This window comes from Photorhabdus temperata, from assembly GCF_025384845.1.
Classification (GTDB): Bacteria; Pseudomonadota; Gammaproteobacteria; order Enterobacterales; family Enterobacteriaceae; genus Photorhabdus; species Photorhabdus temperata.
Genome location: NZ_JAJAFX010000009.1, coordinates 57,672 through 115,342, shown reverse-complemented (window position 1 = coordinate 115,342; position 57,671 = coordinate 57,672). Strand labels below are relative to the sequence as shown.

The 57,671-nt window shown below is 43.6% G+C and carries 52 protein-coding genes and 2 pseudogenes (1 of these 54 only partly in view); 29 read left to right on the top strand and 25 right to left on the bottom strand.

Annotated elements, in window-relative coordinates:
* The first annotated feature begins 368 nt into the window (after positions 1-368).
* Positions 369-1,586: a D-alanyl-D-alanine-carboxypeptidase/endopeptidase AmpH gene (gene ampH / locus LGZ99_RS05500; RefSeq protein ID WP_262978912.1), complete on the top strand. Its 1,218-nt coding sequence runs from the start codon at positions 369-371 to the stop codon at positions 1,584-1,586.
* A gap of 110 nt (positions 1,587-1,696) precedes the next feature.
* Here ampH and lptG read toward each other — a convergent pair whose 3' ends face one another.
* Both lptG and lptF read right to left on the bottom strand, forming a co-directional pair.
* Entirely contained in the window at positions 1,697-2,773 is a 1,077-nt protein-coding gene (gene lptG / locus LGZ99_RS05495) for an LPS export ABC transporter permease LptG (RefSeq protein ID WP_036841329.1), read from the bottom strand.
* Positions 2,773-3,873: an LPS export ABC transporter permease LptF gene (gene lptF, locus LGZ99_RS05490; protein WP_036841327.1), complete on the bottom strand. Its 1,101-nt coding sequence runs from the start codon at positions 3,871-3,873 to the stop codon at positions 2,773-2,775. The genes lptG and lptF overlap by 1 nt, the downstream gene beginning before the upstream one ends.
* 290 nt (positions 3,874-4,163) lie before the next feature.
* Between lptF and pepA the strand changes: the two genes are divergently transcribed.
* From pepA to LGZ99_RS05455, 7 genes are all read left to right on the top strand, one after another.
* The gene (pepA, locus tag LGZ99_RS05485; protein WP_021324945.1) at positions 4,164-5,684 is read left to right on the top strand and encodes a leucyl aminopeptidase; all 1,521 of its coding nucleotides are present in this window, start codon (positions 4,164-4,166) and stop codon (positions 5,682-5,684) included.
* Between the two features lie 62 nt (positions 5,685-5,746).
* Positions 5,747-6,196, top strand: coding sequence for a DNA polymerase III subunit chi (locus LGZ99_RS05480; RefSeq protein WP_036841326.1), 450 nt, complete (start codon positions 5,747-5,749; stop codon positions 6,194-6,196).
* Between the two features lie 13 nt (positions 6,197-6,209).
* Positions 6,210-9,107 carry a valine--tRNA ligase gene (locus LGZ99_RS05475; protein ID WP_262978911.1) on the top strand — a complete coding sequence of 966 codons (2,898 nt, stop codon included), beginning with the start codon at positions 6,210-6,212 and terminating at the stop codon, positions 9,105-9,107.
* Between the two features lie 365 nt (positions 9,108-9,472).
* Positions 9,473-10,246 (top strand): amino acid ABC transporter substrate-binding protein, encoded by a 774-nt coding sequence (locus LGZ99_RS05470; RefSeq protein WP_262978910.1) that lies wholly within the window; start codon positions 9,473-9,475, stop codon positions 10,244-10,246.
* Positions 10,247-10,520: 274 nt separating this feature from the next.
* Positions 10,521-11,222 carry an amino acid ABC transporter permease gene (locus LGZ99_RS05465; RefSeq protein ID WP_021324943.1) on the top strand — a complete coding sequence of 234 codons (702 nt, stop codon included), beginning with the start codon at positions 10,521-10,523 and terminating at the stop codon, positions 11,220-11,222.
* Complete coding sequence (locus LGZ99_RS05460; protein WP_023046167.1) at positions 11,200-11,964, top strand: amino acid ABC transporter ATP-binding protein; 765 nt, start codon at positions 11,200-11,202, stop codon at positions 11,962-11,964. The genes LGZ99_RS05465 and LGZ99_RS05460 overlap by 23 nt, the downstream gene beginning before the upstream one ends.
* Before the next feature lie 92 nt (positions 11,965-12,056).
* A complete protein-coding gene (locus tag LGZ99_RS05455; RefSeq protein ID WP_021324942.1) occupies positions 12,057-12,830 on the top strand; it encodes an amino acid ABC transporter substrate-binding protein in 774 nt (257 codons plus the stop codon).
* A gap of 42 nt (positions 12,831-12,872) precedes the next feature.
* On the opposite strand, the gene LGZ99_RS05450 is transcribed toward LGZ99_RS05455, so the two are convergent.
* The gene (locus tag LGZ99_RS05450; protein WP_051225607.1) at positions 12,873-13,259 is read right to left on the bottom strand and encodes a hypothetical protein; all 387 of its coding nucleotides are present in this window, start codon (positions 13,257-13,259) and stop codon (positions 12,873-12,875) included.
* A 792-nt stretch (positions 13,260-14,051) separates the two neighbouring features.
* On the opposite strand from LGZ99_RS05450, the gene LGZ99_RS05445 reads away from it, so the two are divergent.
* On the top strand, positions 14,052-14,255 hold the full coding sequence (locus LGZ99_RS05445) for a hypothetical protein (protein WP_021324940.1): 204 nt from the start codon (positions 14,052-14,054) through the stop codon (positions 14,253-14,255).
* A 115-nt stretch (positions 14,256-14,370) separates the two neighbouring features.
* On the opposite strand, the gene rraB is transcribed toward LGZ99_RS05445, so the two are convergent.
* On the bottom strand, positions 14,371-14,787 hold the full coding sequence (rraB, locus tag LGZ99_RS05440) for a ribonuclease E inhibitor RraB (protein WP_023045479.1): 417 nt from the start codon (positions 14,785-14,787) through the stop codon (positions 14,371-14,373).
* 164 nt (positions 14,788-14,951) lie between these two features.
* Here rraB and argF point away from each other — a divergent pair, with 164 nt between their 5' ends.
* Together argF and pyrB are read left to right on the top strand one after the other, a co-directional pair.
* Positions 14,952-15,968, top strand: a complete 1,017-nt coding sequence (argF, locus tag LGZ99_RS05435) for an ornithine carbamoyltransferase (RefSeq protein WP_023045478.1) — start codon at positions 14,952-14,954, stop codon at positions 15,966-15,968.
* Positions 15,969-16,280: 312 nt separating this feature from the next.
* Complete coding sequence (pyrB, locus tag LGZ99_RS05430; protein ID WP_023045476.1) at positions 16,281-17,204, top strand: aspartate carbamoyltransferase; 924 nt, start codon at positions 16,281-16,283, stop codon at positions 17,202-17,204.
* 752 nt (positions 17,205-17,956) lie between these two features.
* Here the strand turns inward: pyrB and LGZ99_RS05425 are convergent.
* Complete coding sequence (locus LGZ99_RS05425; protein ID WP_036836755.1) at positions 17,957-18,886, bottom strand: nucleotidyl transferase AbiEii/AbiGii toxin family protein; 930 nt, start codon at positions 18,884-18,886, stop codon at positions 17,957-17,959.
* Positions 18,879-19,652, bottom strand: coding sequence for a type IV toxin-antitoxin system AbiEi family antitoxin domain-containing protein (locus LGZ99_RS05420; RefSeq protein ID WP_023044256.1), 774 nt, complete (start codon positions 19,650-19,652; stop codon positions 18,879-18,881). Before LGZ99_RS05420 ends, LGZ99_RS05425 begins: the two co-directional genes overlap by 8 nt.
* A 238-nt stretch (positions 19,653-19,890) precedes the next feature.
* Between LGZ99_RS05420 and pyrI the strand changes: the two genes are divergently transcribed.
* The 4 genes from pyrI to nrdG all read left to right on the top strand — a co-directional run bounded on the left by pyrI (position 19,891) and on the right by nrdG (position 23,707).
* On the top strand, positions 19,891-20,355 hold the full coding sequence (pyrI, locus tag LGZ99_RS05415; protein ID WP_021323340.1) for an aspartate carbamoyltransferase regulatory subunit: 465 nt from the start codon (positions 19,891-19,893) through the stop codon (positions 20,353-20,355).
* 89 nt (positions 20,356-20,444) lie between these two features.
* Entirely contained in the window at positions 20,445-20,831 is a 387-nt protein-coding gene (gene ridA / locus LGZ99_RS05410; protein ID WP_132352963.1) for a 2-iminobutanoate/2-iminopropanoate deaminase, read from the top strand.
* Between the two features lie 255 nt (positions 20,832-21,086).
* Entirely contained in the window at positions 21,087-23,246 is a 2,160-nt protein-coding gene (nrdD, locus tag LGZ99_RS05405) for an anaerobic ribonucleoside-triphosphate reductase (protein ID WP_023044255.1), read from the top strand.
* Complete coding sequence (gene nrdG, locus LGZ99_RS05400) at positions 23,243-23,707, top strand: anaerobic ribonucleoside-triphosphate reductase-activating protein (protein WP_023044254.1); 465 nt, start codon at positions 23,243-23,245, stop codon at positions 23,705-23,707. The genes nrdD and nrdG overlap by 4 nt, the downstream gene beginning before the upstream one ends.
* Before the next feature lie 2 nt (positions 23,708-23,709).
* Here nrdG and LGZ99_RS05395 read toward each other — a convergent pair whose 3' ends face one another.
* Both LGZ99_RS05395 and bhsA read right to left on the bottom strand, forming a co-directional pair.
* Positions 23,710-24,141 (bottom strand): YhbP family protein, encoded by a 432-nt coding sequence (locus tag LGZ99_RS05395; protein ID WP_023044253.1) that lies wholly within the window; start codon positions 24,139-24,141, stop codon positions 23,710-23,712.
* Positions 24,142-24,264: 123 nt separating this feature from the next.
* The gene (gene bhsA, locus LGZ99_RS05390) at positions 24,265-24,516 is read right to left on the bottom strand and encodes a multiple stress resistance protein BhsA (protein WP_021323335.1); all 252 of its coding nucleotides are present in this window, start codon (positions 24,514-24,516) and stop codon (positions 24,265-24,267) included.
* A gap of 275 nt (positions 24,517-24,791) precedes the next feature.
* On the opposite strand from bhsA, the gene LGZ99_RS05385 reads away from it, so the two are divergent.
* Complete coding sequence (locus tag LGZ99_RS05385) at positions 24,792-25,106, top strand: GIY-YIG nuclease family protein (protein ID WP_021323334.1); 315 nt, start codon at positions 24,792-24,794, stop codon at positions 25,104-25,106.
* Here the strand turns inward: LGZ99_RS05385 and LGZ99_RS05380 are convergent.
* Positions 25,075-25,578, bottom strand: a complete 504-nt coding sequence (locus LGZ99_RS05380; protein ID WP_021323333.1) for a GNAT family N-acetyltransferase — start codon at positions 25,576-25,578, stop codon at positions 25,075-25,077. The genes LGZ99_RS05385 and LGZ99_RS05380 overlap by 32 nt on opposite strands.
* Positions 25,572-25,919 (bottom strand): ubiquinone anaerobic biosynthesis accessory factor UbiT, encoded by a 348-nt coding sequence (gene ubiT / locus LGZ99_RS05375; RefSeq protein ID WP_021323332.1) that lies wholly within the window; start codon positions 25,917-25,919, stop codon positions 25,572-25,574. The genes LGZ99_RS05380 and ubiT overlap by 7 nt, the downstream gene beginning before the upstream one ends.
* A 610-nt stretch (positions 25,920-26,529) precedes the next feature.
* Here ubiT and LGZ99_RS05370 point away from each other — a divergent pair.
* From LGZ99_RS05370 to LGZ99_RS05340, 7 genes are all read left to right on the top strand, one after another.
* Positions 26,530-27,474: a prenyltransferase gene (locus LGZ99_RS05370; RefSeq protein WP_046974898.1), complete on the top strand. Its 945-nt coding sequence runs from the start codon at positions 26,530-26,532 to the stop codon at positions 27,472-27,474.
* Between the two features lie 20 nt (positions 27,475-27,494).
* Entirely contained in the window at positions 27,495-30,017 is a 2,523-nt protein-coding gene (locus tag LGZ99_RS05365) for a hydroxymethylglutaryl-coenzyme A reductase family protein (RefSeq protein WP_051769068.1), read from the top strand.
* A gap of 165 nt (positions 30,018-30,182) precedes the next feature.
* The gene (locus LGZ99_RS05360; protein ID WP_051769065.1) at positions 30,183-32,927 is read left to right on the top strand and encodes a phosphoenolpyruvate synthase; all 2,745 of its coding nucleotides are present in this window, start codon (positions 30,183-30,185) and stop codon (positions 32,925-32,927) included.
* Positions 32,920-33,975, top strand: a complete 1,056-nt coding sequence (locus tag LGZ99_RS05355) for a hypothetical protein (protein WP_036836749.1) — start codon at positions 32,920-32,922, stop codon at positions 33,973-33,975. The genes LGZ99_RS05360 and LGZ99_RS05355 overlap by 8 nt, the downstream gene beginning before the upstream one ends.
* Positions 33,972-35,546: a fatty acid CoA ligase family protein gene (locus LGZ99_RS05350; RefSeq protein WP_036836748.1), complete on the top strand. Its 1,575-nt coding sequence runs from the start codon at positions 33,972-33,974 to the stop codon at positions 35,544-35,546. The genes LGZ99_RS05355 and LGZ99_RS05350 overlap by 4 nt, the downstream gene beginning before the upstream one ends.
* Entirely contained in the window at positions 35,543-36,166 is a 624-nt protein-coding gene (locus LGZ99_RS05345; RefSeq protein WP_021323326.1) for a CDP-alcohol phosphatidyltransferase family protein, read from the top strand. Before LGZ99_RS05350 ends, LGZ99_RS05345 begins: the two co-directional genes overlap by 4 nt.
* A complete protein-coding gene (locus LGZ99_RS05340; protein ID WP_021323325.1) occupies positions 36,156-36,698 on the top strand; it encodes a CDP-archaeol synthase in 543 nt (180 codons plus the stop codon). Before LGZ99_RS05345 ends, LGZ99_RS05340 begins: the two co-directional genes overlap by 11 nt.
* A 106-nt stretch (positions 36,699-36,804) precedes the next feature.
* Here LGZ99_RS05340 and LGZ99_RS05335 read toward each other — a convergent pair whose 3' ends face one another.
* Both LGZ99_RS05335 and LGZ99_RS05330 read right to left on the bottom strand, forming a co-directional pair.
* Positions 36,805-37,092, bottom strand: coding sequence for a helix-turn-helix domain-containing protein (locus tag LGZ99_RS05335; RefSeq protein WP_021323324.1), 288 nt, complete (start codon positions 37,090-37,092; stop codon positions 36,805-36,807).
* A complete protein-coding gene (locus LGZ99_RS05330) occupies positions 37,085-37,402 on the bottom strand; it encodes a type II toxin-antitoxin system RelE/ParE family toxin (protein ID WP_021323323.1) in 318 nt (105 codons plus the stop codon). Before LGZ99_RS05330 ends, LGZ99_RS05335 begins: the two co-directional genes overlap by 8 nt.
* Positions 37,403-37,765: 363 nt before the next feature.
* Between LGZ99_RS05330 and LGZ99_RS05325 the strand changes: the two genes are divergently transcribed.
* Positions 37,766-38,287, top strand: a complete 522-nt coding sequence (locus tag LGZ99_RS05325; RefSeq protein WP_262978909.1) for a hypothetical protein — start codon at positions 37,766-37,768, stop codon at positions 38,285-38,287.
* 93 nt (positions 38,288-38,380) lie between these two features.
* On the opposite strand, the gene LGZ99_RS05320 is transcribed toward LGZ99_RS05325, so the two are convergent.
* Genes LGZ99_RS05320 through LGZ99_RS05310 form a run of 3 tightly spaced genes read right to left on the bottom strand, consistent with a single transcriptional unit; the run spans position 38,381 to position 41,654 of the window.
* A complete protein-coding gene (locus tag LGZ99_RS05320) occupies positions 38,381-39,526 on the bottom strand; it encodes an ABC transporter permease (protein ID WP_262978913.1) in 1,146 nt (381 codons plus the stop codon).
* Positions 39,526-40,671: an ABC transporter permease gene (locus tag LGZ99_RS05315; protein WP_036836744.1), complete on the bottom strand. Its 1,146-nt coding sequence runs from the start codon at positions 40,669-40,671 to the stop codon at positions 39,526-39,528. Before LGZ99_RS05315 ends, LGZ99_RS05320 begins: the two co-directional genes overlap by 1 nt.
* 11 nt (positions 40,672-40,682) lie before the next feature.
* Positions 40,683-41,654 carry an HlyD family secretion protein gene (locus LGZ99_RS05310; protein ID WP_262978908.1) on the bottom strand — a complete coding sequence of 324 codons (972 nt, stop codon included), beginning with the start codon at positions 41,652-41,654 and terminating at the stop codon, positions 40,683-40,685.
* Between the two features lie 235 nt (positions 41,655-41,889).
* Here LGZ99_RS05310 and LGZ99_RS05305 point away from each other — a divergent pair, with 235 nt between their 5' ends.
* The 3 genes from LGZ99_RS05305 (at position 41,890) to LGZ99_RS05295 (ending at position 46,280) form a co-directional block, all read left to right on the top strand.
* Complete coding sequence (locus LGZ99_RS05305; protein WP_023045004.1) at positions 41,890-43,587, top strand: sensor histidine kinase; 1,698 nt, start codon at positions 41,890-41,892, stop codon at positions 43,585-43,587.
* Between the two features lie 2 nt (positions 43,588-43,589).
* The gene (btsR, locus tag LGZ99_RS05300; RefSeq protein ID WP_023045003.1) at positions 43,590-44,306 is read left to right on the top strand and encodes a two-component system response regulator BtsR; all 717 of its coding nucleotides are present in this window, start codon (positions 43,590-43,592) and stop codon (positions 44,304-44,306) included.
* A gap of 171 nt (positions 44,307-44,477) precedes the next feature.
* Complete coding sequence (locus LGZ99_RS05295; protein ID WP_021323317.1) at positions 44,478-46,280, top strand: carbon starvation CstA family protein; 1,803 nt, start codon at positions 44,478-44,480, stop codon at positions 46,278-46,280.
* A 470-nt stretch (positions 46,281-46,750) separates the two neighbouring features.
* Here the strand turns inward: LGZ99_RS05295 and LGZ99_RS05290 are convergent.
* Positions 46,751-47,098 (bottom strand): annotated as a pseudogene (locus tag LGZ99_RS05290) (IS630 family transposase); the annotation flags it as partial.
* A 424-nt stretch (positions 47,099-47,522) separates the two neighbouring features.
* A complete protein-coding gene (locus tag LGZ99_RS05285; protein ID WP_262978907.1) occupies positions 47,523-48,527 on the bottom strand; it encodes a fucose-binding lectin II in 1,005 nt (334 codons plus the stop codon).
* 410 nt (positions 48,528-48,937) lie between these two features.
* Here LGZ99_RS05285 and LGZ99_RS05280 point away from each other — a divergent pair.
* Positions 48,938-49,099: pseudogene (locus tag LGZ99_RS05280) on the top strand (IS982 family transposase); the annotation flags it as partial.
* Between the two features lie 168 nt (positions 49,100-49,267).
* Positions 49,268-49,849: an HD domain-containing protein gene (locus tag LGZ99_RS05275; RefSeq protein ID WP_262978906.1), complete on the top strand. Its 582-nt coding sequence runs from the start codon at positions 49,268-49,270 to the stop codon at positions 49,847-49,849.
* A 149-nt stretch (positions 49,850-49,998) separates the two neighbouring features.
* Here LGZ99_RS05275 and LGZ99_RS05270 read toward each other — a convergent pair whose 3' ends face one another.
* The 8 genes from LGZ99_RS05270 to infB all read right to left on the bottom strand — a co-directional run.
* The gene (locus LGZ99_RS05270) at positions 49,999-51,939 is read right to left on the bottom strand and encodes a DEAD/DEAH family ATP-dependent RNA helicase (protein ID WP_262978905.1); all 1,941 of its coding nucleotides are present in this window, start codon (positions 51,937-51,939) and stop codon (positions 49,999-50,001) included.
* Complete coding sequence (yrbN, locus tag LGZ99_RS24785) at positions 51,929-52,003, bottom strand: protein YrbN (RefSeq protein WP_350305794.1); 75 nt, start codon at positions 52,001-52,003, stop codon at positions 51,929-51,931. Before yrbN ends, LGZ99_RS05270 begins: the two co-directional genes overlap by 11 nt.
* 107 nt (positions 52,004-52,110) lie before the next feature.
* Positions 52,111-52,995, bottom strand: coding sequence for a lipoprotein NlpI (gene nlpI, locus LGZ99_RS05265; RefSeq protein WP_021323312.1), 885 nt, complete (start codon positions 52,993-52,995; stop codon positions 52,111-52,113).
* A 122-nt stretch (positions 52,996-53,117) separates the two neighbouring features.
* A complete protein-coding gene (gene pnp / locus LGZ99_RS05260; RefSeq protein WP_036836736.1) occupies positions 53,118-55,247 on the bottom strand; it encodes a polyribonucleotide nucleotidyltransferase in 2,130 nt (709 codons plus the stop codon).
* Positions 55,248-55,493: 246 nt separating this feature from the next.
* A complete protein-coding gene (gene rpsO / locus LGZ99_RS05255; protein ID WP_021323310.1) occupies positions 55,494-55,763 on the bottom strand; it encodes a 30S ribosomal protein S15 in 270 nt (89 codons plus the stop codon).
* Positions 55,764-55,885: 122 nt separating this feature from the next.
* On the bottom strand, positions 55,886-56,833 hold the full coding sequence (gene truB, locus LGZ99_RS05250) for a tRNA pseudouridine(55) synthase TruB (RefSeq protein ID WP_036836734.1): 948 nt from the start codon (positions 56,831-56,833) through the stop codon (positions 55,886-55,888).
* Complete coding sequence (rbfA, locus tag LGZ99_RS05245) at positions 56,833-57,243, bottom strand: 30S ribosome-binding factor RbfA (RefSeq protein WP_036836733.1); 411 nt, start codon at positions 57,241-57,243, stop codon at positions 56,833-56,835. Before rbfA ends, truB begins: the two co-directional genes overlap by 1 nt.
* A 65-nt stretch (positions 57,244-57,308) precedes the next feature.
* A protein-coding gene (infB, locus tag LGZ99_RS05240) for a translation initiation factor IF-2 (protein WP_036836732.1) crosses the window boundary here: on the bottom strand, positions 57,309-57,671 show its final stretch. Its footprint extends 2,352 nt past the window's final position; only the last 363 of its 2,715 coding nucleotides appear in the window; the start codon falls outside the window, past its right edge — the gene reads right to left on this strand; it ends in the stop codon at positions 57,309-57,311.

Sequence of the window (57,671 nt, the reverse complement as noted above, 5' to 3'; positions counted from 1 at the left end):
TTCTTAAACACAAAAGCCCCAAGCAAGTATAAAGCATACTCAGCAATATCTTTTCAGCCTGAAATTAATCTTCCTACTCAGCACCAGTTCACAACCGGATAAACACCCTAAAACAGTTTTATATCACCATAGTTGGCTGAAACACCTGACGCCGATAGACAACTTATAATCACCTTATATAATCTGGATGATAATTCACTATGAGGTAAATGGTTATGACGATTATTAGCTGGATTGGTGCTGGTATCTTTTTGGGCATTATCATTGGCGCGTTGATGATGCTGTTTAAAAAGAATAAGTAACCGTATTTTGATATCTCTATCCTGTCCGTGAGTTCACTGGAAGTATGCCTGATTGGTTAATTCAAAATGAATAGACAGTTTTTTAAGATCTTACCTGTTTCTGCCATGGTGTTGGCTCTCGCAGCTTGTTCTTCTTCCGATAAAACCTATTCACCAAAGTTTCTGCAATCAAAGAAACAACCATTGAAATGGGAGGTGTTTGAAGGAAACGCGAGAACTAAAAAGCTAGCTTCGCAATTGGTTGATCAGTACGCGCAGGATATTTTCAATGGCAGCAATGCCCGAGGCATGGCAATGGTGGTGATTGATAATAATCAGGCGGTTTACCGCAGTTTCGGTGAAACCCGTCCGGGAAACGGCATCCGTCCTAAGCCCGATTCAGTTATCCGCATCGCCTCACTGACTAAGCTGATGACCAGTGAGATTATGATCAAGCTGGAAGAGGATAAGGTTCTGCGTTCCACCGATCCATTGCAGGATTACAGCTATTATGGCGTGAGTGTGCCTCAATACAGCCCTCTTCAGCCTATCCGGTTGTTCCACCTGGCAAGCCATACCAGTGGTTTACCTCGTGAACAGCCGGGAGGTCAATGGAGACGCCCTGTTTTTGTCTGGCCTACACAAGCCAATCGCTGGACTTGGTTGAAAACAGCTCAATTAGATGTATCTCCAAGCATAACTGTATCCTATTCCAATCTGGCTTACGATTTATTAGCGGATGCGCTCGCTAAGGCCTCAGGTAAACCATATACCCGCCTGTTGCACGATAAGATCACCGGCCCTTATTACATGAAAGACACGACACTGACACCAAGCCGCTCTCAGTGCGCCCGTCTGATGGAAAGTGATAAATCCAGCCCATGCCTTAATACTGTTGCAGCAGCGGGTAGTGGTGGAATTTATTCAACGCCAAGAGATATGCAACGCTGGATGCAGCAGTTTTTGTCATCAGACAGTCAGTTACGTAAGCAGACCGCCAGCCGCGAGCAGGGAGTTTATTTTAAGCGTTCCGCTCTGGCTTCAATTAAAGGGATGGATGTTGCCGGTCAGGCAGATGGCATCGGCCTTGGCTGGGTTTACATGAACTCACGTGGTGATGTACCGGGCATTTATCAGAAAACCGGTGGCGGCGGTGTGTTCAATACGTATATGGCAATGATCCCCGAGCAAAATATCGGAGTATTTGTGGTGATTACCCGGAAGCAACGCAGTAAGTTCAGCAGTGTAACGACCGGGGTTAATCAACTGGTAACTGCATTGTCGAGGAATCACAAACAAGTTTGAATCCGAGTTTTATAAATCGAGATACCTGGGATGGAGTTTCCCGCTTAGTTCTCCATCCCTGCTGTTCCTCTAATATCTGGTTCCATCACCCACACCGCGATTGCTAAAAGTTACTGTCTCTTAAGCAGTAAATAAACACTCACAGTAAGGAACAGAAAACTTGGTAGCAGCGCTGCCAAAACTGCCGGCATACTGTAAACCAGACTCAGTGGGCCAAAGATCTCGTTGAGGACATAAAATAAGAAGCCAAAGCTGATCCCCGTTACTATCTTAACACCCATCGGTACGGTACGCAGCGGCCCGAAGATGAAAGAGAGCGCCATCAACATCATTACCGCAACTGAAAGTGGGGCAAAGATCTTTTTCCACATATTCAGTTGATAACGCCCTGACTCCTGCTCACTCTGTTTGAGATACTTGATGTACTGATACAAGCCACTGATGGAAAGTGCGTCAGGATCGAGCGCGACAACACCCAATTTTTGTGGTGTCAGCCGGGTTTTCCAGTCACCAGAGATACTCTGTGATCCCGTGATTTTTTTGCTGTCTGTCAGGTCAGATTCTTCCACTTGGGAAAGCTTCCACAAGTCACTATCTTCATCATAAACAGCACTGGCAGCATACTTTACAGAGAGTAGTTTTTTTTCATCGTCAAAATGATAGATATTAACGCCTTTAATCTCTGTATCACTCGTTAACTGCTGGATATAGATAAAATCAGCCCCGTCTTTCGCCCACATGCCTTTGGTTGTTGAAACCAAAGAACCACCAAATATCTTCTGAGCCCGGTAGTTACGTGCCATCTGTTCACCTTGTGGCGCAACCCATTCACCAATAACCATAGTCAGGATCACCAGCGGAATTGCCGTTTTCATGACTGAGCCAGCAACCTGCATACGAGTAAAACCAGAAGCCTGCATAACCACCAGCTCGCTGCGGGTTGCCAGCGTGCCAAGCCCCAGTAAAGCCCCAAGTAAAGCTGCCATCGGGAAGAATATCTGAATATCTTTCGGCACACTCAGCAAAGCATAAAGACCAGCGGAAAGAGTGGTATATTCCCCCCGCCCCACTCTTCTCAACTCGTCAACAAACTTAATAATGCCGGAGAGTGATACCAGCATAAATAGTGTCATCAGAATGGTTTGTAGAATAGTCCGCCCAATATAACGATCCAATACACCAAACATCAGGCTACTCCTCTACCTTTGAAACGGGTCCGAATCCTGCGCATCGGTACGGTATCCCAAGTATTGAGAATCAGCGCCAGCATCAGATAAGCCCCGTTAACCGTCCACATCCAAATCATCGGATCCAATTTGCCCTTGCTACCGTTAGAACGCAGGGAGCTTTGCAGTAAGAAGAAGATCAGGTAAAGCAGCATTGCAGGCAACATGCTGAGTACCCGGCCCTGACGTGGGTTCACCACACTTAACGGTACAACCATCATGGTCATAATCAATACCGAGAGCACCAGGGTCAAGCGCCAATGGAACTCAGCGCGGGAATCTTTATCATCATTTTGCCATAACTGAGTCATGGACTTTTGTTCAATTTTATCACCATCTACAGTCGAAGCCTGATGCCCAACAACCGCTTGATAATCATTGAATTCGGTAATTCTGAAATCCCGCAGCATTGCGGTACCTTCGTAACGGGTACCGTGGTTAAGGACAACCATCTGTTTACCATCAGGCCGTTCCACCATATGACCGCCATCCGAGATCACAACTGAAGGGCGCTGGTTATCAACCGGACGAAGCTGGGCAAGAAATACGTTTTCGAATTTGTCGCCGTGCACGTTGCCAATATAGAGCACCAAGTTGCCGTTATTGGAAGGTTTGAATCTTCCTTCCATTATCGCCGCCAGGCTTGGGTTAGCCCTGGCGTCAGCCAGCACATGTTCCTGATATATTGAGGACCACGGCATTGCCCAAATGACATTCACCGCCGCCAGCGCGGAAGTCAACAACGCAAGGATAAATGCCGAAACCACCAACACGCGTTTGCCCAAGCCACACGCATGCATAACAGTAATTTCACTTTCAGTATAGAGTTTGCTGAAAGTCATCAACACCCCAAGAAAAAGACTCAGGGGTAAAATAAGCTGCGCCATTTCAGGCACACCTAGTCCTAACAAGGATAAAACCAAATTTGCCGGGACGTTTCCTTCCACTGCTGCACCCAGAATTTCTACTAATTTTTGACAGAAAAAAATCAGTAAAAGGATAAAGAGTATCGCAACTTGGCTTTTCAGGGTTTCCCGTACCAGATATCTAATGATGATCACGCTTATTACGCCTGTGAAAACTTGTCTTTTTGCAGGAAAATGGCTAACTTCATTGTATATCTACTATTTATTATATGCATCAGTTTGGCTTCCCTATTGCTAAAATGTTCTCGAAGCATTTCATATTTATTTAGGTTCCCAATCAGAACATACTTAAATAGTTAGCTAAACAATTATAAATAGTACGTTTAGCTTAACATAAGTAGTTAGCTTTCTATGGGGTAGATTAATGCGGAACGCTATATTTTAACGATAGCGTCCGTCTTTGTCTTTAAGATTCAGGAGAACGCATGGAATTTAGTGTAAAAAGCGGTAGCCCGGAGAAACAGCGCAGTGCGTGTATCATTGTCGGCGTTTTCGAACCCCGCCGCCTTTCCCCTATTGCCGAACAGCTCGATAAAATAAGTGATGGTTATATCAGCGCCTTGCTGCGCCGTGGTGAACTGGAAGGCAAAGTTGGTCAATCTCTGCTGCTGCATCATGTTCCCAATGTGTTATCTGAACGTATTTTGCTCATCGGATGCGGTAAAGAGCGCGAACTGGATGAGCGTCAGTATAAACAGATTGTCCAGAAAACGATCAACACTCTTAATGAAACAGGTTCAATGGAAGCGGTCTGTTTCTTAACAGAGTTGCATGTTAAAGGCCGTAATAATTACTGGAAAGTGCGCCAGGCGGTAGAAACAGCAAAAGAGTCTCTCTATGTTTTCGACCAGCTTAAAAGTAATAAAAATGAGTTGCGCCGGCCACTGCGTAAAATGGTCTTCAATGTTCCGACTCGCCGGGAGCTGACTAGCGGTGAACGTGCAATTCAACACGGTCTTGCTATTGCTGCCGGTATCAAAGCGACCAAAGATCTTGGCAATATGCCGCCAAATATCTGTAACGCAGCTTACTTGGCCTCTCAGGCACGCCAACTCGCAGATTCTGCCAATAGTCACATTACAACCAAAGTCATTGGTGAAGAGCAGATGAAAGAGCTGGGAATGAACGCCTATCTAGCTGTTGGTCAGGGTTCTCAGAATGAATCACTGATGTCAGTCATGGAATATAAAGGCAGTCCGGATAAAAATGCCAAACCCATTATCCTGGTTGGCAAGGGCCTGACTTTTGACTCCGGTGGTATTTCAATCAAATCTGCGGGTGGCATGGATGAGATGAAATACGATATGTGTGGTGCTGCAACAGTTTATGGTGTTATGCGTGTGGTTGCTGAATTGCAATTACCACTCAATGTTATCGGTGTCATGGCAGGCTGTGAGAATATGCCCGGGGGCCGTGCTTACCGCCCAGGAGATATTTTAACCACCCTATCTGGTCAGACTGTCGAAGTGCTCAATACTGATGCAGAAGGCCGGCTGGTTCTGTGTGATACATTAACTTACGTTGAACGTTTTGATCCGGAACTGGTCATTGATATCGCCACGCTGACTGGTGCTTGCATCACTGCTCTGGGTAATCATTACAGTGGATTGCTATCCAACCATAATCCACTGGCTCATGAGCTGCTAAATGCTTCTGAACAATCAGGTGATCGCGCATGGCGCTTGCCAATGACCGATGAGTTTTTTGAACAAATCGATTCTAATTTCGCTGATCTGGCAAATACCGGTGGCAGTGGGGGTGGTGCGATTACCGCGGCCTGCTTCCTATCCCGCTTCGCCACAAAATATCACTGGGCACATCTGGATATCGCCGGTACTGCATGGCGTTCAGGTAAAGCAAAAGGCGCAACAGGCCGCCCAGTTGCATTACTGTCGCAATTCCTGTTAAATCGTGCAGGCAATGCCGGTATCAATAACGACGATTGATTTGATCTCCCCCGCTTATTAAAGGGCATTTACAATGCCCTTTTTTCGTAACAGAGACATTAATGAAAAGTGCCACGTTTTATTTACTGGAACAGCCATCACTGCAAGAGGATTTGCAGGCTCACGAATGGCTGGCATGTCAACTTGCGGCTGACCAATGGCGAGCAGGAAAGCGGGTGCTGATTGCCTGTGAAGATCAACAACAGGCCGAAAAGTTAGATGAAGCTTTATGGCAACGGGAGCCTCATCAGTTCGTCCCGCATAACCTCGCGGGTGAAGGGCCAAGATATGGCGCTCCAGTTGAGTTATGTTGGCCACAAAAACGGGGAAATGCACCCCGTGATATCCTGATAAATCTGCTGCCGCACTTTGCAGACTTTGCCACCGCTTTCCATGAAGTGATAGACTTCGTTCCTATAGATGAAAATTTGAAACAGTTGGCGCGTGAACGATATAAAACATATCGCAGCGTCGGCTTTAATTTGACCATGGCAACGCCGCCAACATACTAAGTATCAAGATAAAATGGAAAAAACACCCGCTAACCAAACGCAATCCGAGCCATCTCTCGATAAAACTTACAATCCTAAAGAAATTGAGCAGCCTCTTTATACCCATTGGGAGAAAAGTGGTTATTTCAAACCTAATGGTGACACCAGCCGCGAAAGCTTCTGTATTGTTATCCCGCCACCAAATGTGACTGGCAGTCTTCATATGGGCCATGCGTTCCAGCAAACCATTATGGATACGATGATCCGTTATCAGCGGATGCAGGGTAAAAACACCTTGTGGCAATCCGGCACTGACCATGCAGGTATTGCTACTCAAATGGTAGTTGAACGTAAGATCGCAGCAGAAGAAGGCAAAACCCGTCACGATTATGGCCGCGATGCTTTTATCGATAAAATCTGGCAGTGGAAAGCAGAGTCTGGCGGCACGATTACCAATCAGATGCGCCGTCTGGGTAACTCTGTTGACTGGGAGCGTGAACGTTTTACCATGGATGAAGGTCTGTCCAACGCCGTAAAAGAAGCTTTTGTTCGTTTATATAAAGAAAACCTGATTTACCGGGGCAAACGTCTGGTTAACTGGGACCCGAAACTGCACACTGCAATTTCTGATCTGGAAGTTGAAAACCGGGAAGTTAAAGGTTCTATGTGGCATCTGCGTTATCCGCTGGCTGACGGCGTAACAACAGCAGAAGGTAAAGATTATCTGATCGTTGCAACTACCCGGCCTGAAACTATGCTGGGCGATACCGGCGTAGCCGTTAACCCGGAAGATCCGCGTTATAAGGATTTAATCGGCAAAGAGATCATTCTGCCATTGGTTAACCGCCGCATTCCTATTATCGGTGATGAACACGCGGATATGGAAAAAGGCACCGGTTGCGTGAAAATCACACCTGCCCATGACTTCAATGACTATGAAGTGGGTAAACGCCATGCTCTGCCAATGATCAACATCATGACACTTGATGGCAATATCCGTAATGAAGCAGAAGTTTTCGATACCAATGGTGAGATTTCTGATGTTTACCGTTCTGATATTCCGGTTGAATACCGGGGCATGGAACGTTTTGCCGCCCGTAAAGCGATGGTTGCTGAGTTTGAAAAACTGGGTCTGCTGGTCGAAATCAAAGCTCATGATCTGACCGTTCCTTATGGCGATCGTGGCGGTGTGGTTATTGAGCCAATGTTGACTGATCAGTGGTATGTCCGTACAGCACCTCTGGCGAAAGTGGCTATCGAAGCCGTTGAAAATGGCGATATCCAGTTCGTACCTAAGCAGTATGAAAATATGTATTACTCTTGGATGCACGACATTCAAGACTGGTGTATCTCCCGTCAATTGTGGTGGGGCCACCGTATTCCGGCGTGGTATGACGCTGAAGGTAATGTCTATGTAGGCCGCAACGAAGAAGAAGTACGTCGTGAAAATAATCTGGGTACAGATGTCGCCCTAAACCAAGATGAAGATGTCCTGGATACTTGGTTCTCTTCCGGTCTATGGACTTTTTCTACTCTTGGCTGGCCTGAACAAACTGAAGCACTGAAGACTTTCCATCCAACGGACGTGTTGGTGAGTGGCTTTGATATCATCTTCTTCTGGATTGCCCGTATGATCATGATGACCATGCATTTCATCAAAGATGACAATGGCAAACCTCAGGTTCCATTTAAGACCGTCTACATGACTGGCCTTATCCGGGATGACGAAGGCCAGAAAATGTCCAAATCCAAAGGGAATGTGATTGACCCGCTGGATATGGTTGACGGTATTTCCCTGGAAGATCTGCTGAAAAAACGTACCGGCAATATGATGCAGCCACAACTGGCTGAAAAAATCCGTAAGCGCACAGAGAAGCAATTCCCGGCGGGTATTGAATCTCACGGTACCGATGCCCTGCGCTTTACACTGGCGGCATTGGCCTCTACAGGTCGTGATATCAACTGGGACATGAAGCGTCTGCAAGGTTACCGTAATTTCTGTAACAAACTGTGGAACGCCAGCCGTTTTGTTCTGATGAATACGGAAGGTCAGGATTGCGGCCAAAATGGCGGCGAAATGGTGCTGTCACTGGCTGATCGCTGGATCCTGGCTGAATTTAACCAGACAGTAAAAGCTTATCGTGAAGCACTGGATACCTATCGTTTTGATATGGCTGCCAATATTCTTTATGAGTTCACCTGGAATCAGTTCTGTGACTGGTATCTGGAGCTGTCTAAACCCGCGATCAACAAAGGTTCAGAAGCAGAAGTTCGTGGTGCCCGTCATACTTTGGTTGAAGTTCTGGAAGGGTTATTGCGTCTGGCTCATCCTATTATTCCATTTATCACCGAAACCATTTGGCAGCGGGTGAAAATAGTTAAGGGGATTGAAGCAGATACCATTATGTTGCAACCGTTCCCAGAATTTGATCAGGCGAAAGCGGATGAATTGGCCCTGACCGATCTGGAATGGATTAAAGAAGCGATTATTGCAGTACGTAATATTCGTGCTGAAATGAACATCGCGCCAGGCAAACCATTGGAAGTTCTGCTGCGTAATGCTGATGCTGGCGCGCAACGTCGTGTGGCAGAAAATCTGAATTTTATTCAGGCAATGGGCCGCCTCTCTTCTGTCACTATTCTGTCTGCGGGTGAAAAAGCTCCGGTTTCTGTGACCAAGCTGATTAATGGTGCAGAAGTGTTAATCCCAATGGCGGGCTTAGTCGATAAACAAGCCGAGTTGAGCCGTTTGGATAAAGAGATTGAGAAGCTGGATAAAGAGATTGGCAGCATTGAAGGTAAACTGTCGAATGAAGGCTTTGTCAGCCGTGCTCCTGAAGCCGTTGTTACTAAAGAGCGTGAACGCCTGGCAACCTGTAATGCATCAAAAGAGAAGCTGTTAGCTCAGAAGGAAACCATTGCTGCGCTGTAATATTCTCAACAAGTAAATTTTCATCAAAGCCACTGCAATTCGTTGTCAGTGGCTTTTTAATTCAAAACGTGAACAATAAAACTGATAAGAAAGTGTAAATTCAGCCCCATTCTATATAAACACTCTCAAATATATTGAAAATAATAACATCTATTTCATTAATAAGGATACATATAATAAATATTTATTTTATTGATTTTTTCACATTTATATATCTGAAATTAAGATATGATATAATTTTATTTTATATATAAATCATTAAATTTCTCACATTATATCTGGAATAAAATCACACAAATAAATATATTATTAACAGTAAAACATCAAATTATAATTTAATAACTCTAATAATCTGGAGAAATAAAATGAAAATAATTTTTACCCTGTTATTGGCAAGTACTGTTCAATTCGGTCTTGTACCTTCTGCCAATGCAGAATCAACGCTTGATAAAATTCAATCCACCGGCATATTCAGAATTGCAACTGAAGGGGCTTATCCTCCCTTTACCTATCGCGACGCGTCAGGTTCTTTGACGGGTTTTGATGTCGATATCGGTCGTGAAATTGCCCATCGGTTAAATGTCAAACCGACATTTATCGAAGGAAAATGGGATGGTCTTATTGCCGGGCTGGATGCCGGACGTTCCGACGCTGTTATTAATCAAATTGCAATTACCCCAGAACGCCAGAAAAAATATGATTTTTCTATTCCATATATCACATCTCAAGCCGTACTTATCACCAACAAAAATAACAACAGCATAAAAACATTCAGCGATTTGCAAGGCAAAACCTCAGCACATACTCTGACCAACAACTTCGCTCAGATAGCGAGAAATAATGGCGCGGAAATCATCGGTACGAATGGATTTAGCCAGGAAATCGAACTGGTCAGTACCGGCAGAGCCGATGCCACTATCAACGATAGTCTCTCTTATCTGGACTATAAGAAGCACAAGCCAAATGCACCGGTGAAAATTGTTGCGTCTGATCCAAACGCAGGGCAGACAGCAATTTTACTCCGCCAAGGCGAATCAGAGCTAAAAACGGCTATTGATAAAGCAATCGTTGATATCAAAGCCGATGGCACCTATCAACGCATCTGGGCTCAATATTTCGGCAACAATACTCCCGGATAAGGGAAGCATACCTTACTCAAATACACCAGTTCCCTCAACGTTGGATACAAATTCTGACCAGGGAACTTTATCGTTAATCCAGTTGAATTGAAGAATCAGGGAATATTTTCATCAAACATGAAATAGATTGATTTATACAAATTCTTTGTTATATCTAAAATGACAATATGATATAACTTTATTTTATATATATAAACTCCCAGCTTGCCATATGATATTTAAAACAATCTCATAAAAATAAATATATTTTTATATTACACAATAGGGAAAGTATATGGAGCCCTCCTGGTTTAATTTAGTACTCGATTCTTTTTGGCCTATGCTTTATGCAGGCTTTACTTTCACTATTCCTCTGACGCTTATTACCTTTACTCTTGGTATTATACTTGGGTTTATCGTTGCACTAATCCGGCTTTACGGGCCAAAACCGCTTATTGCTGTCGTCAAATTCTACGTATGGCTGATCCGTGGTACACCGTTACTTGTACAACTGTTTCTAATTTTTTATGCCTTACCCAGCGTCGGCATTACGCTGGGCGCATTTACCTCAGCCGTTATTGGTTTCACTCTGAATGTTGGCGCTTATACATCTGAGGTGATTCGCGCCACTTTATTGTCTGTACCAAAAGGACAATGGGAAGCGGCTTATTCTATTGGTATGAGCTGGACACAATCATTACGCCGGATCATTCTGCCTCAGGCCGCGAGAATCGCCATTCCTCCACTCTCAAACACATTTATTTCACTGGTAAAAGATACTTCATTAGCCTCAGTCATTACCGTACCGGAGCTTTTCCTTGCTGCACAACGTATTGCTGCGGTGACTTATCAACCCCTCATTCTTTATACCGAGGCTGCAATACTTTATCTGATAATCAGTTCAGTATTGTCATCATTGCAAACCCGTCTGGAAAAGAAGTTCTCACAACAGAGTGATACAAAGGAATTAAAAGATGATTCAGCTCTCCGGCATTGAAAAAAGTTTTGACGGACAAAAGGTCCTGAAAAATATCGATCTTACCATTGAGGAAGGCAGTCTTACCGCCCTGATTGGCCCATCAGGAAGTGGCAAAAGCACGCTGTTACGCTGCATCAACTTATTAGAAATTCCCCAGGCCGGGAAGCTGCAAATCGGCAATGAAAGTATAACCTTCATCGGTAAAGAGCGCATTGCTCATAAGGATATACAACGGATCCGCCAACAAACCGGCATGGTGTTTCAAAATTTTCAGCTTTTCCCTCATCTGACGGTGATTGAAAACATTATGGAAGGGCTTATTTGGGTGCAGAAATGGTCGCCTGAAAAGGCTAAAAAGCGAGCGCTTGAGCTACTGGAAAAGGTTGGCATGTCACACAAAGCCGATGTCTTGCCTGCCACGCTATCCGGTGGTCAGCAACAGCGTGTAGCAATTGCCAGGGCGCTGGCGCCTTCGCCCAAAGTATTATTGTGTGATGAGCCAACTTCTGCGCTTGATCCGGAATTATCGCTGGAAGTGGTTGCTGTATTGAAACAGTTGGCTAAAGAAGGAACGACGATGTTGATGGCGACACACGATCTGCGTCTGGCAGCCAATCTTGCCTACAACGTCATATTTTTAGAATCTGGCGAAATTATTGAATCGGGGACGTCGAAAACGATTTTTACCCGTGCCCTCAAGCAGCGGACAGTTGAATTTGTTTCAACTTTAACGAATACCTTACCGGATTGGGAGATATAACCCACCGTTAAAAACACCTTGCCGTAATTGCGCTTTGAATTCATCAAGTCAATTACGATTAAATAAATTTTCTGACAGTTTGGAGAAATAAAATGAAAGCATTCCTTACCGTATTATTGGCTGGCGTCATTCAATTTGGCATTGCATATTCTGCCAGTGCAGAGTCTGGTCTTGATAACATTAAATCAGCCGGCGTGTTTAAAATCGCTACCGAAGGAACCTATCCGCCATTTACCTATCACGATGCTTCAGGAACCTTAACCGGCTTTGATGTTGATATTGGTCGCGAAATCGCACGCCGTCTGAATGTCAAAGCGGAATTCACCGAAGGAAAATGGGATGGGCTTATTGCCGGACTTGATGCCAAACGCTATGACGCGGTACTCAATCAAGTCGCTATTACGCCAGAGCGTAAAAAGAAATATGACTTTTCCGCGCCCTACATTATCTCTAAAGCCGTACTTATCACCCGCAAAAATAATGACAGTATTAAAACGTTCAACGACCTGAAAGGTAAAACATCAAGCCACAGCTTGACCAGCAATTACGCTCAGTTAGCAAAACGTCACGGCGCAGAAATCGTCCCTACTGAAGGATTTAATCAGTCAATTGATTTGGTTGCTACAGGCAGAGCCGATGCTACTATCAACGATAATCTCTCCTATCTGGATTTCAAGAAACACAAACCTAATGCACCGGTAAAAATTGTCGCAACTGAACCCAATGGTGATCAGGTCGGTATTCTAATCCGCAAAGGCGAACCAGAATTACAAGCTGCTATCGATAAAGCGTTAACCGATATCAAAGCTGATGGCACTTATTTGCGTATTTCTACTCAATATTTTGGCACCGATGTTTCTAAATAAGAGAATAACCGCCTCTTTTTGCAAGAGGCGGTTTTTTCTTAATTAAATTATTTTGAATTTCAATACTTGATTATTATCTATATAGAAACGAAAAATTTTATTTCCTCCTCCTGAACTTGGACCGTCTATATTCTTTGCATTTGCATAACTAAAATCCTCTCCTTTATAATATTTCATTTGATCCTTATGAGGAGGATTCCAATAATCTTGGAAAATCCAAATAATCGCGGTTCTTGGTTCATCCACTATCGTTATACGGATAGCCTTATTACTCTCCTCTTGATTGCCAATCCATGGCACCTTAATGTTACTTATCAATTCAGAATTAGCGTTAATAGTATGAGTCCTACCATTATTTTGACCTTCCACAATGTAGATTCTCCTAGAAGTATCATTAATAATTTTCCTAATATGAGTTACACTAGCCATTTGATACACCTTTTTAAGTTAATGTTATTTTCCTGAGGTAATTAATGTTAATATATATGATATTACTATTAACTTACTAATATAGAGTAAAATCATGCCAAACAATATCAATGTGTTAGAAAAACCAATTATAAAACTGAATTATTTTCTTCGATTAATAAATTGGAATTCTTTACATCCTTTACCAACACCTATATTATAGACAATGACAATAATTAATATCAATTTATTTCATATCAGAGAATTAATATAAAGAACCACCAAGGTGCCTTATATACTTTATTTAAACATACGAAAATAAATCTGCAATATCAAAAACATACTCAATGATAAAACATATATTCAACATATACCCAAAAACAACTTTAAATTAATTCCATTCAATATCATTTATTTTCATATAAAAACATAATATAAATAAAAATATTTACTTATATTATTACCAAAAAAATATAATATTTACTATCCATAAAAAATTTCAATGAAAATAATTTCCCTGTTCTTATACCATTCTATTTCTATCTATTGAAATATTAATTCCCATGCTGTCAATTTCAAAAATTATCACACGATTCTGTTAAAGATTTATTCATTCCGTAGTAAAGTCTCAAGTTGCTATTATCAAGTTGCCAAAACAAATTGAAACACCACAAGGAACTAAAATATAAGTCGTTACAATTCTACAATTAACCGAAATACCCCATCTGCCAGTGTCCTAAATAATACTGAGAGAAATAAGCAGCAAACACCGAATACCATACAACAGCAATTACACCACATCCAGTGGCTAAAGTGGCATTAAAAGGCCTGTCTCTGGCATGGAAAGTGACCGGCGTTGTTCATACCGCAGAAGAGTTAGGAGAACTCGCAGAAAAACATAAAGATCTGGTTTCTAATGAGCTGGGACAAGAATTAAAGCGGGAAGTCACTGAGGCAAACCAAATCAGGAGAGGGACGATTCTTTCAAAGGTCAGAGAACATGGTTCGATAAAATAATCCACTAAAATACAATAGTCCTTATTCGCAAAAGCATATAAGGACTATTTTATTTTGAATCACATGCACCAGCCACGACCAAGGCTAACACAAGATTTATAACGAACTGATTTTATTAATGAAGTCTGGTCTCACCCTGCTCTGGCAAATCATCTTCGCCGTCTTCATCTTGCTCATCAGGATCTTCGAAATAAGTGCCCCAGCCGTCATAATTGACACCCATCTTCTGAGCCAGATTTACCAGTTGTTCAACCTGAGCATCGATCAATTCAGCATTCAACCCACATTCGCTGATGACATCACAACACATCAGAATAGAACCATCTTCGATTTCCAATTCTTCCGCGTCAGTCACTTCATAACCCAGCTTAAAGGCTTCAACTGCCGCCTTTTCCAACAGATTAAAATCTTCCGCAGAAAAGTGGTGTTCAATGGCATAAAGCGCATCTGGATCACTACCATCTTCCAGTAATTCTTCAATAATCAGGCGCGTTTCTTCGCGTTGTTCTTCTAAGTCTTTTTGATTTGCCATACCCAATACCCTCAATCAGTTGGCCGTCCCAACGTTCATTCTCCCACACCACAAGCAGGCTAACCACTGTTTACATCAAAGAAATCTAATGCGGAGTTGAAATTGAATTTTTATAGATATAAATTGAATTTAAATGCAAGAAATAAATGTGGAGATATACAACAATGAATCCATTCTATCAACGTAATTTCCTAAGGCTGCTTGATTTTTCCTCAGCAGAAATCCATATCTTCCTAAAACTGGCGGCTGAATTAAAATCGACTAAAAAATCCGGCACAGAAAAAGCCTGGCTAACAGGTAAAAATATTGTGCTGATTTTTGAAAAAGACTCCACCCGCACCCGATGTTCATTTGAAGTAGCCGCTTACGATCAGGGGGCAAATATCACCTATCTTGGTTCCAGTGGTAGCCAGATTGGTCATAAAGAATCAATTAAGGATACCGCCCGTATACTTGGCCGCATGTATGACGGTATTCAATATCGCGGCTATGCTCAGAAAGTGGTTGAAGCCCTGGCAGAATATGCAGATGTTCCTGTATGGAATGGGCTGACGGATGAATTTCACCCTACTCAGTTACTGGCAGATTTGCTGACTATTCAGGAGCATCAACCAGAGAAACCACTGTCAGAAATCAAATTCGCCTACTTGGGGGATGCCCGTAACAATATGGGTAATACCATGTTGGAAGCCGCGGCATTGACAGGCATGGATGTTCGGTTAATTGCTCCTGAACAGTACTGGCCAGATGCAACACTGGTTGCTGAATGTCAAAAACTGGCCGAAAAAACAGGCGGGAAAATTACGCTAACCGAAAATGTCCCTGAGGGGGTTAAAGACGCTGATTTTCTTTATACCGATGTCTGGGTTTCTATGGGAGAACCAAAAGAAGTTTGGCAACAACGGGTTAACCTGTTGAAACCTTATCAGGTGAATATGGATGTAGTGAAAATGACAGGCAACCCACAGGTAAAATTCCTGCACTGCCTGCCCGCATTCCATGATGAAGAAACGACGTTAGGCAAGCAACTCGCCGCTGAATTTAATATGTATGGAGGGCTGGAAGTCACCAATGAAGTTTTTGAATCAGAGCATAGCATTGTATTTGATCAAGCAGAAAATCGTCTGCATACCATTAAAGCGGTAATGGTAGCGACACTGGCAAGTGATCTTAAAATCTAGTCACTTATGATATCCGCGGGGATATGTCCGTAAAGAGGTGCTCCTGCCAATATCATTTTTCTTCAGGCAAACGCTTGCTGTGAGATTTTTCACGAGTATAATGCGCCACAATTTGCCGGGAGAAATTATGAAAAACAGCACCTCTTTTCATCAAGCTAAAGTACGGGTGCAACTGCCTAAAGGCAGCGAGCAATCATTGTTTTTCCCGTTGCTAAACCAATCATTTAATGCCCCTCATTGAGGGGCTTTTTTTTGCCCGGTAATCAATTGATGATCACCACCCCGGATGTCAGCATTAGAGGAGAGTGAAAAATGGCTAATCCGTTATATCGCAAACATATCATCTCAATAAATGATCTGAGCCGCGAAGATCTGGAATTGGTGTTGCGAACCGCTGCCACACTGAAAACCAGACCACAGCCTGAATTGCTGAAACACAAGGTTATCGCCAGCTGTTTCTTTGAAGCCTCTACTCGTACCCGCCTCTCTTTTGAAACCGCAATCCACCGCCTTGGCGCTTCCGTGGTTGGCTTTTCAGACAGTAGCAACACCTCCTTGGGTAAGAAAGGCGAAACACTGGCAGATACTATTTCCGTTATCAGCCAATATGTTGACGCTATCGTGATGCGCCACCCGCAGGAAGGTTCCCCGCGCCTGGCCTCCGAATTTTCCGGTCATACTCCGATTATCAATGCCGGTGACGGGGCTAACCAACATCCAACTCAAACTTTACTGGATCTGTTCACTATTCAAGAAACTCAGCAACGGCTGGATAGTCTAAATATTGCTATGGTTGGTGACCTGAAATATGGCCGCACGGTTCATTCACTGTCACAAGCGTTGGCGAAATTTAATGGCAACCATTTTTATTTTATCGCCCCGGAAGCATTGGCAATGCCAAATCATATTCTTCATATGCTGAATGAAAAAGGGGCAACTTACAGCCTGCATACCAACATAGAAGAAGTGTTACCGGAACTAGATATCCTTTATATGACTCGAGTGCAAAAAGAGCGCCTTGATCCATCAGAATACGCCAATGTAAAAGCGCAATTTGTTCTGCATGCCGCTGATCTGACAGGTGCGAAAGAAAACCTCAAAATTTTGCATCCATTGCCACGTATTGATGAAATTTCTGTTGATGTGGATAAAACCCCCCATGCCTATTATTTTCAACAGGCGGAAAATGGTATTTATGCCCGTCAGGCATTATTGTCTTTAGTTTTAAATGAATGATTAAAATAAAGAAAGTATTTTTTATATCCATCAATATAACCCGTTATTATTCTCTTTTGAAATAGCGATTAAGAAGTCTGTTTACTCACCTTCGGTATCGAAGACAAACTTAATCTGATACCAAAATACGTCTTGCCCATTCGTGAGCAAGACGACAGTATGCCTGGGCAGTACTAAAAAGTGTGTTCAAAAGCGATTACTTTTGTCTAAGTACTGCCCGGCTCGGTTCTTTAGTACAAAGAATGGCAAATAATATAACCTGATGAGATAAGTTATTAATATTAGTCTCAAAGTATTATAATGAATTTCACATAATTTCTGTAACAATAAAATAAACAATTGCGCCAACATAGTTACCAATCACATATCCTACTGTGCCAATAACCATAATAGGTCCGACTAAGAGCCCATCCCATTAGGGCTATTTTATTTACCACTTTGTCAAAAAGAGCGAATCACTCCTCACGTACTCTGTATACGCCACGATTTTCTGAACACTGCCTATGCTCACTGTTCATTCATAAGAGCAGCCTGCAACAATTACGCCTACTGGGATAGGCTCTTAGAAGGGAATGTACCAAGATATTAGGATTTTTAGGAGAATATACCAACTCATGAATCAGGTATTCCTTCACACTTTTATCAATGGCAGACTCAGTAATCTCGCGTTAAAAGCACACTGACAGTTGCCCACCAGTTTAATTTATATGATATTTGTGGCCTTTTAAGCCACAAATAGTGGAATATACAAACTAATTCAGCCAATTACAGAGCAATGTTACTTTGAGTTTCTCCACAGAAGCGGCCCATTTCTCCGGGTTCTTTTCCTTCAATTGTCGGAGGTTACGTTGTTTCCAACGTATAGCTGGCAGATGCTCAATATTATAGGGGAATAGTCTCCACTCAGGTTCTAACTGCTTATACGATATCAGGAAATCAAAATCTTGCTGAGTGAAATGCCTTTTCAGTTCCGCTAACATCTGCTGTGGAATAGTGTTCAGCTCATCTAATGAAAAATCCTGCCTTGTCATACCCTGAAACTCGGTTTCGAAGATCTTTGTATTGTTTTTCCAGTTTGGATTGAGCAGGTCAGCCATAGGACGATTATGCCCCAGCAAATACGCCAAAAATCCGTAATAAATATCCGATGTGATACTAGTAGAATCCATCAGCATTTTGATATCAAAAAAGTCGCGCGGATGTTGTCGATCCAAAGCAGCGCAGACCTTCCCACCATAGAGATCTGGCCGAGACACAACATTAATAGCAGCAAAACCAAATTCATCCTCAACTCTTTCTGACACTTCAAGTTCACTTGGATTTATCAATAAACCACGCCAAACATGATTCACCTCTATTTTTATCATCGTCTCACGCGAGTAAACGTGGATACGAATCTCTTCTCCCTGGCCCCGCAACTTTTCGGCCCGGATACCAGCTTTTGTATTCAAGTCTGTGACGATGCGATCCAGCGCTTCTGATATGGCCTTAAGGTCAGTAGTACGGTCTGATACCGGTACATAAGCGAGGTCGATATCTACCGATAACCGAGGAAAATCCATTACGAATAGATTGATAGCCGTGCCTCCCTTAAGGGCAAAGCATTTCTCCTTAGCCACCTGCGGCAATGAATTAATCAACAATCTAACTTGTTCTCGATATTGCGAAATATGACTATCCATGAAAACACTCTTTATCTATGAACTTACTGGGAGCAGTTATTTTGTAGGTGGTGTCCAACTTACCTCCTACCTCAACCTGTCGATTGCCCGTACCCAGCTTGATTTCGGTTTCATTAAGACGTGAAGCCCAAATGTGACGGTTATGATGAGCCAGAAAAAGGAACACACGGTTAGTCCGTATCGATTGGCTTGAAGACAAAATCTTTTGTAGTTTTCTCGGACTGAGACTAGATAAACCTTGAAATAGCTCATCAGCATAAGTGAAGGTAATGATCTTAGGCACACTGTTCGCTATCTCATAAGCAGCAAGCTCCATTGAACTCGATTTAATTGTACGCCCAGAAATCATGATATCCGTGAGAAAATCCCCCAGTTCAATATTCAAGCTACGGTCAGATATTGCTGACCACTTAATATTATTAAAATAGTTTAGCCAACCGGGAAGATATGTTCTCGTAGGTAAACATAGCCACACATGGGTTCGACGCAGTTCGAGGTAATGTGAGAAGCCCTGTTGATTCAGGCTTGTTAAACCAGCAACATGAACCTGTGAATTCCATTGTGCCTGAAGGCACTGTACCGCATCCACCCAATCAGGAGTTCGCCCTGTCCGGAAGTAAACACCAAAAGCCAATCTTTCCAACCAGCCATTTTGAACATACTTCCAAGACACACTACGATCAATACCGTGTGCCGACAGCCATGATTGGAGCAAAATTTGGCCTGGAGCAGTATTGTTTAATATCCAGTTTAAAGGTTTAGCCATATGTGGCCTCTTGGTTGACAATTTATGAAATTACTAAACTAAATATAGCACCTTATAGCTATGACAGCTAAAGCCAATGTACAGAATAACCACCGTAGGATGACACTGAATTACCTGCGTCTTATCTGGATAAACAGGATGGCACCACCTAAAATGGAAGACGTGTCGATTCTTAACAATATATCTGGAGGATGAATACAGAAATAGTTGTCACTAAAATGTATTCATACAGAACACTATGAACCAAGATCATCAACTACAAGTCGAAGCCATTAAATGCGGTACGGTGATTGACCATATCCCAGCTCAGGTAGGTTTCAAGTTACTCTCTCTATTTAAGCTGACTGAAACCGATCAGCGCATTACCATCGGCCTGAACCTGCCTTCCAATCAGTTAGGTAAAAAAGATCTCATCAAAATCGAAAACACATTTCTGACAGAACAACAGGCTAATCAGCTTGCTATGTATGCGCCGAATGCAACGGTGAACTGTATTGAAGACTATGAAGTTGTGAAGAAATTGCCAATTAACCTGCCTGAGCGTATTGATAGCGTGTTAGTCTGTCCTAATAGCAATTGCATCAGCCACAATGAGCCGGTAGAAAGCAGTTTTCGGGTCAAAGTCACATTTGAAGATGTGGTATTGACCTGCAAATACTGCGAGAAAGAGTTTGATCGCAATGTGGTGATACTCAGCAAGTAAATAATCGCCAGTTGCTGAGGCAAGTACGGGCACTATAATAGTCCCTTTGGTGAAATATTTATTCAGTTATTACATTAACAGGAGAACCTATGTCATACGAGATTAATACCGAGAAAGCCCCTGCTGCAATTGGCCCATATGTTCAGGGTGTTGATCTGGGCAGTATGGTAATCACTTCCGGTCAGATTCCAGTCAATCCAGAAACAGGTGATGTCGCAGAAGATATCGCTGCCCAGGCTCGTCAATCACTGGAAAACGTTAAAGCCATCGTTGAGAAAGCAGGTCTGACTGTCGGCGACATCGTTAAAACAACTGTTTTCGTTAAAGATCTGAATGACTTTGGCACTGTTAACGCGACTTATGAAGCATTCTTCAAAGAACACAATGCCGCTTTCCCAGCACGTTCCTGTGTTGAAGTAGCCCGTCTGCCAAAAGACGTTAAAATCGAAATCGAAGCTATTGCAGTTCGTAAATAATCCCTATCCATTTCCTATCAACCCTTGGTCAGTTCACCCATTGACCAAGGGTTTTTTACTTTTTCCCGTCTCCCAGATATAGCTTCCTGTTCTTTGTTTTAGATCAAATCAGGTCGTTATTATTTCACTTTAACTTACTACATATTGTGCTTAAATATAAAAAAATAAACCATATATAGCATCACCTCTATTTAAGCTGAATATCAGAACGAGAATGACTTATACCTTTAGATAACATTCTCAAGGAGTTATATTGTGAAAACTGTTGTGATAAAACGAGATGGTCGTCAGGTACCATTTGACGAAATCCGCATCAGAGATGCTGTAAAACAGGCCGCCTCTGCCGCTGGAGTCATAGATGATGAGTACTGTGCCCAGGTTGCATCCGCAGTAACGCAATTAATGGCTGACCATAGGCAAGTTGATATACGAAATATTCAGCACGCGGTAGAAAACCAATTGATGGCAGGCAACTATAAGCACCTTGCCCGTCTCTATATTGAATATCGTCATGACAGGGATCTTGCCCGGGAATCTCGCAGCCGCCTTAATCAGGAAATCAGGGGGTTGGTCGAACAGAGCAATATTTCCCTGCTCAATGAAAACGCGAATAAAAACAGTAAAGTTATTCCGACCCAACGCGATCTGCTGGCAGGAATTGTTGCCAAGCATTATGCCAAACAGCACATGCTGCCGCGTGATGTGGTACTGTCTCATGAAAGAGGTGAAATCCACTATCATGATTTGGACTATGCCCCTTTTTTCCCGATGTTCAACTGTATGCTGATCGACCTGAAAGGCATGTTGACCAACGGGTTCAAGATGGGTAATGCTGAAATAGAGCCCCCCAAATCCATTGCAACCGCAACAGCGGTAACTGCTCAAATTATTGCCCAGGTTGCTAGCCATATTTATGGCGGTACCACGATTAACCGTATAGATGAAATATTGGCGCCATTCGTTAAAGCCAGCTATGACAAACATTTGGCCGTGGCTGAAGAGTGGGATATTGCCGATAAAAAATCTTACGCTGAAACCCAGACAGAAAAAGAGTGTTACGACGCTTTCCAGTCACTGGAATATGAAGTTAATACACTGCATACCGCCAACGGACAGACACCGTTTGTCACTTTTGGCTTTGGTCTGGGTACTTCAAAAGAGTGCCACCTAATCCAACAATCTATTCTGCGTAACCGTATTGCCGGGTTAGGCAAGAACCACAAAACAGCGGTATTTCCCAAACTGGTATTTGCTATCCGTGATGGCCTGAATCATAAGTTTGGTGACCCCAACTACGATATCAAACAACTGGCTCTAAAATGTGCCAGCAAGCGAATGTATCCTGATATTCTTAACTACGATCAGGTTGTTAAAGTCACTGGTTCCTTTAAAACCCCAATGGGCTGCCGCAGTTTCCTCAGTATTTATGAAGAAAATGGTGAGCAAATTCATGAAGGCCGCAATAATTTGGGAGTTATCAGTTTAAACCTGCCTCGGATTGCTATCGAAGCTAGACGAGATGAAAAACATTTTTGGCGATTGCTGGATAAGCGTCTGGCACTGGCAAAACAAGCATTGATGACTCGTATTGCCCGTCTGGAAGATGTCAAAGCACGGGTCGCTCCAATCCTTTATATGGAAGGAGCTTGCGGGGTTCGCCTGAAAGTCGATGATAATATCGCTGAAATCTTTAAACATGGCCGGGCCTCTATCTCTCTGGGCTATATTGGCATTCATGAAACTATTAACGCATTGTATGGCAATCAGATTCATCTATTTGATGACCAGCAATTACGTGTAAAAGCTCTCGCAATTGTTAGCCATCTGCGAAAAGCAACTGATCAATGGAAAAAAGAGACGGGTTATGGTTTTAGCCTGTACAGCACACCAAGTGAAAATCTGTGTGATCGTTTCTGCCGCCTTGATGCTGCTGAATTTGGTGTTATCGAAGGGGTGACAGACAAAGGCTATTACACCAACAGTTTCCATCTTGACGTTGAAAAGAAGGCCAATCCTTACGATAAACTGGATTTTGAAGCATCTTATCCACCACTGACAAACGGCGGTTTTATCTGTTACGGCGAATATCCTAATCTGCAACATAATTTGAAAGCACTGGAAGATGTCTGGGATTACAGCTACTTACACATTCCTTATTACGGGACCAATACCCCGATTGACGAGTGCTATGACTGCGGATTTACCGGTGAATTCTCCTGCACCAGTAAAGGGTTTACCTGCCCCCGTTGCGGCAATCATACCCCCTCTAGGGTATCGGTAACCCGCCGTGTCTGCGGTTATCTGGGAAGTCCTGACGCTCGCCCCTTCAATTCAGGCAAGCAAGAAGAGGTAAAACGCAGAGTAAAACATCTGACAAATGGGCAATTAGATGCATTCAGGCAGGCTAAAAAATGAATTACCACCAATATTACCCAGTTGATGTGGTTAACGGTCCCGGAACCCGCTGTACGCTGTTTGTCGCAGGATGCGAGCACCAATGCCCCGGCTGCTATAACAAAAACACCTGGCGAACAAACTCCGGCCAACTATTTACTCAGGAAATGGCAGACCATATTGTCGCTGATTTACAGGATAGCCGCATTAAACGACAAGGGCTGTCTCTGTCTGGCGGCGATCCTCTTCATCCATACAACATATCCGTGATCCTGAAACTGGTACAACGGGTCACGGCAGAGTGCCCTGAAAAGGATATCTGGCTGTGGACCGGCTGTTTGCTAAGTGAACTCAGCCAAGCCCAACAAGAAGTTGTTAGCTATATTAATGTGCTGGTAGATGGTAAGTTTATCCAGAATCTTTATGATCCCGGCTTATTATGGCGCGGTAGCCGCAACCAGATTATTCATCGGCTGAGATAATTTTATCGCTGCCAGCAGATTTTCTTACCAAATCCCAGCGTGTTATCAGTCATTTTTATTTCACTGAGATTCAGTTGCCAAACAGGTGTTTTAGCCGCAATTGCCACAGGAAAGCGGCGGCAATAACGTGCTCTGGCAGCTTTATCTTCTTCTCCTTCCAGACGAATGACTTCTCCTTTGAACTGAATACCTTTTATCTGCACGATATTACGAATCTGCCCGGCAACAGTACCTGCCACCTGTGAGTTTATCTGCATCATTTCACCATGACGGGTATGGGATTCAGTCATAAACCAAAAGGCTATTTTCTCGGCATCGAAAACATAGAAACAACTTGCACACCAGATATCATTTTCTGTTGTTGTGCAAAGCGTGAAGACATGCTGTCTTGCGAGGTATTGGCGGATAATCTGAAAGTTTTCAGTGGTATTCACACTCCCTCCAATGGGAGGATTTTATTAGCCTGGAAACCCAGGACCACGCCGGGATAAACATCATCCTGCGGCGTGTTCTGACATCTCCCGACAAAGTCAGAGTTCAGTGTGTTCTACTATAAATTAGTTATAGATTTCAGCAACACCTGACAATTGGTTCTTACCATTAGTAGATATGATACGGAAAGAAGATGCACCGGCTTTGTCAGCTTTTTTGGACAATTCGGCACTCAAACTTTCCAAGGTATCAGCACCGGTTACAGAAACCACGCCAACCTTGGCGGATGAAGTAGTTTGAACTTCTGTTGCTGCCATACCACCAAAAGAGATAGCACTTAAAGCCAAAGCAGCAGCAATATATTTTACGTTTTTCATAACATGATCCTTGATCAATTTTTAATGGAATGAGTTACTCTCTGTGATGTGGATCATAGTATGATCTAACGGCCAGAATAAAAATTAGCAATTATTGCTATTTTATTTCAATTTTTTTGAACAAAAAATACGATATATAGGAATTTGATATGTAACAAATTTTAATAAAACTGTTATATTATAATGACTTAAACTAAGTTATTCGGAAAAATAATATAGAAAAAACGTCTTAGTAAAATATAAATATCAAAAATAAAAAATTAAGAAAAAGTTATATGGCTAAAAATCAATGGGTTCTTTACTTGCTGAAAACGAAGGCAGGAATGCTGTACACAGGGATAACGACAGACATCAACCGCCGTTTTGCACAACATGTAAAAGGTAAAGGAGCAAAAGCACTGAGAGGGAAAGGGCCATTACAACTGGTTTTCAACAGTTATGCCGGAGACAGAGCCAGTGCCTCACGATTGGAATATCAGGTAAAGCAATTAAGTAAACAGCAAAAAGAGAGGCTGGTTATTTGCCAGCCCACCTGTATAGCAAAATATTTGGCATCAATCAGAAACAGTCAAAATGGGGAGAATAAGTAACCAGCCCAGTATAATCAGCCAAGGAACTGTCAGCTAATTCATATACCTGAAAATAGGGCTCACACGTTGGCCACTTACAATGTAACTGGTGCTCACTGGCAAGCGTAAAACCAAACCGGCGATAATAGTGCGGATCACCTAAAACAACGACTACGCCGTAACCAAATTCATTCAGGCTATCCAGACCTTCATAAACGAGTTTTTCACCAATCCCCTGCCGGCGATATTCTTCAGAAACCGCTAACGGCGCTAAACCAACCCATTGATGATCCTTACCATTAATATCTACCGGACTGAATGCCACATAACCAATGACCTGACCTTCTTCATCCGTAGCAACCATACCCAACGTGAGTAATCCATCTTCCCGTAATTGCTGTACCAATTCCGCTTCTGCCGGGGTATCAAAAGATTCCCGCAGTAACTGATCTATTCCCGCTGCATCTACTGGAATTTCTACCCTGATCAACATGATAATCGCGCATGTTCTGCGCCCTCCGGTAAACTGACTTTAATAAACTCAACCAACCGCAATAAACCGGTACGAAGAGCGGTAGGCATAGACTTCAGTGCTATCGCATCTACCCAATTTCCAACATACAACCCTGATTCTGTATCTCCTGTAATACACAAACGACAGCAACTCAAGAAAGACAAAATATCCCGTTCTTCTTTGCGGGTAGCTATTAAAATCAGACTATTGGCTTCGCCGATAAAATTAACCTCTCTCTGCTGATGCTGGCTGACAGCTAAATGATTATCACGGACAGTAGTAAACCAGCGCAGATTAAGATCGCGGATTTTTCCTAACACAGCTCAAACTCCTTACTTGATAAAGTAGCATAGCTATTCAACCAGAATATATTGGTATTTCTCCGATCCTACATCAAGAATCCAATACAGAACCAGTTGTAAATTGTACCTTTCAACTATTGAGGTAATATCCGCCTATAAACTGCTCTAAATCAAAACATCTCACCATTAAGTTAATTACAATTATTAACTATTATTACTTTATTCCAGTATTTTATATAGAACAGACTTGCCCCACAAAAAGCTTATTTATGTGGAGCATAGTTGCTGTAGATAACGGGGTAGATGTCATTTATATCGGACCGACACATGACATCAAGGCCCATTATTTTTCAATCCAAAAAATCAAAAACATCAGACAAACATACAGTTATGAAAGAAAATGTAAACATAAGTTGCATACTGATATTCAAATTTACACGTCCTGATTATAGCGGATTGCAAATTTTTGGCTTAACGTATGGCGCTAGTCGACACGTATTTCTTACGGCTACCGGCTAAAAAGCACGTATAGACTTTATTAAGATTTACTTTTGGATTTATTATCCTTGGATTGGATTGTTACAAACGTATATTAGTTTAATCTTTATACAATAAATAGGAATGACGTATGGAAGGCCAAGAGATCTATTCAAAATTCATTGGTAAGAGGATAAAGCTATGGATGGATGAGCGTTTCCCGCTACAAAATGCACCGCTTTTCTTTATTTTTTATATCATCAGCTATTCCGTAGCTTTTTATTCAATAGGGGAAAAGCCTGTTTTGTCATGGGAAATCCTGCTCGGTTGCCTGATGGCCTTCTCCTATTTTTTACTATTACGGATATTCGATGAGCATAAGGATTATCAACTGGATTGTGAACACCACCCACAGCGGATCTTACAGCGCGGTATTATTACGCTGAAAAATCTACGGGTACTCGGTATCTGCTGTATCGCATTGCAATTGGGTGGAAGTCTATTTTTAGATCGAGGCGTTGGCTCGGTCACTTTTGCCTGGCTATTAGTCTTTATCTGGACTTGCCTTATGGGGAAAGAGTTCTTTATCAGTGAATGGTTAAACCAGCACCTCACTTGGTACGCCATTTCCCATATGCTGGTAATGCCGCTCATTATCTGGTGGTTGGGCAATATCGCCAGCCCTAACGTCGCACTCACTTTCCCAATATGGGTTTTAATGGGATTGTGCTTTTTCTCTGGATTCAGTTTCGAAATTACGCGCAAATGTAAAGGTCCGGATGAAGAGCGTCTGGAAATACCGACTTATTCATCTATTTTCGGCAGAAAAATAGCCGTTGCTATTATCGCATCACTACTCACCGTAATGTTGGCGTTACAGATTTGGCTAATCAATATCACCACTGATGGTATAGCGTTATGGGCGTTAATTATCTTGGTCGTTTGTTATGCATTATGTCTATGGCAATTAGGCAAATTCCTTCATCGCCCCACTATCCAGAATCGCAAACGCGATGAGGCTGTAGTGGGAATATTTATGGTACTGGGTTACTCAGTTTGCACTGCCAGCATCTTAATAAAGCTTGGGTTTGCTTAGGTATTAAAGGAAATATAGTTATGTTGCAAAAAGAAATCCAATCATGCGTATTTGATGTCTCAGATAATACCACTGCTCACATAAAAAACTGTGCGCGAGATTCTATTCTCGAATTATCACATGACATATTCAGCATTAAACACCAAGAAGCATCTGCCGTCCGCACAGAAGCAACCCAAGCAGAATTATTGCCCCGCCGCCACCTCTATACATATACCGAGGAAGCCCGGCAAAAGCGCCTGGATTATCTGGCAAAACATACTGGGCATCCACTGGAACACGTAGCCGCTACCCATTTGGATGCGACAAAACTAACAAAAACCATTGAGGGATTTATTGGTTCAATAGAAATCCCGGTGGGGATCGCCGGCCCGCTCTTGATAAAGGGACAATACGCTCAAGGGGTATATTATGCACCGCTCGCCACCACAGAAGGTGCTTTAATTGCGTCGATATCCCGTGGCTCCTTCGCCATTATGCAATCAGGCGGCACCACTACCCGTGTGCTCGGCCAACGCATGATACGAGCCCCCCGTTTTGAATTTCACAGCGTAGCACACAGCGTCATGTTCAGTGATTGGATTAACGAGCATCTCAGCGAAATACGACATGAAATTGGCCGCCACTCCAAACATGCGCGATTACTGGAAATAAAACCTCAAATCATTGGGCGCAGCGTCCATTTGCAGTTCATCTACAATACAGCGGCAGCAGCAGGCCAAAATATGACTACCGTCTGCACCTGGTATGCATGCCAATGGATCCAACAACAACTCGCCAAGATGGCGTTTATACCACTGCGCCACTTTATAATAGATGGTAATACTTCCGGCGATAAAAAAGTGTCTTATAAAACGTTTATTGAAGGACGTGGGACACGTGTCGTCGCCGAGGTTTATCTCAGTGCTGAATCCTGTCAGCAAATCCTGAGAGTCACTCCGAAACAACTTGTCACGGCTTATCATCATATCTGCGAGGGGGCTATCGCCTCAGGGATGATCGGCGTAAATATTAATGCAGCAAATGTTATCGCCGGTATGTTTACTGCCCTCGGTCAAGACATCGCCTGTGTGCATGAATCATCAGTCGCGCATTTACACATGACATTAACTGCCGATAACCGAGTCTATTGCAGTGTCACACTACCCTCGCTAATCGTAGGAACAGTCGGTGGCGGAACCTATTTACCACACCAACGTGAATGTCTGAATATGCTGGGCTGCACCGATGAAAACGGCACTGCCCGCCTGGCTGAAATCATCGCCAGTTATTGCCTGGCTCTTGATATTTCAACACTGTCAGCTGTTGCAGCGGATGAGTTTGCCCAATCACATGAAAGACTTGGCCGCAACCGCACACCCCACACTAGCAGTATTATTCCGCACACCCTACAGGAGCTTGATCTGTCATTTTTCCAGCAGGCAAACTTTAATCCTGTGTTACAGGGAGCTTACCTGACCACGATCAAACCTGAATTTTCTGACAATGATGAGGACAGCTTGCTGACACATCTGAGTTCGAATTATGCGGAACGTTTAATTGGTTTATTTCCCTTTGCGATGACGACATCCGCACAACGTACTCTGCCAGTGATGCTGAAACTGAAACCTTTGGGGAGTGAGATCGTTAAAATGGTCTTGGATATTGCCAAGCACTGTTCCCCTGAATTATTTGCTGTTTTCCAAGATTTTGCCCACCAGCTTGAATTTCACCAAAGTCATAGCCGTGAGCTGGCTATTATGAATCAGCAAAATCCACAGTTGATGCGCTATATCCCCGTTATCTATGGTGTGATTGAAAATGAGGCAACCGGAACTTATGCCCTGATTGAAGAATTACTCCAGGATATGGTGCTAATGAACAATATTAACCTGGAAACACCGTGGGAACAGCACCATCTTGAAACCGCTATCAGAGGGGTAGCCGATATTCACTCCATCTGGTTAGGGCGGGAAGGAGAGCTTATGTGGAAATTTCCACAACTGCAAATTCCTGACGCCGATACCGTTTCACAAATGAAGCCCCTGTGGCAAAAACTAGGCAATTTTATTCACCAGGCATTCCCTGAGTTGTTCACCGCCGAGGAACAACAAGACTTTCAGCACTGGGTAGATAATGCCGCCACCTGGTGGCAAGAAATCGAACAAATGCCCAGGACGTTGATCCACGGGGATTTCAACCCACGGAATATTGCCTTCCGGCAGCAGGAAGAAGGATTGCGTTTATGCGCCTGGGATTGGGAATTGTCTACTTTGCATCTGCCACAGCGCGACCTTGCTGAATTACTGGCCTTTAGTTTAGACCAGCATAGCGATGCGGACAGTGTGGCCTATTATATTGAACTGCACCGGGTCGAACTTGAACAAAAATCGGGAATTTCTCTCGATCCAATCAGTTGGCGACGTGGCTATGAGCTCGCATTACGTGATTTATGGATGAGAAGAATACCGCTTTATATGATGGCGCATAATGTCGTTGGCTATCCATTTATGGAACGCACAATGAAAACTATCCGCTGGCTTATTTCATTAACGCGGAACTAATAGTAACCCAAATAAATTATTTAATTTACTCTCCCTCTAAAATAAGGGTGCAGCAATAGTTTGTAATACATTCGTGTCTTATTGATTGACCTACGCCAATATTATTACGCGCAGATAGGGCCATGATATAGGCAAGGTGTACTATTGCTGCATTGGTGGAACAACATGAAATATCTCTATACTCAAGATAGCGCTATTGAATTAGCAGAACATTCCTTAGGCGGTAAAGCGGCTAATTTATTATGGCTTACGCAAAACGGTTTCCCTGTGCCTGATTATTGGATCATCAGCAGCGAGGTGCTGAACAGTTTATTAATCAACGATACGTTTGCGATTAACATTGTGGAACAATTAGCCGCCGTGCCACATGATATTAGCCAGGAAAAACTCGACGCCATCGCCGCCCCTTTGCGCCAATGGCTACAGTCAATTCCGTTGCCTGCTGAGTTAGAAGAAGAATTAGCTCTTTTGTCAGAGAATTTCCCGGATGCGTTTTTTGCTGTTCGCTCATCAGCTATCGGTGAAGATGCAGCCAACGCGTCCTTCGCCGGACAGATGGACAGCTATCTGTTTCAGCGTGGCAAATCTGCCCTTGCCGACAGCTTACGCGCCGTGATGGCCTCAGCCTTTAATACCCGCGCGTTACAATATCGTTTACACAAACAGCTGCCGATGGGCAATATCCGTAGCGCTGTCATCATTCAGAATATGATTGCCGGTGAAGTTTCTGGTGTCATGTTTACTGCACATCCAGTGACCGGCAGCAGACAACATTGCCTCATCTCATCCGCCTGGGGCACAGGAGAAGGTGTGGTTTCCGGCGAATGTGATACCGATGAATTTTCCGTTCATCTCACCACGCCTGAAATCGAACACCATATTACGCAAAAAGAGACAGCCAGTGTTTTCGATACCATCCGCGGCGGCGGTACGGTAACGATACCCGTCGTGGAAGAAAAACAGTGGGAACCGACTTTACCTGATAGCGAAATCTATGCATTGCGGGATATTGGCAAAAAAATCGCCGCGGCACGGGGATGTCCACAAGATATTGAGTGGACGATTCAAAACCACCAAATCTTTATTCTACAGACCCGGCCAATTACCCGGTTGCCCCGTCAGGATGATAAAAGCGAACGCCATATTATTTTCGATAATTCCAATATTCAGGAATCTTATTGTGGAATAACAACGCCGCTGACTTTCTCTTTTGCCCGCGCAGGTTATGCCACTGTTTATGAACAGACAATACGTGCCTTAGGTTGTTCGGATAAACAAGTTAATCAGCATCGTTCCATGTTGGAAAACATGCTCGGTTTAATTAAAGGCAGAATCTATTACAACATCAACAATTGGTACAAAGGGCTATTATTACTGCCCTCTTTCCAAACCAATAAAAAAGATATGGAAAGAATGATGGGGCTGGAAGACCCGGTTGATTTTATTGAAGATAAAACACCCTCACTGGGCGATAAAATAAAAAAACTTCCAAAGATGGGGTGGGCACTCCTGCGCTTGCTATATGCTTTCAGAACGATGGATCAGCGGGTAGAACTCTTCTTAGACCAGTTTAAACAACATGCCGCCGCAATAAAACGAACTGAATTGCACACCTGCAACAGCAGCCAACTGATCGAGAAATTAAAATATCTGGATGAACATCTGCTACAACGCTGGACGACGCCTATCCTGAATGACTTTTACGTGATGATGTTCAATGGCCGGGTACACCGGGGACTGACCGCCGCGGGTATTGAAAATTCATCCGCATTATTAGGCGATCTTCTCTCCGGGGATGAAGATATAGAAAGCACCCAGCCAACTAAAGTGTTGTTGAAAATGTGCCAATACGCACGCCAGAATTCAGAATTATGCACCCTGCTAACACACGGCGATGCACGTACCCTATTAACTCAGGTACGCAAACTCGATGCGTCCTTCCACCAACAGTGCATTGATTATATTGAAAAATATGGCGATCGCACTATGGGTGAGCTGAAGCTGGAAACCATTACGCTAAAACAAGATCCCAGTTTTCTATTTCTGATAATAAAAAACTACCTTGCGATCGATACCCTCACACCAGAAACCTTGTCCAGCCGGGAAAGAAAATTGCGTACTCAGGCTGAAAACACGGCATTTCAGCAAATACGCGAGCAACTTGGTTCCAGGCGTATGGAAGCCTTCAAAAAAAATCTGCGTAAATTACGTCAGGCGATACGCCACCGGGAAAATATGCGCTTCACCCGAACCCGTATGTTTGGGCTATACCGGGATATTTTCATACAGCTCGGCCAAGCATATGCATTAGAAGGACTCCTCGCAGAACCCCGCGATATTTTCTATCTAACGCTAGAGGAAATTTACAGCAGTTACGAAGGAACAGCGGTGCAGACCCAGCTTAAGCCTTTAGTCGCTATACGCCAACAGGAATACGCCAGCTACGAAACAGAGGATGAACCTGCTCACCACTTCTTTATCAGAGGCTCACTGTATCAACAACAAGATTACAGCTATCCCTATCAGGAACAACAGGCGCCAACCGATAGCGGGATGCTACAGGGCATAGGCTGTTATCCAGGGGTAGTTGAAACGACTATCCGCTTAATTAAAAACCCACAGGATGAGATGTCATTGGCAGGGCAGATCCTTTGTACCGTCCGTACCGATCCCGGTTGGGCGCCACTATTCCCTACCGCAGGCGGGTTATTGATCGAACGCGGTTCCACCCTCTCGCATTCTGCCGTTGTCGCTCGTGAACTGGGGATCCCCGCCATTGTCGGCATTCCCGCAATCACCCAAATTTTAAAAGATGGCGATCGGGTACGTATGGATGGTGCAACCGGGAGTGTTATCCGCTTGCACGACACCACTACAGAAGAATTACCTGCAAGGAGCGAACATGTCTGACATCTTCATGGGCGAATGGTCCCCGGCCAATCCACTGCCTGAAAGTTTTCTCGATCTTCCGGCAACAATCTATCGTGACTGGCCGCTCTGGCCTGGCGAAGATCGGGAGAAGGTACAACAACAGTTCAGTCTGGAAAATCCCTGGTTTAATCACAGCAAAGCCTGGATTGGCTGTATTCCGGGGAAAACCCGTCTTGCCGGTTTTTTAGTGCCCCATGCTGTTGATGGTCAATCCGCCGCGTTTTTCGGTTTTTGGGAAACCGATAATGATATGGCAAGCAACACCATGCTGTTTAGTGCTCTGGAACAGTGGGCTAAGAAAAATGGCGCACACAATCTCTACGGGCCGATTAACTTTTCGACCTTCGGGCATTACCGCGTCCGGCTTGATCATTTTGATGTACCACCCTTTGAGCATGAACCTTACAACCCGCCTTATTACTCTCTATTGTTAGAAGGGTTGGGGTTTAGTATCCGTTACAACTACGCCTCGATATTCGACGATACCCAGGCAGTAGCAAACAACTTTCGGCTGGACTATCAGCGCGGGCAAAGGCTCCCTGAGGCGCAGGCGACATTACTGCCGCTAACGCCGGAATTATGGATGCAGGAACAGGTTAGATTATATTCCTTCATTGATTCGGTCTTCGGCGAGAATTTCGCTTACACCACACCGTACTGGACAATATTTCAACAGTATTGCGGTGAGGAGTTTATTAAACCTTTTTGCCATTACCCTGCATCATTCCTGGCGAAAACCAACAGCGGTGAGATTGCCGGGTTAATTCTTAGCTTATCCGTGAACCAAAAAGGTCAGCCCGCTATAGGCTTGTTGAAAACTGTAGCAGTTGCACCGCAATACCGGGGAAGTCGGCTATATCACGCGCTGTATCACTCATATCAGCAAAGTGCCAGCCGCATTCATCCCTACCTGGGGGGTGCCCTGATGCGTGAAGATAATAAATCGTTAAAGACCGCAGAACGGCTTTTCAATACACCCGCTGCCACCAGACACCAATATGCGCTTTATCACAGGAGGCTCGCATGACAAATATTTGTCAGCCAATTGTCGATGTGGCCCAAAAACACCCTGAGCATTTAGCCCTGCAAGCACCACACGGCAGTAGTTTAAGTTTTCGGGAATTTTTTTCTCATGCATCCCACTTCCAGCATCTGTTAACCCAAGCCGGGTTCGTGGCCGGCGATCGCTTATTAGTGATTGTTCAGCCAGGCTTAGTACTTTACCCATTGCTTATCGCCATTCTGGGATTGGGGCTGGTTCCGGTTATGCTTGAGCGGGGACTTTCCAGAAAACAACTCAGGGAGACGCTACGGCACAGTAAATTATCGGCGGTTATCACCCAACCTGCGTTAGGAAAATTCTGGTTTCTGATCCCCGAACTGTGGCGACTGCGCCGTTTTGTTATCGGACAGCCTATCTGGGGCATGAAAATACTGGAAGCGCCCAGCCAACATTCATCAATGAATAACTTTATCTGCCGGGACTTACCGCCGGATACGACTGGATTAATTACTTTTACCTCTGGTTCTACCGGTATGCCTAAAGGTGCAAACCGTACACATGACAGCCTGTTAGCACAACTTTATGCCATAAAAGCGATTTTTTCCGGTGAAAAGAACGAGATAGACCTGCACAGTTTCCCCGTCATGGTGCTGCATTCATTGTGTTGCGGCAACAGCAGTATTCTGCCTGATTTTGATTTTGCCCATCCTGCAACTGTTGATGCGCAGAAGATCGTCGGGCAGCTGCAAGATGAGGGCATCACCTGCCTCAGCGGCGCACCCGCTTATATGAGCAAAGTCACTGGTTATGCCAGAAATAAGGGATTGTCATTCCCCAATGTGCGGACTGTCATCGTGGGCGGTGCGCCTGCCAATAAGGAACTGCTTGAAAACTGCCAGGCAGTCTTCCCACATGCTCTGTGTCTGGTGGTCTATGGCTCCACCGAGGTCGAACCGATCAGTACGGTCGAAATGACAACACAATTAAATCACTGGGCAACGCATGATGGTTATCTGGTCGGGAAACCCGTCGCACAAGCGGAAATATGTATCAGAGAGATAACCGCTAATCCCCAGCAAATTACTCCGCTGGCTACCGGTGATATAGGTGAAATTCTGGTTGCCGGGCCTCATGTGCTCAAAGACTATGTTGATAATCCTCAAGCAACGAAAGAAAACAAACTCCCGCGTAAACAGGGAGGGATCTGGCACTGTACCGGTGATGTTGGCTACCTGGATACCGTAGGACAGCTCTGGTTGCTTGGACGGGTAAAAGACAAGGTGCTGTTAGATGATGGACGCATCATCCATCCCTATTTAGTAGAAAAAAGGATCAATGAACTGTCAAACGTCACACGGAACGCATTTGTGTTGCATCCTTTGGGTGGAGCCGCGCTGATATTGGAAAGCACCACCCTGCCGACAGGTTTATCCGCCATTTTAGACGAACTGGATCTCACTCTGGTCACCCAGATTTATTATGCCAATCCTATTCCCGTCGACATTCGCCATAACAGCAAAATAAACCGCATCGCACTGATAAATATGCTCAGGAAAGGCCAATTATCCTCCTTTCCATACAAGGAAAAATTATGAACAGTAACCATTTCATCATCCAGCTAAACAGAGCGGACTATATCACTATTGGCGGAGCCGTATTTAGCGCTCTCTCTGTGGCAGCCGCATTACAGCATTGGCACTATCTGGCCATTGCGTTCTTATATCTTGCCATGCTTGGCGACGCACTCGATGGTATTCTGGCTAGGAACTTAAATATTGTTCGCCCTTTTGGCCGTTATCTTGATGGATTTATGGATCAACTTATTTACCTGATCTCACCGTCCATCATCCTATACCTTTCCGGTTATCAATCCTGGTATTCGCTGTTTATTATCTTAATGATAATCAGCGGTTGTCTGCGATTATCCGTATTTAATGAAGTCGGAAATATTCAGGATGAAGATCGACTCTCCTATCTTGGTATGCCCGTATTCTGGAGCTTATTTATTGTCAGTGGTTACGCTTTGGTAGGTTTGGTGGCAACGCCGGGGCTGACCCATCTTTTACTGACATTAGCGCTCCTTGCATTCAGTATTGCCATGCTATGGGATCGCCCGTTTTATAAATTCAAACATCTCAGTACTATCGTCAGTACAACACTTGCAGGGTTTGTTTTATTTACAGGTCTTCATTTCTGGAGTCTCTATGTTCAATAGTTTTTATCACGCGGGGATTTTACTTATCCCCGTTATCCTTGGTGGTTGTTTACACATGGTGATTGTTACGAAAAACTATTTTTCCTGCTGGGCTATCCCGGTACACCAACGTTATTTCGGTTACAACAAGACCTGGCGTGGTTTTATCGCTGTACCCATTATTACCGCGCTATTTTCACCGCTGTGGTTAATACTCTGTACCGAAACACAGGACACCATTATTCCACGGACGATTGGTTCCTGCTTATTTACCGGGTTTCTGGCAGGTTTAGGTTACGTTCTTTTCGAATTGCCAAACTCCTGGTTGAAAAGGAGACTCGGCGCACCACCGGGACAACATCCGAAGCAAAATAAGCAGCTGTTTATTTTATTCGATCAGCTCGATTCTGCTATTGGTATTACAATGGCCTATTTTATTTGCCTTAACCTTACTTATATTGATGCGTTTTTCATTTTTCTCTGGTTTTTAATCAGCGCTTTTATCGTTAAAAATATGTTGTTTTTACTTTCGCTGAAAAAAACGAGATTTTAGGTGGGAATACCGCAGAAAAATGGCTTCCTTTTGGAAGCCATTTTAGGGCATACCAGATAAGTGTGCCTCTGCGTGTTATCACCAACAGAACACGCATTTTACAACATTATTTCGTAGTCAAAGATAATTCAACTCCACATGCAGCAGCATAACGTTTAAGTGTGTGCCAGCTAGCTCTCGTTACATTCTTCTCAATCCGGGTAACTGCGGACGGGTTAATTCCCATCCGTTTAGCCACATCTACTTTTTTTAGACCTGCCTTTTCCCGCCATTCAGTGAGCTGTTCTAGCAACTCATATTCTTCTGTGGCCTCAGCATAGGCTTGCAGAGCTTCCGGTGTATTAAGAAGACGTTTTCTCACTTCCGAATGTGAGATAGGAGTTACTTTAGCCATGTGTCATATCCTCCAGTCGTTTCAGCGCTAACTCTATTTCAGGTGGTGGAGTTTTATCTCCTTTTTTCACAAAGCATCGTAAGATGTAAATCCGCTTCCCCTTTTGGAACACAAATAGCGTCCTCGCGATGTCTGAACCCGAAGCCCGTAATTCAAATAAACTATCCCGAACGGGTCTTGTTAACGGGTAGCGTAGCCCGTTGCCACGTTGCTCTAATTGGTCCAGTAATCTTGCCATCTTACCCCGAAGCGCACCCGGTAAGTCTTCTACTTCCTCAGCAGCTTCCGGATGATACAAAAGTTCAAACATCTTTCAACCTCCTTCAACTGGGTTAAAATTAACTTATACGTGAAATTTATGCAAACGATAAGTTAATTTATAGAGCAAAGATTTCGGTTTTCCATACAGGAATCAGCTACAAGTACCAGAACAATCCGTTTTATTAGTGATGACTTTGATGTATCACGGATAGTATCTCATATCAGTGAAGTTGACCGCGTCTTACAGGCACATCGCAAAGCTATCATTGATTCTGTTATGATTTTAAAAGAACCAGATGATATTTAATGGTAAGCACAGATGCTGATTATTAATGTAGTTAATTGCAATTTTATTCAGAATTGACTACTCTAGATTTTATCTATCAGGCTGAATTAATAAATAAAAAATTACATGAGCATAAAAGTAGAAAATATCTATACCATTCTATCCAACCATTTCTCTCTTAAATTAAAACAAATCATGAATTTTGCACAAACTGGATATTTGTTCGAAGAGTGGATTAATTGGGAAATATTTACTGCATTTGAGAAGAAAGACTTCAAAATATATCCTAGACCAACCTATAACAGATATTTTCATAACAAAAACACTAGAATACAAGGCGATATCCTCTGTGAAAAAGATAACGAACAAATATTTATCGAGGTAGGGTTAATACACACTTATACAAAGAATAAATGGTTAAAAAAGCTTACTAAGGATCGCGATAAACTCAAAAATCAGACTCCTTCAAGTAACAAGAATATACGAAAAGTTCAGCTTATCATTTCATGTTCTACCTGCGAAAAGAACCTTAAAGAGAATTGGTTACCTTGGTATAATAATCTTAATTTTTGGAATCAACCTGCCCAAGAAATAATATTGAATCAAGGAGTTAATGGTGAAGCATTTATAAAAATCTGGGATGTATGACATCAAAATCCAATGAAAAGGAAACCATAGACAAAGCGTAACTAAGCGATATTTCAATGGAATTGAATCAGATTACAAAGGAAGTATAAACCATCACTTAAACATCCTGCGCAAATAATAGGTCATTTGCCTGAATTCACCATTACGCACCCTCCCGATCAAAATCCCCAGCAGCGTATAAACCACGCCAAGGATCAGCATCATGGCGATATCTCCTAATACATTCTGTAATGGCAGCCCCATCTGGTTAACACCTGCAATCGCTTTTGTCGCCCAAGTGGATGGTAAGGCGGAAGAGATTGCCCTTACCCAATCAGGCATCGCCTGTACCGGCCAGATTGTGCCGGAAATATAAAACACAGGCGTTGTACTAAGGGCGAGCGTCAGATAGATCATTTCCACACTGCGCATGCATTCTGTCACCAGCTTCCCTAATCCAAACACCGACAACATAAACAGGAAAGTCAGCATTAATAACAGAGGAATAGACGCTTCCTGACGGTATCCCAATACCCACGGCCAAAGAACAAAAAATATGATGGAGAGGAAAAGCCAGATGGGTAATAACGCCGATAATGCCCCTAAATAGACGGGTAATGGTGGTTTACCTTTCGGCGTACTGCGCATCGTAATACTGACCCGCACACAAGATATCAGCAAAGAGTGTTGCAACAACATCACCAACAAACCAGGAAAGGTAATTGCAGCAAAGCTAACACCTGGGTTAAACAACCCAACAGTTTCACTACGAATTGGCATCAGTAATAACTTTACCTGTTCAGGACTGAAACCATATTTTAGTAGTAATTTGCTGTTATATTCACTCAACAATTGCCGGTGGGCAGAGGCCAACTCTTGCTGAATCTGTCCATTGGCAAGACGGCTCGTTGCATCTCCATAAATCGGGAAGGTGATATTTTTTCCATTAAGGATATTTTTCTCCAGATCCGCCGGTATGATAATAATCGCAAAAATTTCACGTAACAGCAGATCGTGACGGGCATCAGCCAGATTGTCATAGCTGTGGACAGCAATTTTAGCCGTGGAATTAAGCTGACGTATCAGAGCACGACTGGCGAAGCTGTGATCCCGATCGATCACGGCAACGGGCAGATCCCATACGGTTGGCCGGACATACACTAAACTCATCAGACACAAGGAAGCCAGCATCAACATCCACATGGGTTTTTCCAGCATTCCCATTAACACCCGGCGAAAAGTCTGCCAATACATCTGCATCATTCACCACCTTGTGGCAGACTAAGCCGTTTCAATAACCGGTTACGCACCAGCAGGGAACAAACGACCGGATAAGTCAGTAACGAAGCACAAACAGATAAAATACCCAGCAAAGAAACCTCACGCAGAAAAATATCAAACATCGCATTCAAGGCATGAGTCAAAGGCTCAAGATTGGCAATTATCCTCGCCGGTAATATCATTGATAATTCGGGTACTGACATACCTGAAAAGGTCATCGCAATACTTACCAGCACCCCGATAAGGCTATAAGCTGTCAATGCGCTATTGGTGAAAGTAAATAGCAACAGGCCAATACTTTGAGCAGCAATCACATAGAAGAAACCTACTACCACCATATATATTGGATTGCCATTCACTTTTGCATCAAATACCCCAATCAGCGCCGCCAATTCCACAATCAACAACAGAGTAAAAAACAGGGTATAAGGCGCCAGTTTTCCCAACAGGGCGAAGGTAAACGGTTTCATTGCCATCAGCGTATTGCTGCGGGACATACTGTAAATCGTGCAAGTCACAACAAAAAGCTGTAACAAATGGATAGTAGCCGCAAACTGCTGATAATAGATGTAGCTACCACTGGCGTTGAACAGACTGTCATAAGCGAGTGTGACATTGGCTAACGGAGGTAACTGGCGCCCCATCTCCGTTGCCAATACGGAACGGTATTTCACATTGATCTCCGCCATTACTCCACTGAAATCCTGAATAGAATAACTCCCGGCACCATAAAACAATGCGTTGTAATACATACGAACTGTTGGCTGGTACCCCCGGAGAGCATCAGCCTCAAAATCATTCGGGATATAAAGTAGAGAGTAATCCTTAGCGTTGCCAAGCCGTTCAAGAGATTCATGCAATCCACCATCGTAGGATTTAATCTGCGCATGCGAAGCGCCATCCAGATTACGGATCAGACTACGTGACAACGGGCTATGATCATTATCCACTACCGATACCGGCAGATTGAGCAACGTCCCTTCTGAAAAGTTAGCGCTGATTAGCACAAACAGCATCAAAGGGAATAACCAACTTAGCCAGTGAAAAACCGGACTGCGGATCGTAGCCCGAATCTCTTGACTAAAAGCGCGTTCAAACCCACGCCATGCAACCTTGCCCCTCATCAGCAAGTCACCTATTTATCCCAACGCCACAAAGCGCTCATACCAGGGCGTAAACCTTCAACCGGCTGTAAGGGGAACAAACGAACTTCAAAGGTTCTTAGGTCAAAATCACCGGTTGCACGAGTCGCGCGTTTGGTTGCGTAATCTCCCATCGGAGCGATATAACGTATTTCTGCTTCGATCTCCTTATCACCCAGCGCAGGAACACGGAGTTTGACTTTATCCCCTTTGCGCACTTTCGCCAGAATATCTTCCCGCAAGTTATAAATAAAATAGGCTTCCGAGACACGAACTAATGTCACCAGCGGGCTGTTGGCATTAAATAATTCACCCACTTCTGCCGGAATCGGCCCAACTTCACCCTCAACTGGCGCTTTAACCTGCAAATCCTCTTTCTGGGTTTGTAACTCAATGAGTTGCTGTTCAGCCTGACGCAGAGCCGCCGCATATTTCTGGCGTAGCTCAATCCGGTCACCATGCATACCTTCATCTAACGCGGCTTTCGCTCCCTGCATTTTTTGATAGGAAACATCCCTACTTCTGCGGGCGTTATCCAGTTCATTTCGCGAAACATAGCCTTTAGACGCGATGTTCTGAATACGGTTATATTCACGTACCGCATTATCATATTCAGCCTGAGCCTGTGCCAAACCCGCTTCCAGATTCCGGATACTTTCTTCACGCGTACCATGCAGAGATTGCTCTAACTGGGCTTTAGCCTGATCACGGACAGCTTCCAATGAGGCAACTTGAGCCAGTAATTCAGGGCTTTCAAGTGTGATCAGCAGCTGACCGGTTTTGACATCATCTCCCCGTTCGACGTGGCGCGCGATCACCCGGCCTTTGGCTTTAGATGTCACAATCACTTCCGGCGCATCAACTTCACCTTGCAACAATAAATATTGGTTATGAGAACGAAATAACACAGCCATTGCTGTGAGCAAGATAACCAGTAAGATCGTAAAAAGTGTTCTTTTTTTCATTATGTCTTACACACCCAAAATTGCTCAACCTGAAACTAATAACATCTTCACATTATTCTATAGAAAATTTCTTATATATTTGTGCGTATAATCACTGGCGGAAAGAATAAGTTTTTATAATAGTGTAGTGGTTTATGATTCTTGTCAAATATTGAACTACTTGAAATAAACTTTTGATAATCTTATTTAGCTATTTCTGTAAACTAACAACATTCACCATCCTGCCGGAAAACCCATGTACGAATTTAACCTTGTGTTGTTATTACTACAGCAGATGTGCGTCTATTTGGTGATCGCCTGGCTGCTAAGTAAGACACCGCTGTTTATTCCACTGTTACAAGTTACAGTGCGTTTACCTCATAAATTGCTGTGCTATGTCATTTTCTCCATTTTCTGCATTATGGGGACTTATTTTGGTCTGCATATCGGTGATTCCATTGCCAATACCCGTGCTATTGGCGCTGTACTTGGCGGACTTCTGGGCGGACCAGGCGTCGGTGCTTTGGTTGGCTTAACCGGAGGGCTGCACCGCTATTCTCTGGGCGGGATGACCGCTTTCAGTTGTATGATATCGACCATTGTTGAAGGTTTAATCGGTGGCATTATTCACAGCTATCTGATGAAACGGGGTCAAATAAACCGGCTGATTAATCCCTGGACAGCCGCTATCGTCACGTTTTGTGCTGAAATGATACAGATGGGCATTTTACTGCTACTTGCCCGCCCATACAGTGAAGCATTAGCGTTGGTAAAAAATATCGCCTCCCCGATGATTGTCACCAATAGTATTGGTTCAGCCATGTTCATGCGTATCTTGCTTGACCGGCGTGCCATATTTGAAAAATATACCAGTGCATTTTCTGCTCAGGCACTGAAAATCGCTGTCTATACTGAGGGTATTTTGCGAAAAGGATTCAATGAAAATAACAGTATGCGGGTAGCAAAAGTTATTTATCAGCAACTGGAAATTGGAGCCGTCGCCATTACAGACCGGGAAAAACTGCTGGCGTTTATCGGTATCGGTTCAGATCATCACCTTCCTGGAACACCTATTTCTTCAGAACACTCCCGCCGGGCGATTGAAAATAATGAAGTGGTTTATGCCGATGGCAATGAAATACCTTACCGTTGTTCAATCAATCCAGCTTGCAAACTAGGCTCCACCCTGGTCATTCCACTACGAGGAGAAAATCAGCAAGTTATCGGAGCAATTAAACTTTACGAAGCCAAAAACCGTCTGTTTAGCTCAATCAATCGCACCTTGGGGGAAAGTATTGCCAGCCTGTTATCTGCCCAAATCCTCGCCGGACAATATGAACGTAACAAACAATCACTGCTCCAGTCAGAGATTAAGCTGCTTCACGCGCAAGTGAATCCTCACTTTTTATTTAATGCCTTAAATACCCTGCAAGCAGTGATCCGACGGGACAGTCATCAGGCTGGTCAGTTAGTACAATATATCTCAACCTTCTTCCGTAAAAACTTGAAACGGTCAGAAGAGATTGTCACTCTGTCTGATGAGATAGAGCATGTGAATGCTTACTTACAAATTGAGAAGGCCCGTTTCCGTGATCACCTGCAAATAACTATTGAACTGCCGGAATCTCTGCTTCACGCCAAACTGCCTGCTTTTTCCCTCCAACCAATAGTAGAAAATGCGATCAAACACGGCACATCACAATTACTGGAAACCGGTAGGATTACCATCCGGGCTTATCAACAGGATCGATCGCTGATATTGGAAGTGGAAGATAATGCGGGTCTTTATAAGTCAGTTTCTATGGGGGATGGACTAGGAATGAGTCTGGTGGATAAACGGCTGCGACTTCGCTATGGTGAAAATTATGGTGTGCAAATAGATTGCCAGCCAGAACAATTTACCCGCGTAATTTTATGTTTACCATTAAATAAAGAGGCTGATAAAACTGTGTGAGCATGAATATATTAATTGTTGATGACGAACCACTGGCGCGAGAAAACCTGCGTTGTTTGTTGGAAGAAGAGCGGGATATCCAAATTATTGGCGAATGCGCCAACGCCGTTGAGGCTATTGGCGCCATACATCGCCTGAAACCGGATGTTGTGTTTTTGGATATCCAGATGCCACGTATCACCGGATTAGAAATGGTAGGTATGCTCGATCCAGAGCACCGCCCCTATATCGTTTTCCTGACCGCATTTGATGAATATGCAATACAAGCGTTTGAAGAGCACGCATTTGATTATTTATTAAAACCACTGGAAAAAAACCGTCTGACCAAAACCTTACAACGATTGCGGCAAGGGCATCAGAAACAGGATATTTCCATACTGAAAGCAGAAGAGCCGCTGAAATATATCCCATGCACAGGCCACAGCCGGATCTGGCTGGTTCAACAGGATGAGGTACTTTATGTCACCTCCCGCCCAAGCGGAATCTATGTTATGTGTACCAACGGGCAGGAAGGATTCACTGAACTGACGCTTCGCACACTGGAAACCCGTACACCACTGATGAGAAATCATCGTCAATATTTGGTCAATATGACCCATCTGCGCGAAATCCTGTTTGGTGATAACGGACAAGTCGAACTGGTTTTACGTAATGGTCAAACTATTCCTGTCAGCCGCCGCTATTTGAAGCCGCTGAAAGAGGCATTAGGCTTGAAGTAATGCGTGACATTCATCACATTTTCAGCAGGTTAGTGAATTCTGACTCACCGCTTACCTGCTGAATCTAACCACTTAACCCGCCATACAACCACTCACTCAGACTATCCCTTATGACTTCATTTAACTGTGACAAGATAGGAATAAAAAACTATAGTCCTCAGGAGAAGAGAAATGCAGCACGCTCTCACATTTGTTATTGCGACGTTGTGTATCCTGGTTATCTGCTACCGTTTGTACGGCGTATTCTTCGTTAAGAAAGTATTGAAAGCTGATGACAGTGAAGTGACACCTTCGCATTTACTGGAAGACGGCAAAGATTATGTGCCCACGAAAAAATGGGTGAATTTCGGTAGCCACTTCGCAGCAATCGCAGCCGCAGGGCCTCTGGTTGGCCCAGTATTAGCCGCTCAATACGGTTATCTGCCCAGTATGTTATGGCTGTTAATCGGCTGTGTCATCGGCGGTGCTGTACACGATACTGTTGTTCTATTCGCCTCAATGAAACATCGCGGTAAATCGCTGTCAGAAGTTGCCAAAGCAGAACTTGGCCCAGTTGCAGGCTGGTGTACCGGCCTTGCAATGTTGTTCATCATCACGATTACCATGGCAGGTCTGTCTATGGTGGTGGTTCACGCATTAGAACGTAACCCTTGGGGAACATTTGCAGTATTTATGACCATCCCGGTAGCCATCGGGGTCGGCCTGTGGGAACGCGTTACCGGCAATATGCGCGGAGCAACCTGGGTAGGCATTATCACCATTATGGCCTGTGTGCTCATCGGCCCTTATATTCAGGAATCTGCTTTCGGTGAATGGCTGAGTCTGCGTACATCCACCGTCAGCATGGCACTGCCAATCTATGCATTCTTCGCAACCGCCCTGCCTGTCTGGATGCTGCTGACCCCACGTGGCTATCTCTCCAGCTTTATGAAAATTGGTGTATTCGGTGCGCTGGTTGTGGGTGTGATCTTTATTAACCCAGAGATCCAATTCCCGGCAGTGACTGAATTTATTCATGGCAATGGCCCGGTGCTGGCTGGACCGGTATGGCCGTTTATCTCTATCACTATCGCTTGTGGTGCAATTTCTGGTTTCCACGCATTTATCGGTTCGGGTACGACACCAAAACAGATTGATAAGTGGAGTGATATTCTGCCAGTTGGCTTCGGCGCAATGCTGGCAGAATGTGTCGTTGGCGTAATGGCGCTGATCGCTGCAACATCCCTGTATCCTGCTGACTATTTCGCGATTAACTCCGCCCCGGAAGTCTTCGCCACACTGGGTATGGATGTTGTCCATCTGCCAACGCTCAGTCAGGAAATTGGCCTTGATCTGTATGGCCGTACCGGTGGTGCAGTAACGCTGGCAGTGGGTATGGCGGATATCTTCACCCGTATCCCTTGGTTCAGCCAATTAGCATCCTATTTCTTCCAGTTCGTCGTCATGTTCGAAGCGGTGTTTATCCTGACAGCGGTTGACTCTGGTACACGTGTTGCCCGCTACCTGCTGCAAGATTTTCTGGGCGATATCTGGGCGCCGCTGAAACGCCTCGACTGGTTACCGGGTTCGATCGGTTGCAGTATCGTTGCCTGTTTACTGTGGGGTTATCTGCTGAATTCCGGTGATATCAATTCAGTTTGGGCACTATTTGGTGTATCCAATCAACTGATGGCATCTATCGGCCTGATGATTGGTGCAACAATTATCCTGCGCTTGTCTGAAAAACGCTGGTATATGTTGACCTGTCTGATCCCACTGGCTTACCTGTATGTTACGGTAAACTACGCGGCTTACTGGATGGTGAAAAATGTCTATTTCAACTCCGCAGCAAAAGGTTTCAATATCTTCAACGGGACTATTTCCATTGTGATGGTTATCCTCGGCGTAGTGATTATGGTTTCTTCTATCATGCAATGGCTGAAACTATGGCGCGCACGCAGTGCAAACAATCCGGTCGAAGTATTAACTAACTGATTCTTCTTAGTATTAAAGATCAAAGCGGCCTCTTTATGGGGGCCGTTTTAAATACATTAAACTGATAATTAAGTTTTCTCGTTTTTCTGTATTTGATTTTTTTAGGTTTAAAACCAGAGAGTAACAGATGTATTAATGGTATTAATAACAACGCTCGTTTCTTTAATAACCTTTAATGCTTTTAAACTTTTCCGTGCTTTTTTCGCTGAAAATTTGCTTAATCCTGTTAAATGTTTCAATATAATCTTATGTTTTTGCTATTGGATTAATGTTGTCATTTTTCCACCTGATTAATCAATTTAAAACCTGTTTTTCCTGCTGTTTTCTCTTTCTATGTCAGCAAAGCATCGAATCTTTTACCCGCTCTTAAAAAAACTTTAATCACTGCTTTTTACTTTTCATGATTAAAGTTTTTACCTGTTTTTTCATGATGAGCTTGTTCTTTTTTGTGTCACTGTTTCATGCAGGGATTTCCACAGGCGTTCAAGTTCTTCCAATACATTGATAAATAATCGAGAATTCTTATTTAACCCGCCAACATAGGTGATTTTCCCTATTTGAACATTCAGGCAACCCGCAAGGTAATGTTTTTGGTTTTTTCCCGGTGTCACTATACGTTTCTGTTGCCCTTTTAAATACCAGTCAGCCCCGATTTTTGGATTTAACTCGATATCGACTTCATCTTCATAAAAAACCGGATGTTTTTCCGAGCACGTTGACAATGCCTCGATAATTTTCGCCATTTTTTCATGGTATTCGGGATCGGGTAATTTAAGCGTCGGTGCTGCCCTTCGCCAAACGATGCCTATTTTATGTAATATTGTTTGGATTTTCGGTTTAAATAAATTTCAAATAGTGTTGAAAACTCCACATTTAATTATGCAATTTCTTTATATCTTTGATGATACAGAATGATTTGTATTGTTGAAGATTAATATTACTGGTTAGTTATAATCAAGATTATGGTTTAATGGTTTAATGGTTTAATGATCGGTTTTATTTGTTTTTATCTTTGTAGAAATAAAAATATATACTAAGAGATAAGGTATATGTAAATTAAGTTGGAATTAAATCATTATATTGTATTTTTTAACTTCTTTTTATGTGTTTTTTATTTTATGTGGGATGGATAATGATTGGAAATATATTTTATTAATGATTCTCATGGCATAAAAAAGCGGAATATAATACCGCTTTAATGTATTAATGATTTTTTTGGTGAAATTAACTGGATATTTTAAACTAATTTAACAGTGGCCAATTCAATACCACCACGCTGTCATTGTAATTATTATTGGAATCATTTTCGGCACCAATAGTTACTGTTCCCGGTTTTCCATCAAGGGTATTATAGGAGTAACGGAGTTTACAGGGTTTGCCATCCCCGATAATCTCGATACAGACTTTTCCTGTACCTGATGTATAAGCTTTGGTATAGGTTCCTTTGCCGGTGAATGTATCTACCAGAAAATCGTCAATATAGACTTTTACTGTTTGTTGATGGGTAGTTGTATTAGTATAAGCTATCAGACCAAATCGAATACTTTGAGGTAACTGGAAACAGTGTTTACCATTGTCATTAGTGCCACATGTTCCGCTACAGCCTCCATTATTTCCTCGGTCACTGCCTAATAAATCGATATCAACGGATACTGCTGCTTGGATTTTGTTGAAGGGACCTCCGGTATAATTAGAAATAGGGGCAGGTCCATAATCAATAGCATTCGATTTCAGATTAAACCGGATATAATTACCTCCTTTGAATAGGTCAATACGAGAATTTATTCTCTGTACAGCCGCATCTAGATTGGTGCTGAATTCTGTGTATTTCTCTGTAATGCCCCATCTGGCTGAAATAGAGTTCCGTTTAATCGTATGTGAATTCACAGTGTAATCGACACAATCACTGCCTTTGAAGAAGCAAACAATATTTGTTGTAAATTCTGTAGCTGCATCTATCCCATTTTCAAATTCGGTTCCTTTCAGTCCGGGCCATCCATCTGCAATAAATTTCGGCCCATCAATCACCTTAGCTTTTGCGATATCGAATTTAACATATTGCGAGCCTTTAAAAAAATATAAATAACCATTTAAATTAATCACATCATCAATATGTCTTTGAAACTCGATAGGGAGATCAGGCCAATCGTTACTGATAGGTTGAGGGTAGGCTATGTCTGCGCTTTTTAATGTTTCATTATATCTGGTGTTATCTGCATTAAGGAATAAATAGACATTTGAGTTCATTAATATATATCCTTCATAGTTTTTAAATTTGCTATTGATTTTGCGTATTTATTAAATTTACTGTTCATAGGTAAAATACATTAATAATGATATTAAAATTATTTTGCGAAACAGAAAAATTTACGCAGTGAAAATTAATATAAAAGATAGATTGTGGCAATGCTATATATTAATAGATTATTTATTGATTTAATGATGTTGTTTTTTTGAAAAAATATAAATATATACTAAGGGATAAGAGTTATATTATGCAATGAAGGTGTAAGACACTATTTTGTATTTATGTTTAATTTGTTTTAATGATAATAAATTAAAAATAAATAAGGTTTCATAATAGTGCTACACTCATTTTTTACCTTCCTGGTTTTTGCTGTGATGAAAACGATGCCAAAAAAGCATCAACATAATTAGATCAGTTAAAGGATATTTCACAGATAGAGCACTCACGACACCGTAGTATACAGGGATTAATGTTGAATGTGTTGGAAGGACTCATCGCTTATTGTCTCAAAGAGAACAAACCGTCACTGAATATTTCCCGCTCAGAAATGGATAGGTTAGTGACGGCTTAACCAGAATTCAGGTTAAGTATATGAACGAAATTATTGTTCCCAGCTTTTTTCTGGTATGGTTATCTATATGAAATGCCAACAGCCCCCAGCAACTTTTTAAAAAAAGTCATTTTCATGGAACATTTAAACAGGTATGAAATGCTATTCCGAGAGTTCATTTCTAAAGAAATGAATACGGATCCTGCACATGACATCAACCATATTATGAGGGTAGTACAAACGTCAGAAAGATTATGTCTGCAAGAGAAAGCAAACAGTAAAGTAATCATACCCGCAGCTTACCTGCATGATTGTTATGCTCTCCCCAAAAATCATCCAGACAGAGGGAGAAGTTCACAAATTGCTGCTGATATAGCGATCACGTTTCTGGAAAAGATAGCCTACCCCCAGAAATACCTTTCAGACATTCATCATGCAATTGTCGCCCACAGTTTCAGTGCAAATATAGTACCGACAACCTTAGAAGCGAGGATCGTTCAGGATGCAGACCGTCTAGACGCACTTGGCGCAATCGGTATCGCCCGGTGCATTCAGGTCGGTATAACATCCAACAGTCAGCTGTATTCTGAAATTGATCCATTTTGTGTTGATAGGGAACCAAATGACAAAATGTATACCGTGGATCATTTTTACACCAAGCTTTTTCGGCTCCCTGAGACAATGCAAACTACAGCCGGCAAAAATGAGGCCCACAAGCGGGTATCATATATGAAAGGGTACTTAGAACAGTTGAATGATGAGATTCAATAAACAACCTGAAAGCCAAATACCACTAAAAGGAAGCAATCCCCAAGAAAACTGAGCACACCGCGATTGAAACACTCGGTAGATTGCAGTGCACTGACAACAAAAACGGCTCCTGTAAAAAGGAGCCGTTTTATCATTTAAATATCAGTCAATTACTGCGCGTTGCTGTTGTTATAACGACGGCGTGGAGCAGATGAACCATTATCATCGCTACGGCCACGGAAATTGCTACGGTTTTGGCCTTCACCACGACTTTCACCACCGCGACCTTCGCCACTACGGCGTTCACCGCTGAAACGACGACCACCACCGTTGAAATTCTCGCGATCACGGCGAGGAGCATTACCACTACCGTTACCATTACCATTACGTGGGCCACCACGGCGTTCGCGACGTTCAAATGGCTGTGCATCACCCATTAACTGCATATTCATTGGCTTATTCAGAATACGGGTACGGGTAAAGTGAGACAATATTTCGCCTGGCATACCTTTTGGCAGCTCAATTGTTGAATGAGTTGCAAACAGTTTGATGTTACCAATATAACGGCTGCTGATATCGCCTTCGTTAGCAATCGCACCAACGATATGACGAACTTCAACACCATCGTCACGACCCACTTCAATACGGTACAGTTCCATTTCGCCAACATCACGGCGCTCACGGCGAGGGCGATCACCACGTTGTTCACCCCTATCACCACGATCATCGAAACTATTGCGACGACGATCATCACGCTCGTTGAACTCACGACGAGGACGGCGAACCGGATCTGGTGGCAGAATCAACGGACGCTCACCTTGTGCCATTTTCAACAACGCCGCTGCCAGAGTTTCTATATCCAAATCTTCCGCAGGTTGCAATTTGGACAACAGAGCACGGTACTGCTCCAGATCGCTGCTTTCCAGTTGTTGCTGTACATTAGCTGCGAATTTTTCCAGACGGCGCTGACTCAACAACTCGGCATTCGGCAGTTCAACTTCAGGGATAGTCAACTTCATTGTACGTTCAACGTTACGTAACAGGCGGCGTTCACGGTTTTCTACAAACAGCAACGCACGACCAGCACGCCCCGCACGACCTGTACGGCCAATACGGTGAACATAAGATTCCGCATCCATTGGAATATCATAGTTAACAACCAGACTGATACGCTCAACATCCAAACCGCGCGCGGCAACATCCGTTGCGATCAGAATATCCAAACGACCATCTTTCAGACGTTCCAGTGTCTGCTCACGCAGTGCCTGGTTCATATCACCGTTCAGGGCCGCACTATTGTAACCACTACGCTCCAGTGCTTCCGCCACTTCCAGCGTTGCATTTTTGGTACGCACGAAAATAATCGCAGCATCAAAATCTTCAGCTTCCAGGAAACGCACCAGTGCTTCATTTTTACGCATACCGTAAACAGACCAGTAGCTCTGGCTGATGTCAGGACGGGTAGTTACACTCGCCTGGATACGCACTTCCTGAGGATCGTTCATGAAACGACGAGTGATGCGGCGGATAGCTTCCGGCATCGTTGCAGAGAACAGCGCAGTTTGGTGCTCTGCCGGGATCTGGCTCATGATGTTTTCAACATCTTCGATGAAGCCCATACGCAGCATTTCGTCTGCTTCATCCAAAACCAAACCGCTCAGGTTAGAAAGATCCAAAGTACCACGCTTCAGGTGATCCAGAAGACGCCCAGGTGTACCTACAACAATTTGTGGGCCCTGGCGCAAAGCACGTAATTGAACGTCATAACGTTGCCCACCATACAGAGCAACAACATTCACGTTACGCATATGTTTAGAAAAATCTGAGCACGCTTCAGCTACCTGTACCGCCAGTTCACGAGTCGGTGCCAGCACAAGGATCTGCGGAGCTTTCAGCTCAGCATTGATGTTATGCAGTAAAGGCAAGCTGAATGCCGCCGTTTTACCGCTGCCGGTCTGTGCCATACCCAACACATCACGGCCATTTAGTAAATGGGGAATACATTGTTGCTGGATTGGAGATGGCTTTTCATAGCCAAGATCTCCCAGTGCAGAAAGAATAGGTGCTGATAAACCCAGATCAGCAAAAGAGATTTCAGTCTCAGTGGTCATGTAATGGTGCCTCATTAGTTATGGCGGCCAGTCTACATAACGCATTGAAAAAAATTTCGGTCATTTTCATTTAAAATGTGAACTGGCTCAAAGTATTTAATTAAACGAACAAACAAGCCCTCATCGGTCAAGATGATGGACTTTACTAATCGATCTCGAAATGTTCGTCAGCTATTGCTGGTCCGATTCTGATAGGTCGTCTTGTTCCTGGCCTAACAGCGCCAATTCCAACAATGCATAGCGGTGCTCAACAAAGTTATGTGCGTTGTTAGCCACCGTCAGCTTGAATAACGCAGATGCGCTATCCTTGTCCCCCAGACTTAGGTAATGTTTACCTAAATAGAAGTCAGTTTCACTGAGATGCTCAGCGAGCGAAGTGTTATCCGTTGCATTCTCTTTCAGGCGATCCATCAATGTATATTCACTGATTTTGCCTAAATAGAATTCAACTATATTCCAGCCCCATTGCCCCCGGTTCGCTCTTTCGTAGTGTTGCGACAAGTTTACCATCGCTCCTTTAGGATAAAATTCTTTTTCCACCAGGTACAACCACAACGAACGGAAGGGATCATTTGGATCGTCTTGATAAAACGCCTGCAGATCATCCTGCGCTAACTTATACCGGCCACCGTAATACAACGCGATGCCGCGGTTCAGACGCGCGTAATTGTAAGTTGGATCAAGCTCTAATACAGAATCAAACGCTTCATAGGCGGCATCAAAATTGCCAGCCTGCGTAAAGTAAATTCCCAGATAATTAAAAATCTCTGGAATATTAGGCCGAATAGACAAGGCAATAGAAAAATCATTCCGTGCCAAAGCTCTCAGCCCGAGACTATCATACAGCACACCCCTCTCATATAAAAGCTGTGCGTACTCATCTTCTGTCAATGATCGACTCGCAAGAATCTGTTCCATACGGGCCAGAATAACTTCCTGCTGCAATGAAGGTTGTAATGGAATAGCAAAAACTTCGTTTTTACGCCAATCCTTGCTGCTGCATCCTGCCAAAATAAGTATTGCTACAGCATAACACCAGCGCAGAAAAAAATTCATTTCCTACTCCCAAAGTCAGACATTGATTAAGAATGCCCTATCACCTATTGCATTTATTGGGCCTCCTGCCCTGAGTCTATTAAACGGCGCTTTTTTACAAGACACCGTTTATGACATCAAATTTATTCTGCTGATTGTGGTGCTGGTGGTGCTTCCTCAACAGCTGTGCCGGCTGTTGCTTCTTTGATGCTCAGGCGAACACGGCCCTGGCGATCAATTTCCAGTACTTTAACTGATGTTTCCTGACCAACCTGCAAATAGTCAGCCACTTTCTCAACACGCTTATCAGCAATCTGCGAAATATGCACCAGACCTTCTTTACCACCACCGATAGCAACAAATGCGCCGAAATCAACGATACGGGTTACCTTACCGGCGTAAATACGGCCAACTTCGATCTCCGCAGTAATTTCTTCAATACGACTGATTGCATGTTTTGCTTTTTCGCCATCAGTTGCAGCAATTTTCACTGTGCCATCATCTTCGATCTCAATGGTAGTCCCGGTTTCTTCAGTCAGTGCACGGATAACCGAACCACCTTTACCGATAACATCTTTGATCTTGTCAGGGTTGATCTTGATAGTATGAATGCGTGGTGCAAATTGAGAAATATCATCACGTGGAGTGGTAATTGCCTGCTCCATCACGCTCAAGATATGCAAACGCGCACCTTTTGCCTGATTCAACGCAACTTGCATAATTTCACGGGTGATACCTTCAATTTTGATATCCATTTGCAGCGCGCTGATACCTTCACAGCTACCCGCTACTTTAAAGTCCATGTCACCCAGATGATCTTCGTCACCCAGAATATCAGACAGCACAACAAAGTTATCACCTTCTTTCACCAAGCCCATTGCAATACCAGCAACAGCGGCTTTAATCGGCACACCTGCATCCATCAACGCAAGAGATGCTCCACAGACAGATGCCATTGAAGATGAACCATTAGATTCTGTAATTTCAGAAACTACACGAACTGTGTATGGGAACTCGTTAGCTTTTGGCATGACTGCCAATACACCACGTTTAGCCAAACGGCCATGCCCAATTTCACGACGCTTTGGTGACCCCATCATACCTGTTTCACCAACAGAATAGGGAGGGAAATTATAGTGCAGCAAGAAGCGATCTGTACGTTCGCCCATCAGCTCATCAATGATCTGTGCATCACGTTCTGTCCCCAGCGTCGCAGTAACCAGAGCCTGAGTTTCACCGCGGGTAAACAATGCAGAACCGTGAGTACGGGGCAGAACACCAGTACGTACGTCCAACGCACGAACCATATCTTTTTCGCGGCCATCAATACGTGGTTCACCGCTCAGGACACGGCTACGAACAACATTTTTCTCTAAGCTGCCCAGAATTTCATGGATTTCCGCTTCTTCCAAAGTTTCATCCTGTTCCAACAACGCAGCTGTAACTTCATCTTTGATAGCATCAACCTGAGCATAACGCTCCTGTTTCTCAGTGATACGATAAGCATCACCCAGACGGCTTTCTGCCAATTCAGCTACACGATCATGCAGCGCCTGGTTAACAGGTTCTGGCACCCAATCCCATTTCTCTTTGCCCGCTTCCGCAGCCAACGCATTAATGTTATCAATAACCACTTGTTGTTGATCATGACCGAACACTACCGCACCCAGCATTTGCTCTTCAGTCAGCAGATCTGCTTCAGACTCCACCATCAAAACAGCACCGGCAGTACCTGAAACCACCAGATCCAGACGGCTGTTTTTCAGCTCATCACTGGTTGGGTTCAGTACATATTGATCATTAATATAACCAACGCGGGCCGCGCCAATCGGGCCATTGAATGGAATACCAGACAATGCCAGCGCAGCAGAAGCGCCAATCATTGCAACGATATCCGGGTTAATTTGTGGATTGACAGAAACCACAGTCGCTACAATCTGAACTTCGTTCAGAAAACCTTCCGGAAACAGAGGACGCAAAGGGCGATCAATCAAACGGGCTACCAACGTTTCGCCTTCTCCTGGGCGACCTTCACGACGGAAGAAGCTGCCAGGGATACGGCCTGCGGCGTAAGTACGCTCCTGATAGTTAACCGTCAGCGGGAAAAAATCCTGACCAGCTTTTACTTTTTTCTGACCAACAACAGTGACGAATACAGCAGTGTCATCCATATTGACCATGACAGCAGCCGTGGCCTGGCGAGCCATCATACCAGTTTCGATAGTAACGGTATGTTGACCATATTGAAATTTACGAACAATCGGATTCAGCAAAATAATATCCTTTCGTTAACGTTGTCTTTTATATTCAGCAGACAACAATGAATGATCTCTTCATGCCACATCCTCGCGACTAATGACAGGTCTCATTCCTTTAAGCACTCTCATTAGCCGCGCGAACCTCTGTAACCGAAGAGCCTTACCCAAAAATCATCATTAGCATTCTTATGCTGCTACATATGATGATTTCTCAGAAGAAAAGGGGCCATATATGGCCCCTTTCCACTGAAACTTGCTTGATTAGCGACGTAAGCCAAGACGCCCAATCAGCGCAGTGTAACTTGTTACATTCTTACGCTTCAGATAGTCCAGCAATTTACGACGCTGAGAAACCATGCGCAGCAGACCACGACGGCTATGGTGATCTTTTTTGTGCTCTGAAAAATGGCCTTGCAGGTGGTTAATCTGTGCAGTCAGCAGAGCAACCTGCACTTCACTAGAACCACTGTCATTCGCATCACGACCAAATTCAGCAATAATTTGCGCTTTTGCTTCAGTACTTAGAGACATATTACAACTCCAAAAATACATAAATTAAAATTACGGGTGCCGATCTCTAATTCAGCCACCCAACATATAGCTGCGCCATTCTACGCTGCAAATAAGTTAAGCGCAAGATAACCCCAAATACCCTAATCCCGGCTTTCAACAACCAAACGGCGAGGAGCAACAAGCCCATCGTCATTGATAACAGCAATGCCAATGAATTTGCGTTCATTACCCTCAGTTACGCGCACCATACTCTCAACCAGAGCCAGAGATTTAGCACTTCGTACCGCCTGACCTTGTTTAAAATAAGCCGCAACTACCGGAAGTAAATTAACCTCTGGGAAATGAGCAACTGCACTATCCATTGGTAATAACAACGGATCAATTAATTCGTCTACAGGTATTTCCCGATCTTCGGCCTGCTTTTGCAATTCATATAATTGCTCAAGCGTAACCATTCGATCACTTGGATAATTCGCTACCTGTAAACGACGTAAATAAATAACGTGTGCGCCACAACCTAATAATTCGCCTAAATCATCAATAATAGTGCGAATATAAGTTCCTTTCGAACAGTGTATTTCCAATTCCAGTTCATCATCTTCCCAGCGGATAAACTGTAATTCATAGACCGTAATTGGCCGTGCTTCCCGTTCTACTTCAATACCTTGACGGGCATACTCATACAGTGGTTTCCCCTGATGTTTCAGTGCAGAATACATGGAAGGGATTTGCATAGTATTACCACGGAATTTAGCCAAAGCTTCATTAAGCTGAGCCTGATTTAGCCGGATTGCTCTTTCACTGATGATCTGTCCGTGTGAATCAGATGTGTCAGTACGCTGGCCAAGACGGGCTATCACCCGATAACGCTTATCAGAATCAAGTAAGAACTGGGAAAACTTCGTAGCTTCACCGAGACAAACCGGCAGCATACCCGTTGCCAACGGATCCAACGCGCCAGTGTGACCAGCTTTGTTGGCGTTGAAAATACGTTTTACTTTTTGCAACGCATCATTAGAAGAAATATCCTGCGGCTTATCCAGTAACAACACGCCATGTATATCACGACCGCGACGACGACGCCCCATTACTTCTCCTCTTTATGATCCACAGAAGCCCGGCGCTGTTCATCATTCTTCACGACATTAGTAACCAGATTGGACATCCGCATCCCCTCTACCAGGGAATTATCATAGGAGAAAGTCAGTTCTGGTACGACACGCAAACGCATTGCTTTACCCAGCAGAGAACGAATAAAACCAGAAGCTTCATTCAATGCCTTGATACCGTTTTTCACCACATCGGAATCATGTTCTTCAGTCAACACATTCAGAAAGGTAACAAATACTTTGGCATAAGCCAAATCACGGGAAACTTCAACGCCAGAAACAGTCGCCATGCCGATCCGGGGATCTTTTACTTCTCTCTGTAAAATGATGGCAATCTCTTTTTGCATTTCTTGTGCAACGCGCTGAGTACGGCTGAATTCTCTTGCCATTGTTATATCTCCTGACATTTGGGGGGCATAAGCCCCCCAACAATGAAATTAACCAGCGGTAGGAATTAAGCGATAGAACGTTTAATTTCAATAATTTCAAATACTTCGATCATGTCGCCGACACGAACGTCGTTGTAGTTCTTAACGCCGATGCCACATTCCATACCGTTACGGACTTCGTTAACGTCATCTTTAAAGCGGCGCAGGGATTCCAGTTCACCTTCGTAAATCACCACGTTATCACGCAGTACGCGGATTGGGTTATTACGCTTAATGGTACCTTCAGTCACCATACAACCTGCAATCGCACCGAATTTCGGTGATTTAAACACATCACGAACTTCTGCAAGGCCCATGATCTGCTGTTTATATTCAGGCGCCAGCATACCACTCATTGCCTGTTTAACTTCATCAATCAGGCTATAGAT

Bases quoted from the DNA above. Each gene is read 5' to 3' on its own strand.
- btsR (WP_023045003.1), top strand. From the start codon at position 43,590: ATGAATATATTAATTGTTGATGACGAACCACTGGCGCGAGAAAACCTG.
- bhsA (WP_021323335.1), bottom strand. From the start codon at position 24,516: ATGAAAAACGTAAAATATATTGCTGCTGCTTTGGCTTTAAGTGCTATC.
- LGZ99_RS05350 (WP_036836748.1), top strand. From the start codon at position 33,972: ATGACAAATATTTGTCAGCCAATTGTCGATGTGGCCCAAAAACACCCT.
- LGZ99_RS05360 (WP_051769065.1), top strand. From the start codon at position 30,183: ATGAAATATCTCTATACTCAAGATAGCGCTATTGAATTAGCAGAACAT.
- LGZ99_RS05330 (WP_021323323.1), bottom strand. From the start codon at position 37,402: ATGTTTGAACTTTTGTATCATCCGGAAGCTGCTGAGGAAGTAGAAGAC.
- LGZ99_RS05480 (WP_036841326.1), top strand. From the start codon at position 5,747: ATGAAAAGTGCCACGTTTTATTTACTGGAACAGCCATCACTGCAAGAG.
- argF (WP_023045478.1), top strand. From the start codon at position 14,952: ATGAATCCATTCTATCAACGTAATTTCCTAAGGCTGCTTGATTTTTCC.
- nlpI (WP_021323312.1), bottom strand. From the start codon at position 52,995: ATGAATTTTTTTCTGCGCTGGTGTTATGCTGTAGCAATACTTATTTTG.
- LGZ99_RS05460 (WP_023046167.1), top strand. From the start codon at position 11,200: ATGATTCAGCTCTCCGGCATTGAAAAAAGTTTTGACGGACAAAAGGTC.
- LGZ99_RS05365 (WP_051769068.1), top strand. From the start codon at position 27,495: ATGTTGCAAAAAGAAATCCAATCATGCGTATTTGATGTCTCAGATAAT.
- LGZ99_RS05295 (WP_021323317.1), top strand. From the start codon at position 44,478: ATGCAGCACGCTCTCACATTTGTTATTGCGACGTTGTGTATCCTGGTT.
- LGZ99_RS05385 (WP_021323334.1), top strand. From the start codon at position 24,792: ATGGCTAAAAATCAATGGGTTCTTTACTTGCTGAAAACGAAGGCAGGA.
- LGZ99_RS05355 (WP_036836749.1), top strand. From the start codon at position 32,920: ATGTCTGACATCTTCATGGGCGAATGGTCCCCGGCCAATCCACTGCCT.
- rbfA (WP_036836733.1), bottom strand. From the start codon at position 57,243: ATGGCAAGAGAATTCAGCCGTACTCAGCGCGTTGCACAAGAAATGCAA.
- nrdG (WP_023044254.1), top strand. From the start codon at position 23,243: ATGAATTACCACCAATATTACCCAGTTGATGTGGTTAACGGTCCCGGA.
- LGZ99_RS05455 (WP_021324942.1), top strand. From the start codon at position 12,057: ATGAAAGCATTCCTTACCGTATTATTGGCTGGCGTCATTCAATTTGGC.
- LGZ99_RS05380 (WP_021323333.1), bottom strand. From the start codon at position 25,578: ATGTTGATCAGGGTAGAAATTCCAGTAGATGCAGCGGGAATAGATCAG.
- LGZ99_RS05340 (WP_021323325.1), top strand. From the start codon at position 36,156: ATGTTCAATAGTTTTTATCACGCGGGGATTTTACTTATCCCCGTTATC.
- LGZ99_RS05470 (WP_262978910.1), top strand. From the start codon at position 9,473: ATGAAAATAATTTTTACCCTGTTATTGGCAAGTACTGTTCAATTCGGT.
- LGZ99_RS05370 (WP_046974898.1), top strand. From the start codon at position 26,530: ATGGAAGGCCAAGAGATCTATTCAAAATTCATTGGTAAGAGGATAAAG.
- LGZ99_RS05465 (WP_021324943.1), top strand. From the start codon at position 10,521: ATGGAGCCCTCCTGGTTTAATTTAGTACTCGATTCTTTTTGGCCTATG.
- lptG (WP_036841329.1), bottom strand. From the start codon at position 2,773: ATGTTTGGTGTATTGGATCGTTATATTGGGCGGACTATTCTACAAACC.
- LGZ99_RS05275 (WP_262978906.1), top strand. From the start codon at position 49,268: ATGAATACGGATCCTGCACATGACATCAACCATATTATGAGGGTAGTA.
- LGZ99_RS05285 (WP_262978907.1), bottom strand. From the start codon at position 48,527: ATGAACTCAAATGTCTATTTATTCCTTAATGCAGATAACACCAGATAT.
- pepA (WP_021324945.1), top strand. From the start codon at position 4,164: ATGGAATTTAGTGTAAAAAGCGGTAGCCCGGAGAAACAGCGCAGTGCG.
- rraB (WP_023045479.1), bottom strand. From the start codon at position 14,787: ATGGCAAATCAAAAAGACTTAGAAGAACAACGCGAAGAAACGCGCCTG.
- LGZ99_RS05310 (WP_262978908.1), bottom strand. From the start codon at position 41,654: ATGAAAAAAAGAACACTTTTTACGATCTTACTGGTTATCTTGCTCACA.
- LGZ99_RS05315 (WP_036836744.1), bottom strand. From the start codon at position 40,671: ATGAGGGGCAAGGTTGCATGGCGTGGGTTTGAACGCGCTTTTAGTCAA.
- LGZ99_RS05450 (WP_051225607.1), bottom strand. From the start codon at position 13,259: ATGGCTAGTGTAACTCATATTAGGAAAATTATTAATGATACTTCTAGG.
- LGZ99_RS05345 (WP_021323326.1), top strand. From the start codon at position 35,543: ATGAACAGTAACCATTTCATCATCCAGCTAAACAGAGCGGACTATATC.
- LGZ99_RS05475 (WP_262978911.1), top strand. From the start codon at position 6,210: ATGGAAAAAACACCCGCTAACCAAACGCAATCCGAGCCATCTCTCGAT.
- ridA (WP_132352963.1), top strand. From the start codon at position 20,445: ATGTCATACGAGATTAATACCGAGAAAGCCCCTGCTGCAATTGGCCCA.
- LGZ99_RS05425 (WP_036836755.1), bottom strand. From the start codon at position 18,886: ATGGATAGTCATATTTCGCAATATCGAGAACAAGTTAGATTGTTGATT.
- truB (WP_036836734.1), bottom strand. From the start codon at position 56,833: ATGGGGCGTCGTCGTCGCGGTCGTGATATACATGGCGTGTTGTTACTG.
- pyrB (WP_023045476.1), top strand. From the start codon at position 16,281: ATGGCTAATCCGTTATATCGCAAACATATCATCTCAATAAATGATCTG.
- LGZ99_RS05325 (WP_262978909.1), top strand. From the start codon at position 37,766: ATGAGCATAAAAGTAGAAAATATCTATACCATTCTATCCAACCATTTC.
- pyrI (WP_021323340.1), top strand. From the start codon at position 19,891: ATGAACCAAGATCATCAACTACAAGTCGAAGCCATTAAATGCGGTACG.
- LGZ99_RS05320 (WP_262978913.1), bottom strand. From the start codon at position 39,526: ATGCAGATGTATTGGCAGACTTTTCGCCGGGTGTTAATGGGAATGCTG.
- LGZ99_RS05305 (WP_023045004.1), top strand. From the start codon at position 41,890: ATGTACGAATTTAACCTTGTGTTGTTATTACTACAGCAGATGTGCGTC.
- ampH (WP_262978912.1), top strand. From the start codon at position 369: ATGAATAGACAGTTTTTTAAGATCTTACCTGTTTCTGCCATGGTGTTG.
- LGZ99_RS05335 (WP_021323324.1), bottom strand. From the start codon at position 37,092: ATGGCTAAAGTAACTCCTATCTCACATTCGGAAGTGAGAAAACGTCTT.
- rpsO (WP_021323310.1), bottom strand. From the start codon at position 55,763: ATGTCTCTAAGTACTGAAGCAAAAGCGCAAATTATTGCTGAATTTGGT.
- LGZ99_RS05420 (WP_023044256.1), bottom strand. From the start codon at position 19,652: ATGGCTAAACCTTTAAACTGGATATTAAACAATACTGCTCCAGGCCAA.
- LGZ99_RS05270 (WP_262978905.1), bottom strand. From the start codon at position 51,939: ATGACCACTGAGACTGAAATCTCTTTTGCTGATCTGGGTTTATCAGCA.